Source organism: Stagnihabitans sp. (assembly GCF_964946895.1).
Map to the genome: position 1 here is coordinate 1 of NZ_CBBQHX010000016.1, position 54,068 is coordinate 54,068.

The window sequence follows — 54,068 nt, forward strand, 5'->3', positions numbered from 1 at the left end:
TACAGGACCCTGCTGCAGCATCCATCTGCCGCAGATCCCAACCGCCAGAAGGTGCGCACACCGCAGGAATATGCGGTGGCGTCGCTGCGTCTGATGGGGATGGACGGGATGGAGACCGACATGCTCGGCTTCAACAAGCAGACGATGAATGTTCGGGACTATCTGACCAAGATGGGGCAGGAGCCCTTCAAGCCGCTGCGGCCCGATGGTTGGCCCGAAATCGCGGCGGGCTGGATGACTCCGCCGATGATCGCCTCGCGCATTGACTGGGCCGTTGATCTGGCGCGCGCCACCGGCGCCCGGGTGGACCCTTCGGCCGTGACCGATTTCGCCCTGGGGGATATGGCGACGCCGCTTTTGCGCCGCGCCGTCGCCGGGGCAGAGCAACGCTGGGAGGGATTGGCCGTGCTGATCGCCTCGCCCGAATTCAGCCGGAGGTAAGACAGATGCGTGATTTGCTCCTTTCCCGCCGTGCCTTTCTGATTGGCTGTTCGGTGGCAGCCTCGCCCTTGCTGACGCCGGTGACCTTTGCTGCCGCACCGGGCGACAACCGGCTGGTGGTGATCATCCTGCGCGGCGCCATGGATGGGCTGGATGTGGTGCGCCCGACCGGTGACCCTGATTTCGCCGCCCTGCGCCCGACGCTGGCGGCGACGACCGGGCCGGCGCTGACCGATTTCTTCACGCTGCACCCGGCGGCCGCGGATCTGATGCCGCTGTGGCAGGCCAAGGAGCTTGCCTTCGCCCATGCGGTGGCCACGCCCTATCGGCAAGGCCGCAGCCACTTTGTCGGGCAGGACGCGCTGGAAAATGGCTCGGGTGGCGAGGATGGCGGTCTGACCCCGGGCCACGACGGCTGGCTGAACCGCGCGCTGTTCCTGATGCCCGGCGCCACCTCTGAGACAGCCGTGTCGGTCGGGGAACAGCGCTTGCTGGTTCTGGATGGTGCCCATGAGACGGATCACTGGTTTCCCGTCAACGTCAGCCCCCTGTCGCAGCAGGCGCAGGACCTGCTGACCGCGGTGAACGCGGCGGACCCCCTGTTCGCGCAGCCCTTCACCGAAGCGCAACACCTGACCAACTCGATGACTGGCGAGCAGGCACCGAAGGGCAACAATCTGGGCTATGATCAATTGGGCAGCTACGTGGCCGAGCGGTTGATGGGGCCGTCGCGCATCGCCAGCTTCTCATTCGGCGGTTGGGACACCCACCACCAGCAGGCCCACCTGATGGGGACGCAGTTGAACAACCTGTCCGCCGTCCTGCTGGCGATGAAGGCCGGTCTGGGCAAGGCCTGGAGCACCACGCTGGTGGTGGCGATGACCGAATTCGGCCGCACCGCGCGCGAGAATGGCACGGGCGGCACCGATCACGGCACCGGAGGTCTGGCCGTTCTGGCGGGCGGTGCGCTGAAGGGCGGGCAAATCTTCGGCCAGTGGCCCGGCCTTGCCGATGGTAAGCTGTTGTCCCAGCGCGATTTGCTGCCGACCGGCGATGTGCGCGCCTATCCGGCCTGGGCCCTGCGCGCCATGTTCGGCGTCGAGGCGGCGGGACTGCAATCGACCGTCTTCCCCAACCTTGACCTTGGCACCGATCCGGGCCTCCTGTTGTAAGAAAGTTGAGCGCTTTCAGCGCATTGCCTTGATCTCGCCTCTGGCGTGCCGCCAACCGGCTCGGGCGGCGCTCTGCGGGGAGTATTTGGGTAAAGAGCAAAGGGCAGCGGCGTCTTGCGCCGTTACCCTGCTGAAAACACCCTATGGAAAGGTTGAAGGGGGCGAAACCCGCCGGCGCACAGGGCCAGTGTGCAGCATCGAACTTGCTATTTCCGAACCCGGGTTTACCTTGGGACCATGGCTCGCCCCAGAACACTTCCAGATTCCGCCGTCTTTTCCGCCATCCTGCGGATGATTGCCGCCGAGGGAGAGAAGGCCGTTGCGTTTTCGTCCGTGGCGCGGGCCACAGGCCTGGCGGGGGCCTCGCTGGTGCAGCGCTATGGGGCCCTGCCCGCGATGGTGGAGGCGGCATTGGCCTGGGGCTGGGATGAACTGGACGCCCTGGCGGAGTCGGTTCAGGCCGAGGTGGTGGCCGCCGACAAAGGGCCGCAGGCGCTGCTGAAGGCCTTGGGTGAACGCGGCAGCGTGCTGCCGATGCCCGCCCTGCTGGCGGCCAGCCTGCGCCACGCCAGCCTGCGCCTGCGTGCCGCCGTCTGGCGGGCGCGGATCGAGGCACTTCTGGCAGCCCATACCCATGATCCCGAGCGTGCCGCCATGCTTTTCGCGTTATGGCAGGGACAGATCCTGTGGGAGGGGACCGGCGCGCGCGGGTTCCGCCTGAAGGACGCCGGAAAACGCTTGGGTTAACGCCGCGCGATGTAGGTTTTCCACAGCCAGATCAGGACCAAAGCCCCCAGCACCGCGCCGACGAAGCCTGCCATCCAGCCGGTCAGCTCGACCAGCGCGCGGATCACCAGACCGCCGATGATGGCCCCGCCGACGCCGACGCCGATGGCGATCGTGGTCGGGATGTCGGTCTGCAGCCGCATCATCCGCGTTGCCAGAAAACCTGCCGCGGCGCCCACGATCAACAGCAATACGAATTCCATCCCAAGCCTCCCTGATCTGCCTTTGATATGGGAAGCTTTGCTGCCGAAGGGAAGTGCCCCCTTGCCAGTTCTGCGCCCATCAGCCATGCCTTGCGCCATGACCCGCACACCTGCCTTCGATGCCTTTCTGGCCCCGCTTGCCCGCCTTGCCACCCGCCACCCCGGGATCGAGGGCGAGGTGCTTTGGGCGGCTGAGGTCGAGGATGGCTGGCAGGTGCAGGATGACGCCGCCGAAATGCTCGACGCCGAGGAAATTCCCTTCTATGTCGAGGGTTTGCTGATGGAGGGCTTCGGTCTTCTGTGGCAGGCCATGGCCGAGGTGGGCGAGACGGCCCCCGATCACGTCCTGCTGATGGTCTGGGAACCGGGCGCAACCCCGCCCCCGGCGCCGGAACCAGCCGAAGGATGGGCCATCCTGTCCACCGGCCGTTGGGATGGCACCGCAAAATCGTGAGGACGACGTGCCGCAACTCGCCAGCCTGATCCTGCCCGCCATGGCCCCCGCCTTGCCCAAGCCGCACCCGCGCGATGCGCTGCGCGGGGCTGCCGGCGTGCTGTTGGGTTTGCTTTTTACCCATGTTGTTCTGTGGCTTACGGGCCGCTTGATCGACCAGCCAGATGCGGGCTTTCTGGCGCATCCCCTGCTGATTGCGCCCTTTGGCGCCTCGGCCGTGCTGATCTTCTGCACGCCTCCCAGCCCCTTGGCCCAGCCTTGGTCGGTGGTTGTGGGCAATGGGCTTGCGGCGGTCTGTGCGGTGGTCGTGCTGCAAATCGGGCTTCCGCCTTTGGTGGCCGTGGCGCTGGCCGCGTTTCTGGCCGTGGCGGGTATGGCCTTTGCCCGCGCCCTGCATCCGCCGGGCGGCGCGGTGGCGGTGGCGACGGTGCTGGCAGCCTCGCCCGAGCATATGCCGGGGCTGGCCTATATCGGGGTGACGGTGCTGCTGGGCTCTGCCCTGCTGGTCGGGTTTGGCGTGCTGTTTCACCGGGCAACGGCGCGGACCTATCCGTTCCGCAGCGCCGCCGCCGCCCCTCCGGCACCCGAATTGCGGTTGGTTCCGCCGCCCCGGGCCTTGGCCCAAGCGCTGGACCGGCTGCGGCTGGGTGAGATTCTGGGCGTGGAGGATCTGGCGCATCTGATTGAAACGGCTGAGGAAACTGCCGTTGACCAATCGGCCGGGCTGAGCGCTGCCGACATCATGACCCCCGAGCCGGTGACCGTCGGACCCGAAGCGGATTGGCGAGCGCTGTCGGCCCTGTTCGTGCAGCACGGTTTTCGCAGTCTGCCGGTGGTCGATGGCCTTGGCCGGGTGATGGGCCTGATCTCGGTTCAGGCGATTTTGCGGCCGGGGGCGCAGGGGTTGACGGGGCGGCATTTGCTGCAGGAGGCCGTCGTGCAGCCGCCTGAGGCGCGTTTGGCGGATTTGCTGCCTCCGCTGGCGCAGGGCCACCAGCCTGCGCTATTGGTGGTGTCCGAGGCGGGCGTGCTGCAGGGGCTGATCACCCGGTCCGATATTGTGGCGGCCCTTGTCCACGCCATGTCCCACCCTTGAACGGAGCGAAACATGTATGACACCTTTGCCAAGCTTCACGCCGATTGCGCTGCCTTGGGCACGCTGTTGTTCACGGTAACCGTGCAGGACGAGGCGGCGGGGCTGGCGCGGCGGTCCTACTCTTCGGATCCGGTTGCCTATCCGGTGTCAGGCACCAAGCCTTTGACGCGGGATGGCTGGTATGATCAGTGCATCGGGGCGCGCAAGGTCTTCGTGGCCAATACCGTGCCCGAGTTCGCCAAGCACTTCTTCGACCATGCGCTGATCACCTCGCTGGGCCTTGGGTCCTGCATCAATATCCCGATCTTTCAAGAGGATGGCCCGGTCTACGGCACCGTCAACCTGCTGGCGGAGGACGGCCATTTCACGCCCGAAAAGCTGGAAGCCTATGCCGGACTGATCGCGCGCGACCATGCCGCGCTGGTGGCGGAGATGGCGCAGATCTGAGCTGTCGGTAAAACTGGACAGGTGAAATCCAAAGTGTAGTCTTTTGTGCAAAAGAGGCGCCCTCGGTGAGGACAGCGCCCGCGCATTTGGCATCATCGCATGGAGGATTGCATGGATCGACGGTCTTTTCTGGGTCAGGCCACGGTGGGTGGCATAGGGGCGGCGGGGGCGGCTTTGCTGGCCGCGCCCGTGGTGGCGCAAACCGCGCCGAAGGTGACGTGGCGCATGACCTCGTCGTTTCCGAAATCGCTGGATACCATCTATGGGGGGGCGGTGACCTTGGCCAATGCGGTGGCCGCGGCGACGGATGGGGCGTTTACCATTCAGGTGTTTGCGGCGGGAGAGCTGGTGCCGGGCCTGCAGGCCGCCGATGCGACGGCGGCGGGAACGGTGGAGGCGTGCCACACCACGACCTACTATTATTGGGGCAAGGACCCGACCTGGGCACTGGCGACGGCGGTGCCGTTCAGCCTGAATGCGCGGCAGATGAATGCCTGGTACTACTATGGCGACGGCATCGCGCTGACCAACGAGTTCTTCAATGCCAATGGCCTGCACGCCTTCCCGGCGGGCAATACCGGCGTGCAGATGGGCGGCTGGTATCGCAAGGAAATCAAGACGCTGGATGACCTGAAGGGTCTGAAGATGCGGATCGGCGGCTTTGGCGGCAAGGTGCTGAGCCCCTTGGGCGTGGTGCCGCAGCAGCTGGCGGCGGGGGATATTTACCCCAGCCTTGAGAAGGGCACGATTGATGCGGCAGAGTTTGTCGGACCCTATGACGACGAAAAGCTGGGCTTCGTGAAGGTGGCGCCGTATTACTATTATCCGGGTTTCTGGGAGGGCGGGCCGACCGTGTCGGCCATGTTCAACAAGGCGGCTTATGATGGTTTGCCAAAGGCTTACCAGTCGATCCTTGCCACGGCCAGTGCTGCGGCGAATGTCGATATGCTGGCGAACTATGATTACAAGAACCCGGCGGCGTTGAAGCGGCTGGTGGCGGCGGGGGCGCAGCTTCGGCCCTTCAGCGCCGAGATCATGTCGGCGGCGTTTGATTCCGCGCAGGCGGTTTACGCCGAGATGTCGGCCAGCAATGCGGCGTTCAAGAAGATCCATGACAGCCAGCAGGCGTTCCTGAAAGACGGCTATCTGTGGGATCAGATCGCAGAGTACAATTATGATACGTTCATGATGATGCAGCAGCAGGCCGGCAAGCTGTAAGCGTTTCCGCCGCGCAAGGGGGGGCCGTTTCCGCGCTGCGGGGGCGGCCTTTTTCATGCGGTTAAGGCGGGGTTGCCACAAGGTGCGCTGTGGCGGGCCTTCTGGGAAGATCGCCGGACAGGCCGCGGTTTTCGGGGCATTCGGCGTGTTGTGACCTGTCGGGTCTTTGTCGGTTTTGCGGAGTGCTTTTGTAGCTACACGCGGGGCTGCGCGCTGAGCCGTCAGGGCGCGGGGATTTTCGGCGGGTTGAGGCCGAAGGACGGTTTGCCAAGGCCGTTCGGTTGCAGTTTGGGCATGGTGATCTGGATCGTGGCGGCATCGACCACCGGGCCCTTGTAGCGCATCACCATGGCGGGGAAGGCGATCACGAGGAAGATCATCGCGACCTGAATGATCACGAAGGGCATGGCCCCCCAGTAGATCTGGCCGGTCGTCACGGGCTCCATCATCCGGCCGGTGACGCGGTCTTTGTAGGGCTGTTTGGGGGCGACGGAGCGCAGGTAGAACAGCGAGAAGCCGAAGGGCGGGTGCATGAAGGAGGTCTGCATGTTCACGCCAAGGATGACGCCGAACCAGATCAGGTCGATGCCCAGCTTCTCGGCTGCCGGGGCGAGGAGGGGGACGAGGATGAAGGCCAGTTCGAAGAAGTCGAGGAAGAAGGCGAGGACGAAGACGAGGGCGGAGACGGCGATCAGGAAGCCAAGCTGGCCGCCGGGAAGCGAGGTGAGCAGGTGCTCCACCCAGATGTGGCCGTTGACGCCGTAGAAGGTCAGCGAGAACACCCGCGCGCCGATCAGGATGAACATGACGAAGGACGACAGGCGGGTGGTGGAGGCCAGCGCCTGTTGCAGGACGGCAAGGGTCAGGCGGCGTTTGAGGGCGGCGAGGAGGAGGGAGCCTACGGCGCCCATGGCGCCGCCCTCGGTGGGTGTTGCGATGCCGAGGAAGATGGTGCCGAGGACGAGGAAGATCAGGGCCAGCGGCGGGATCAGGACGATGATGACCTGGGCTGCAAGGCGGGACATCAGGTTCAGCTTGAGGGCGCGGTCGAGCAGGGCTGCGGCGTAGATGACGAGTGTGGCGATGCTGGCGCCGAGGATGGCGGCGTTGTCGCCTTGGCTGGGGGTGAGGGCGAGGGTGGCGCCGTAGGCCACGGCGGCGCTGAGGGCGAGGGTTGCCAGAAGGGAGGTGACGCCATGGCCAAGGGTGCGCGCCTCTTTCGGCAGGGCGGGGGCCCATGTCGGTTTGATCAGCGTCACCAGCAGGATGTAGAGGGCGTAAAGCCCGGTCAGGACAAGGCCGGGGACGAGGGCGCCCTTGTACATGTCACCGACCGAGCGGCCGAGCTGGTCTGCCAGCACGATCAGCACGAGGGACGGCGGGATGATCTGGGCCAGCGTGCCGGAGGCGGCGATGACGCCTGCGGCAAGGCGTCGGTCGTAGCCATAGCGCAGCATGATGGGCAGCGAGATCAGGCCCATGGCGATGACCGAGGCCGCAACGACCCCGGTGGTGGCGGCGAGGAGGGCGCCGACGAGGATGACGGCATAGGCGAGACCGCCACGGATCGGGCCGAAAAGCTGGCCTACGGTTTCCAGAAGGTCCTCGGCCATGCCGGAGCGTTCCAGCACGATGCCCATGAAGGTGAAGAAGGGGATGGCCAAGAGGGTGTCATTCTGCATGACGCCCCAGAAGCGTTCGGGCAGGGCGTAAAGCAGCGGCCAGTCGAGGTGGATGGCGCCGTCCGACAGGGGGGCGAGGACGACGCCGATCACGAAGAACATCAGGCCATTGGCGGCCAGCGAGAAGGCCACGGGGTAGCCGGCCAAGAGGAAGACGATCAGCGAGGCGAACATGATGGGCGCCATGTTCTGCGCGAAAAGGTCGATCATGGGCGCTCCAACGCCTCGGCCAGTTTTTCGCCTTCAAGTTCGGCGGCCTTGTGGGCGGAGATGAAAGGGGTGGGGTCGGGCATGGCCCCGCGCAGGATGGCGATCTTCTTGAGGAGTTCGCAAGCGCCTTGCAGGGTCAGCAGCACGAAACCGGCCAGCAGCAGGGCTTTGGCGGGCCACAGGATCAGACCACCGGCGTTCGAGGACACCTCGCCGGAGTGGTAGGACAGCAGGACATAGGGGACAAGGTAGGCGTCCATCAGAAGGACGAAGGGCATCAGGAAGAACAGGTGGCCGAGGAGGTCGATCCAGTGTTGGGTGCGGCGGGACAGGGCGCCGTAAAGGATGTCGATGCGGATATGCTCGTTCTGTTTCAGGGTTTGGGCCGAGGCGAGCAGGAAGGCGGCACCGTACAGATACCACTGCAGTTCGAGGAAGGCGTTGGAGGAGACGCTGAACACCTTGCGCACCAGCGCGTTGGCGGCGCTGACAAGGACGGCCACAAGGATCAGCCAGCCGACCGAGCGGCCAATCGCCTCGGTCGCGCGGTCAATGAAATTGGCGAGGACGAGGAATGCCCGCATAATGCCCTCCGTTTGGGTGAGCATGGCGCAGGGGGTGGCTTTGCGTCAACCGGGGTTAAAGGCCCAGTTCGGTGGCTACGGCGTGAAGCAGGAGGTCCAGTTGGGCTTGCGTGGTATAGGCCTGGGCCGAGACGCGGAGGATGCAGTGGGATTTCCACGTGTAGCAGGGGATTTCGATCTGCCAGTGGTCGATCAGGCGGGATTTCAGCGCCTGCGTGTCGCAGGCGGGGATCGGCATGGCTGCCATCATGGGGGCGCAGAATTCGGGTGCGGCCAAGGGCGGCAGGCCGGTCAGGCGGGCCATGCGGCGGGCGGTGTCCTGAACCAGCGCCTGACAGTGGCGGGTGATGGCGTCCCAGTGATGGGCCGCGCGGAAGGCGATGGCGCTGGGCACGGTCAGGAAGGCGGCGGGGTCACGGGTGCCTTGCATTTCAAGGCTGTCGATGAAGGCGGTGGCATGGAAGGGGCCGGGGTCCTGACCCCGCGCGCCGGGGTCCCAGCCGTGGCTGATGACGAGGGGGGTGATCAGGGACTGACAGTCGGGCCGGGCATAGAGGAAGGCCGAGCCTTTCGGGGCCATCAGCCATTTGTGGCAGTTGCCGGCGTAGAAATCAGCCCCCAGCGCATCAAGGTTCAGCGGGATATGGCCCGGGGTGTGGGCGCCGTCGATCAAGGTCCAGATGCCAAGGCTGCGGGCCTTGGCGATGATCTGGGCGATGGGGAAGGTGAGGGCGGTGGCGGAGGTGATGTGAGAGAGGAAAAGGACGCGGGTTCTGGGGGTGATGGCTTGGGTGAGGGTTTGGGTGAAGCTGTCAGCCGAGGTCAGGGGCAGCGGGATGGTGACGGGGACGACCCTGGCCCCGGTTCTGGCGCAGACATGGGCCCAGGTCTTTTCGAGCGCGGCGTATTCGTGGTCGGTCGTCAGGATCTCGTCGCCGGGGTGCAGGGCGAGGGATTGGGCCGCGATGTTGAGGGCGGTGGTGGCGTTGGTCAGGCCTGCGATCGTGTCGGCATGGGTGCCGAGTTCGGCCGCAAGGGCGGCGCGCGCGGCGTGCATGTGCTGCGAGAGGCCGCGCTTGGGGTCAAGGAAGGCGACCGGCTGGCGTTCGAGCTTCAGTTGCCAGTCTTGGTAGGTTTGGAACACGGGCTTGGGGCAGGCGCCGTAGGAGCCGTGGTTGAGGAAGACAACCTCGGGGTCGAGGAGGAACTGGGCGGCGAGGTTGGTGTCCATGTCTCAGGTCTTCGCGACGGGTTTGTGGGCCATGACGGGCGGGGTTCCTTTGCGGGCTGGCTTAGCTTTGCCGCCGGGGCGGTTTGCGGTCAATGGCGGCGGTCAATGGTGGCGGCCGGTGGTGGAAACCGGGCCGGGGTGATATAGGTCAAGGCAGAGCGCGGGGGTTCTGCGCAGGGTGCGCAGAGGTTCACCGATGCCGAGGACTGCCATGACCGATCCCTATGCCGTGCTTGGACTGACCAAGACCGCCACGGCGGCCGAGATCAAGGCGGCGCATCGCAAGCTGGTCAAGATCAGCCATCCCGACCTTAACCCCGACGATCCCAAGGCGGAGGCGAAGTTCAAGGCGATTTCGGCGGCCTATGACCTGCTGAAGGACCCGGCCACGCGGGCGCGCTTTGATGCCGGGGAAATTGACGCCTCGGGGCAGGAAAAGCCGCAGCGGCGCTATTACCGCGATTTTGCCGATCAGCCGGGCAACACCTATCAGCGCGGGCCGCAGGCTGGCGGCGGTGATCCGGCGGATATCTTTGCCGAGATGCTGCGTCAGCGGGGGGGGCGCGGGTTTCCTCCTTTCGGAGAAGAAGGGTTCACCATGCCGGGGCATGACCTGAATTTCGCGCTGGAGGTCGGGTTTCTGGACGCGGTGCATGGCGCCAAGAAGAAGATCAACCTGCCCGATGTCGGTCAGGTGGAGGTGCAGATCCCCAAAGGCGCCACCGATGGCCTGACGCTGCGGCTGCGCGGCAAGGGCATGGCGGGTCCGGGGGGCGGTGCGGCGGGCGATGCGCTGATCACGCTGAGCGTGCTGAGCCATCCAGTGTTCCGGCGCGAGGGGGATGATATCCACGTGGCCTTGCCCATCACGCTGGACGAGGCGGTGCTGGGCGGCAAGGTCAGCGTGCCGACGATTGACGGCACGGTTTCGCTTTCGGTGCCGGCGGGCGCCAGTTCGGGGCGGGTGTTGCGCCTGCGCGGGCGCGGCGTGGCGCGGGCCAAGGCCGAGGCGGGCGATCAGCTGGTGGAGTTGCGCATCGTTGCGCCGCCGGTGGTGGATGACACCCTGCGCAGCTTCATGGAGGGCTGGCGCAAGAGCCATCCCTATGACCCGCGCAAGGGCATGCTGGAGGAGGATCCGTCATGACCGACGTGACCGTGACCGAGTTTTACAGCGAGACCGAAGTGCTGGCGGCGGTGCCACGGCTGACCGCACCGCGCCTGACCCGGTTCGTCGCGGCGCGCATTGTGCTGCCGCTGATCAAGGACGCGCGCCCGGCCTATCGGCGCATCGACCTGGCCCGGATCGAACTGCTGTGTGATCTGGCCGAAGAGTTTGAGCTGGATGACGATGCGCTGGGCCTTGTGATTTCGCTGGTGGATCAGTTGCACGCGGCGCGGCGCGATCTGCGGGCGGTCTGCACGGCGATTGCGGCCGAGGAGCCTGCGGTGCGCGCCCGGGTTGGCGCAAGGCTGGCGGCGGATTTGTAACGGGCGGGTTTGTGACGGGTGGCGGCGCTAAAACCACTGCCCCGGCTCCATCAGGCCAAGGTCCATCAGTTGCTGGCTGTGCCAGGCGAAGGGGACCGAGTTGTGCCAGGCGAAGGTCTGGATCTGAAACTTGGAGCCGGCGTTGCTTTTCAGCGCCTTGGCGGTGCGGAAGCTGACGATGGCGGTGGTGATGTTGTGGTGCCATTTGCAGGCGTAGGTGTTGTATTCCTCGTCCGAGAAGGTGAAATCGGGGCGCAGGGTCAGGCCGGGCTTGGCGCGAAACAGCGCGATGCGGTCGATCTTGCGGCGGGCAGCGGGGACATGCTCTTCAAAGCGCCAGCGCAGGCCGCCGAAGAAATCCAGCTGGCGTTCCTTGGGGTGGTTGTGATGGGCCGGGTCGGGCCGCCCGAGGGCATAGTAGCCCGAGCGGTCCAGATGGGCGCGTTCCAGCGAGACGGCGTTGGGAAACGCCTCAAGATCATCGGCGTAAAGATCCACGACATAGGACAGCAGGGCGTCGCGACGCTCTTCGGTCTGGAAGGCCAGCGCCTCGCGGATGTTGCGGCTTTCGCAGAAGGGGAAGAACAGGTATTCGGCGTTGTAACAGTAGAACAGCCAGATGTCGGGCGCCGCCTCGATCAGGCGGTTGACGGCCTGCATCATGGCCTGTTCGATCAGGGCGTCATAGTCGATGCGGTGGACCTTGGCGTCCAGGTCCGGGTCAAGCGGCACTTCGGGGTCCGTCAGCAGCAAAAGCTGGGGGAAGCCTGCGGCAAGGTGATGGCGCACGGTCGAAGACACCTCGACCGCGTCTTCGGCCATGACCAGCGCCACGGGGCCCTTGGCCAGCGCCGCCTTGCCGGTTTGCAGGAAATCGTCAAGAGAAGCGTAGTGCATGGGTCACCGATCCGGCCTTTGGGCCAAGGTCTAACAGGTGGGGGGATAACGCAAGGTTTCCTTGTCGAAGTTGCCAAGGCGGGTTGCTTGCGGTAAGGGCTTTGGCTTGCCAAGGATGCGCTGACATGTCGGACCCCAAGAAGCTTTTCATCAAGACCTACGGCTGTCAGATGAACGTCTATGACAGCGAGCGGATGGCGGAAGCCATGGCGCCCGAAGGGTATGAGACGACAGAGGTGATGGAAGAGGCCGATCTGGTCCTGCTGAACACCTGCCATATCCGCGAGAAGGCCGGCGAGAAGCTGTATTCCGACCTTGGCCGCATGCGCGGGCTGAAGGTGGCGCGGCCGGATATGAAGATTGGCGTGGCAGGCTGCATCGCGCAGGCCGAGGGGGCCGAGGTGATCCGGCGGATGCCGATGGTGGATCTGGTCGTGGGACCGCAGGCCTATCACCGTTTGCCAGAGCTGGCGCGCGGGCAGGGCCGGATGGTGGACACCGACTTTCCGCTGGAAGACAAGTTCGACCTGTTGCCGGAGCGCAAGGGCCGTCGCGGGCCCACCGCCTTCCTGACCGTGCAAGAGGGCTGCGACAAGTTCTGCGCCTTCTGCGTGGTGCCTTATACCCGCGGCGCCGAGATGAGCCGCCCGGTGGACCGCGTGCTGGACGAGGCGCGCGGTCTGGTGGAGCGGGGCGTGCGGGAGGTGACCCTGCTGGGCCAGAACGTCAACGCCTATCACGGGCTGCGCGCGGGCGCCGATGTCGGGCTGGCGCAGTTGATCGACGCCTTGGCCAAGATCGACGGGTTGGAGCGGATCCGCTATATGACCAGCCATCCCAATGACATGGAAGACGCGCTGATTGCGGCGCATGGGCTACAGCCGAAACTGATGCCCTATCTGCATTTGCCGGTGCAATCGGGATCGGACCGCATTCTGAAGGCGATGAACCGCAAGCATACCGCGGAAAGCTACCTGCGGTTGATCGAGCGGTTCCGTGCGGCGCGGCCGGATATTCTGGTGACCTCGGATTTCATCGTGGGATTTCCGGGTGAAACCGATGCCGACTTCGAGGCGACGCTGGAATTGGTGCGGCAGGTTGGCTATGGCATGGCCTATACCTTCAAATACTCGCCCCGTCCGGGCACGCCCGCCGCAGAGAAGCCGGAATTGCACGCCGAGGTGACCGATGCCCGCCTGCATGACCTGCAGGCGCTGATCACCCGCCAGCAGCGCGCGGCGCAAGAGGCGATGGTGGGGCGGCAGACCACGGTCTTGTACGAAAAGCCGGGGCGGATGCCGGGGCAGATGGTGGGCAAATCCGAACATCTGATGGCCGTGCACGTGGCGCATGAGGGCGCAGCGGTGGGGGATCTGGTGCGGGTGCGGATCACGGCGGCCTCCAGCAATTCGCTGGCGGCGGTGCCGGTGGGCTGATTCTTTTTTCCCTGACAGGGCCGCGTGTTATGCGGCAATCTTGCCAAACCCGCTGCGCGGCCTTTGGCGCGATCTTCCGGTTTTGCCGTGACTTGTTTCCGGGCGATTGCCAATAAGTCCGTCATGCCGGATCTGGTTCCAAAGCGGCAACGGCGTTTTTGGGGAAAACGCGCTTACTTTGATTCTTCTTTACTTGTTTCCGGTGCAGGGGCAATTCTTTGTGAAGTCCCGGCATTTGGTACGGGCTTTTGACATTCAGAGGAGGCCTTGGCTTTGGAACATATTTCCAGCGCTTTGAGGATGGCGATCGGGGCGGGGGCTTTGGCAGCCGGGGTTTTCGGCGCAACTCTTGCGTTTGCGCAGACGCCCGTGGTGCAGCCGCCGCCGCAGATTGCGGGCAAGATCGTCTGGGGGCTGTGGGTTGACGATGACGGCTGCATGCATTGGTGGGCGGATGGCGGGCTGGAAGGCTATATGCTGGACCGCGTCGATCCCAAGACCGGCAAGCCGGTCTGTCTGGCCAAGAACACCTGCCTGACCGAAAACACCGACCAGCTTTTCGCCACGGACTCGGCCCAGTTGACGGGCGAGGGACGGCGGCGGCTGACGGCGTTCTTCCAGAACGCGGGGGCCTTCGGCTATGCCATCTATGGCCATACCGACAGCCGCGCCTCGGATGAATACAACATGGGCCTGTCGCAGCGCCGCGCGAAATCGGTGGCGGATGTCGCCCGCTCGGTCGGGGCGGTGGTGGAACGCGAGATCGGCTATGGCGAGCGCCAGCCGATTGCCACCAATGCCACGGCCGAAGGCATGCAGAAGAACCGTCGGGTTGAAGTGGTCTGCTACACGTGGGGGAATAACTGATGCGCCTCGTTCACCTTACGGCCTTGCTGGCCTTTGCCGCGCTGACCGCTTGCGAAGGCACCGCCGGGCTGGTGCCTTATCACCAAAGCCCCGACACGGTGATCGCCTCCAACCACGACACCGGGATTGACGCCGGCCCCTTGACCGACGGGCAGGCGGCGATTGCCTATGACCCGGATGGCTGTCAGGGCTGGATCATGGATGACGGGGTCGAGGGCTATTCCGGCCGCCGGTATGATCCGAAATCGGGTCTGCCGGTGTGCAACAACCTGTATCCGCCGGGCACGGTGCTGGGCGATTACCGCGCCCACAACCACACGTTCCCCGACTGGGTTCCAACGCACTGATCCTGCCAAACGCAAGATATGGGGGTCGCAGCCTGCTGCGGCCCCTTTGATATTGCGCCAGCACCTGCCGCTTTTGTCATCGCCGTGTCACATCCTTCAGCAACTGTGATCGCGGGGGCCAAATCCGCACTGGACAGTTCGGCCCGCTGGCTCCACACTTTGGGCAAGGCCCCACGTGTTGCGTATGACCTGACAGCTTCGACTGACTCTAGCACCAGAAGGAGAGCCCATTGGGCATCAGTGCGCTGACCCCCCCGACCCGTCCGGAAGACATGGTGGAAACACTGATGGAATTCCCCGACAATCGCCTGTTGATCGAGCTGTGCGGTGAATTTGACCGCAACCTTGCGCAAGTGGAGCACCAGACCGGGGTTCATGTGCTGCGCCGGGGCAACAGGCTGGCGGTGATCGGCGACAGGTCCGCCCGCGAACAGGCCGCCGCCGTGCTGCGCGGGCTTTACGCGCGGCTGGAGGCGGGCAAGCATGTGACGGCGGGCGACATCGACGGCTCGATCCGCATGGGACGCCCGGCGAGCGAGGCGCCGAAGTCCTTGGGCGACCAGATCGAGATGTTCCAGACCGGGGCGATGGAACTGCGCACCCGCAAGAAGGGTGTCGAGGCGCGGACCGAGGCGCAGAAGGCCTATGTCGCCAATCTGTTCAGCCATGAGATGGGCTTTGGCATCGGGCCTGCGGGCACCGGCAAGACTTATCTGGCGGTCGCGGTGGGGGTGACGATGTTCATCTCGGGCGCTGTCGAAAAGATCATCCTGTCGCGGCCTGCGGTGGAAGCGGGCGAGCGGCTGGGCTTTCTGCCCGGCGACATGAAGGAGAAGATCGACCCCTACATGCAGCCGCTGTACGACGCGTTGAACGATTTCCTGCCCGCCAAGCAGCTGGAAAAGATGATGGCGGAAAAGCGGATCGAGATTGCGCCCTTGGCCTTCATGCGCGGCCGGACCCTGTCGAACGCTTTCGTGGTGCTGGACGAGGCGCAGAACGCCACATCCATGCAGATGAAGATGTTCCTGACCCGGTTGGGCGAGGGCAGCCGGATGGTGATCACCGGCGACCGCACGCAGATTGACTTGCCGCGGGGCACCTCGTCAGGTTTGGCAGAGGCGGAGCGCATCCTGAAGGGTGTGAAGGGCGTCAGCTTCAACTACTTCACGTCGAAGGACGTGGTGCGCCACCCGCTGGTGGGCCGCATCATCGAGGCCTATGAGGCGGACGAGGCCAAGGGGGGCTGAGGCCCCCCGCTTTTCACCGGCTTGGGATCGGCAGCGAACTGGGTTTCCCAGAAGCTTTCGCTGGTCAGATCGGCGAAGCCCGCGCGCCATTTCGCCTTGAATGTCCGGTAGCCCAAGGTCAGCCGCGCCACGTTGACAAGGCTGCGCAGACCCAGCCGCAGCATGGCGGGCTTGTTGTGCTGCACGGTCATGATCTGTTTGGTCTGCGCGTCAATGTAGCTGATCCGGGCCGCGCCCCAGGCCAGCCGCATGTCGCCGCGCTGGTTGCGGCGCAGGACCTGATGGTTGCCGTATCGGCGGAAGCCCGGCAGAAGCAGACCGTTCAGCATCAGCTTCATGAAGACCCGTGCGGTGCGTGAATGCGGATCGAAGCGGATTTCGGGCTTGGGCGGCTCGCCCTCCAGCGGGCGCCAGAGTTCATGCTGGCGCAGGCTGGTGATCTTGGCGCGGCGTTCGGACATGTCGGCATTGGCGGCGAAGAAGGCCGGGCCGCGCATGACGTCTTCCATCGCCATGTTCAGCGTCAACAGCGTGTCCATGTGAATCTGGACCATGGCGCGCACGAGGAAGAAGGCCGGGATCGAGGCGAACTTGCGCAGGCTGAGTTCCAGCTTGGGCAGGGTCAAATGTTGGATAAGGTGATTTCGCAGGTCCAGATACAGCGTCAGAGAGCTTTCCTTGTCGGAAAAATCCTGGTCCTGAAAGCTGACGACGCCGGGCAGGGTGACAAAGGAGAAGTCATTGGCCAGCGAGAAGTTGATGTCATCGCCGCGCACGAAGAAGGGGAAGGGCCAGTGGGCGGCATGGTCCAGCGCGAAGGCGAAGAACCAGAAGCCACCATAATAGTCACGCGGCAGCGGGTGGGCCGAGTGAAACTCCATATGCATGGCAGAGGGCAGGTGGGTCAGGTCCAGATCGCGGAAGAAGGACCGGCAGGTCTGGTGAAAGACCGCACCGCTTTCCCAGACGCGGGTTGGGGCGGCGGCTTGGGTCAGGCCGCCGATGATCGTGGTGGCGGTGTCGGTGGCATAGGCCAGCATCGCCCAGACCCGCTCGATCGCCAGCATGTCAACCGAGGCGTCATCGTCCATGAACAGCGCGTGGCTGGCCCCCATCCGACGCGCCTCGCGCAGGCAGCGGGCAAACCCGCCCGAGCCGCCAAGGTTGCGGTTGGGCACGAGGGTGACGTTGGCCGAGGGCGGCAGCGTGACGGTCTGGCCATTGTCGACCACGACCATGTGCAGGCGGTCGCCGTGCGGCCATTGGGTGGCAAAGCTTTGGAACTTGGCCACGGTGGATTGCACCGCCGCCTCGCGCTTGAAGGTGGTGATGCCCAGCACGATCCTGGGGTCGCGCAGCGGGGGCTGCCGGGTCTGCCACGCAGCACCGGTCAGCGCGGCCTCGCCCCGGGCGATCAGGCTGAAGACCAGCACGGCGTCCTTGCAGGCCGACAGACCGGCGCTTAGGTCGATCATCGCGCTGCCGTCATCCTCGAATTCGACGATGCCCGTCAGGAAATCCCAGGCGCCGTGCAGGGTGACGCAGGCGATGGTCAGCTTGAAGACGCCCCGCCCCTCCAGCCGCAGCCAAAGGTCGGTCAGGCCGCAGCGGTCTTGCCATTTGGGCAGCGGGAACAGGTTGAAGGCGGTGTCAAAGCTGGCCTCTCCGCCATCGGCAAAGCTGATCGCGTGGTGGTCGGCCGACAGGGCCGCCCGGCCATGCAGGCGCAGCGCCACGGCGATATCGGTGCAGAGGTCGAAGTTGGGCCACATCAAGGTCTGCAACGTGGTGAAACCGGGTTCGGGCGTTTCTTCAACCACTGCCACGTCAGTCTCGGTTCCGAATGTTGCATGCAAAGCTGGCATTATCCTATCCGTCGGGGTCTGAAAATTGCAAGCTCGGGGTCAGCCGCCAAGCTGTCTGGCAACCAGATAATGTCCGGCCGCACCGACGACAGCGAATGGAGTTTCCCCGTGCCCCGTGGATCCGGAGTGCAGGGTTTCCTGGCAGCGGTCAATCCCCCGCGCCGTCACGTCTGCGGGAGGTGACCGTGGCGATGGCCTGCGCCACGGCCTGGTCGATGGTCATGGTCGAGGTGTCCAGAACCACGGCATCGGCGGCGGGCTTCAGGGGGGCTTCGGCGCGGTTCATGTCGCGGTCGTCGCGCTCGCGCACTTCGGCCAGAACCCGGGTGGCGTCGCCCCCCACCTCCAGCCAGCGGCGGTGGGCGCGGACCTCGGCAGAGGCGGTGACGTACAGCTTCACCTCGGCCTGCGGGCAGATCACAGTGCCGATGTCGCGGCCGTCCAGCACCGCCCCCCCGGCGCGGCGGGCAAAGTCACGCTGAAACGCGGTCAGGGCGGCGCGGACGGCGGGGATCACCGCGACATGGCTGGCGGCTTTGCCGGCCTCAAGGCTGCGCAGGTCGGGGCGGGCGAGGTCTGCGGGCGTCAGGGTTTGCGCGGCCAGCACCGGATCGCCGCCCTTGGCACCCACGGCACGGTACAACAGGCCGGTGTCCAGATGGGCAAAGCCGAAATGATCCGCCAGCGCCCGGCTGATCGTGCCCTTGCCCGCCGCCGCCGGCCCGTCAATCGCAACTGTGAAAATCATGGTCGCCCTTTCCGTTTGCGGCCTTCTCCCCTAGCCTTGGCCCGGTGTCAAACAGGAGGCGACGATGGGGCTTGGATCTCGGCCAAAATCATGGAATCCACTGGTGGCCGAGATGATGGTGCAGGATTTTGCGGCATCCAGCGGCTGGTGGACCGGGATGCTGGGGTTTGCGCCCCTGTTCCAGCGCCCGGCGCAAAAGCTGGCGATGCTGCAGCACCCGGATGGCGCGCAGGTGATGATCTATCAGCGCGACGGCGACTGGGAGACCGGCGCGATGGAGGCCCCCTTTGGCCGCGGCGCGGTGCTGCAGGTCTTTGTGGCGGATGTCACCGCAGCCCATGCCGTCTTTGCCGAGGCGGGGCATCCGTTCTATGTGGCGCTGCGCGAGAAGTGGCGCGACTGGGGCGATTGCCTGGGCGGCCAGCGCGAGTTTCTGGTACAGGACCCGGACGGCTATCTGGTCATGGTGGCCCAGCATATCGGCACCAAAGCCCTGTGACGCCAAAGCCCTGTGACGCCAAAGCCCCCAGATGGGCGTCGCCTCAGCGCCGCCGTCCGTGCCACAGGCCATACAGCGCCACCAGCGCCGCCACGGCCAAGGCCGCGAACTTTGCCTGCGTGAAGCCCGAGGCCAGCGCCACCGCCCCCGCCTCGACATCAACCCCAGCGCGCAGCAGGCGGGCGACGGCGATATTCTCGGCCAGATCGAACAGGCCATAGGCCAGCGCAGGCAGAAACCACAGCGAGCCAAGGCGGCGCAGCGGCAGGCACAGCGTGGCCGTCAACAGGATGGGGATCACCGTGTCGTTCAGCCGGATCGGCCCAAGGTAGAGCGCGGTCCCCTCGGGCGTCAGGGCGGACAGATAGGCCTTGGCCTCGGCCAGGGTATAGCCCTGCGGGCGCAGGTCAAAGGGAATGGCACCGCCGCTTTGGGCCGACAGGTGCGGCGCGAAATAGCCCAACAGCACGCCATAGGCGGCCACGACGGCCAATGGCAGGGCCCAGGTCACGGTCTTCATGCAGGTCCCCTTGAATGCTGGCCCATCGCATCACGCTACGGGCCTTGCGTCAATGCCGCAGATCCCGACCGCTCAGCCCTGCGACAGGGTCGCGCCCAGACCCGTCATCAGCCCCTCAAAGATCGGGAACGAGGTGACGATGGGCGAGGCGTCATCGACCGAGATCGGCTTCCGGCTGGCCATGCCCGCGACAAGGAAGGACATGGCGATGCGGTGGTCGATATGGGTCTTGGCGGTGGCACCACCCGGCATGCCGCCGGGACCCATGCCGTGGACGATCAAGGTATCCTCGTCTTCTTCAACCTTGACGCCGCAGGCCTCCAGCCCGCGCGCCATGGCGTCGATCCGGTCGGATTCCTTGACCCGCAGCTCTTTGACACCGCGCATCACGGTCTTGCCGGTGGCGAAAGCGGCGACGACGGACAGGATCGGGTATTCGTCGATCATCGAAGGCGCGCGTTCGGGTGGCACCTCGATGCCCGTCATGGCGTCGCTGAAGCGCACGCGCAGATCGGCGACCGGTTCGCCGCCTTCGGTGCGCGGGTTCTGGAATGCGATCTGGGCGCCCATCTCGACCAGCGTGAGGTAAAGGCCATTGCGCGTCAGGTTCTGGCTGACGCCGGGCACCAGAATGTCAGAACCTTCGACGATCAGCGCCGCACAGACCGGGAAAGCGGCCGAGGACGGATCGCGCGGCACGGCCACGGTCTGCGGCCGCAAGCTGGGGCGGCCGATCAGCGTGATGACATTGCCCTCCGCCGCCTTCTCGACATGCAACTGCGCGCCAAAGCCCAGCAGCATCCGTTCGGAATGGTCGCGGGTCGGTTCCTTTTCGATCACGACCGTTTCGCCGCTGGCATTGAGACCGGCCAGAAGGATCGCTGACTTGACCTGCGCCGAGGCGACTTTCAGTGTGTGCCGGATGCCCTTGGCATCAGCGGCGCCCACCACCGTCATCGGCAAGCGCCCACCCTTGCGGCCATAGGCGCGCGTGCCGAATTCCGACAGCGGTTCGGTGACCCGCCCCATCGGCCGCTTGCGCAAGGACGCGTCGCCGGTGAAGGTCGCGGTCAGGGCCGAGGTCGCCATGGTGCCCATGATCAGCCGCACCCCGGTGCCGGAATTGCCGCAGTCGATCACATCGGCCGGCTCCTGAAAGCCGCCGACGCCCACACCCTGAACCGACCAGGCCCCCGGCCCATGCTGCACCACAGTCGCGCCAAAGGCCCGCATCGCCTTGGCGGTGTCCAGCACGTCCTGCCCTTCCAGCAGCCCGGTGATCCTGGTCTCACCCAGCGCCATCGCCCCGAAGATCAACGCCCGATGCGAGATCGACTTGTCGCCCGGCACCTCGGCCACACCCTTCAGCGGGCCGGACTTGTGGGCGGTCATCGGTTGGGCGGTGCCGTGAGCGGACATGGGGCTCTCCTCCTGTTTGCGCCGTCTGATAGCGCAAGCAAGGGCAGGGGTCCATCCTTCGCAGGCCGGTCTGCTGCATCGGGCGCCGGAGGGGTTTCACACCCCTCCGGACCTCCCCGTGGAGTATTTCCAAAGGAGCAAATGAAAGAGGCGCGCCCTTGCATTTGCGCCTTGCCAAATACTCCCGCCGGAGGCCCTTGACCCGAGCCGGTTGGCCGCAGGCCAGAGGCGAGATGAAAGACTTGCGCGGAACGCGCGCCTTTGGACCCTCGGTCAGGTGCGGCGGAAGGTCAGGTAGTGGGGCACCCGGCCCTCGCGCAGGGCCTTTTGCTCATAGCGGGTCGAGAGCCAGTCGTCCCATGGCGTGCCGCCCTGGGTGATCAGCGCGAAGCCGCAGTTCGGGACTTCCTCCAGCGTCTGGCGGACGTAGTCGGGGATGTCGGTGGCGACGCGGAATTCTGCACCGGGGGCGGTGATGCGGGCCAGGGCGGTCAGGTATTCCGGCGTCACGAAGCGGCGGCGGTGGTGGCGGGCCTTGGGCCAGGGGTCGGGGTAGTTGAGGAAGACTTTCGCAAGGCTGGCTTGCGGCAGCACCTCGAACAGGTCACGCACGTCGCCGGGGTGCAGGCGCAGGTTGGTGACCTCGGCCTTGCGGATCTTGCCCAGCAGCATGGCGATGCCGTTGACGAAGGGTTCCGCCCCGATCAGCGCGGCCTGCGGGTTGGTTTGGGCCATATGGACCAGATGTTCCCCGCCGCCGAAGCCGACCTCCAGCCACAGGGGGCGGCCTTCGCGCCAGGGTTCCAGCGGGACGGGGCCGCGGGCGGGGTTGTCCTCGCGCGTGACGCCCTGCAGGGTCAGCGGGCCCAGATCCTCGGCCAGGTAGTCCTTCTGGCTGGCGCGCAGGGTCTTGCCCCGGATGCGGCCATAGAAGTTGCGGCGGGCGGGGGTTTCGCTGTCCATCAGCCGCGTCCCCGGTAGGGGGCCACGCCCTGATCGGGGATCCAGACGCCTGCGGGTGGCGCGCCGGTCTGCCAGAAGACGTCGATCGGGATGCCGCCGCGCGGATACCAATAGGCGCCGATGCGCAGCCATTCGGGGTCAAGCAGGGCCACGATCTTCTTGGCGATGTCCAGCGTGCAATCCTCGTGAAACGCGCCGTGGTTGCGGAAGCTGGCGAGGTACAGCTTCAGCGATTTGCTTTCCACCAGCCAGGCGCGCGGGATGTAGTCGATCACGATATGGGCGAAATCCGGCTGGCCGGTCATCGGGCACAGCGAAGTGAATTCGGGGGCGGCAAAGCGCACGACATACAGCGTGCCGGCATGGCCGGTCGGCACGCGCTCCAGCACGGCTTGATCGGGGCTTTGCGGCTGGACGGTGGCGGACCCAAGCTGGGTCAGGCCGGAAACGTCGGTTTGGGTCATCTGGGCACCGGGGTTGGTTTCGCTTCGCCCTAGACCAGAGGCTGAGGCAGGTCAATCGGGCTTGACCCGGCGGGGCGGGCTGCTAGCTGGCGCGGCGGAGGATCATGATGGACCAGATAGACTACGGACAGGACGCCCCGGGGCTGATGCGCGGGTTCTTCCTTGGCGGTGCTGCCGCCGCAGCCGTGACCCTGCTGATCCTGTGGCGCGCGCCCGGGGTGTGGGCCAGCCTGCTTGCGGCCGCGTTGGGGTTGGCTGCGGTCTATCTGGTGGGGATGGGCAGTTTCATGATCCACGAAAGCCGCTTCGGCAAGGTGCGGGACAGGGATCTGACGCTGGGCAAGCTGCCGTGGCGCGGGGACGAGGCGGTGCTGGATGTCGGCTGTGGCCGCGGCCTGATGCTGATCGGTGCCGCCCAACGCCTGACCACCGGCCACGCCACCGGCATTGACCTGTGGCGCAGCGAGGATCAGGCGCACAACACCGCCGCCGCCACGCGGGCCAATGCGGCGCTGGCAGGTGTGTCCGACCGCGTCTCGGTCGAGACGGGCGACATGTGCAGGCTGCCGTTTGCCCCCGCCACCTTCGACATCGTCCTGTCGGCCTGGGCGGTGCACAATCTGCCCGAGGTTGCCCAGCGTCAGACCGCGCTGGCCGAAATGCTGCGGGTTCTCAAGCCGGGCGGGCGTCTGGTCCTGACCGACATCGAAGGCCGGCGGACCTATCCGGACCTTCTGGCACCGCTTGGGGCTGAAAGGATCGGGGTGGAGGTTCTGCACCCGATCAAGGACAGGATCGTCAGCGCCCTGTCCTTTGGGTCATTCGCGCCCTTCACCGTGCAGGCGCACAAGCCCTGAGGGCGACAGGATGGGCCATTGATTGGCCCATCCTGTCCGCGTGTCAGACGGCTTTCTTCAGCGCCTCGACCAGATCGGTCTTCTCCCACGAGAAGCCGCCATCCGCCGTGGCGGCCCGCCCAAAGTGGCCATAGGCCGAGGTGCGGGCGTAGATCGGCTTGTTCAGCCCCAGATGGGTGCGGATGCCGCGCGGGGTCAGGTCCATGACTTCGGCCACGGCGCGTTCGATCTGCGCCTCTTCGACTTTGCCGGTGCCGTGGGTGTCAACATAGATCGACAAGGGCTTGGCCACGCCGATCGCATAGCTGACCTGCAGCGTGCAGCGATCCGCCAGACCCGCCGCCACGACGTTCTTGGCCAGATAGCGCGCGGCATAAGCGGCCGAGCGGTCCACCTTGGTCGGGTCCTTGCCCGAAAACGCGCCGCCGCCATGCGGGGCCGCCCCACCATAGGTGTCGACGATGATCTTGCGGCCCGTCAGGCCCGCATCCCCATCCGGCCCGCCGATGACGAAGGTGCCGGTCGGGTTGACCCACCATTCGGTCTTCTCGGTGATCCAGCCCGAGGGCAGGACCTCGCGGATATAGGGTTCGACAATCGCACGGATCGCGGCGCTGTCCTGATCGACGCTTTCATGTTGGTGCGAGAGCACGATCGAGGTCACCTCGACCGGCACGCCGTCTTCATAGCGCAGAGACAGTTGCGATTTGGCATCCGGGCGCAGGGTCGGTTCGGCGCCGGATTTGCGCACCTCCGCCAGACGGCGCAGGATGGCGTGGGCGTATTGGATCGGCGCCGGCATCAGCTCCGGCGTCTCGCGGCAGGCATAGCCGAACATGATGCCCTGATCGCCGGCACCGTCACGGTCCACGCCTTGCGCGATATGGGCGGATTGCTTGTGCAGGTAGTTTTGCACGGCCAAAGTGTTCCAGTGGAACTCTTTTTGTTCGTAGCCGATGTCCTTGACACAGCCGCGGACAATATCCTCGACCCGGTCCATCATGTCGGACAGCGCCTTGGGGTCGGACAGACCGACTTCGCCGCCCACCACAACCCGCCCGGTGGTGGCAAAGGTTTCGCAGGCCACGCGCGCATTCGGCTCGACCGTCAGGAAGGCGTCCAGAACCGCGTCCGACACGCGATCACACAATTTATCAGGATGCCCCTCCGACACGGACTCGGAGGTGAAGACGTAGGACTTGCGCGCCATGGGAAATGCTCCGTTGGATGTTCCCTGCCACGCCAGGAAGCCGTTGTGGCAGTATGGCGGGCAGGGCTAGACCCATTGCCTTGGGGCGTCAAGCGTTCCGGGAGGATTGTCGGCGTATTGCCAGAAGGCCGCAGCTTGCCAGCCACAAAAGCGCGGGAATTTCGCCGAAACGGGCATAGGGCGGGGCCGGCAGGGCGCCGGGCAGGGCGGCGTCCAGATAGCCTTCGCGGCCGAATGGCAGGGCGGCGGTGATGCGGCCCCGGGCGTCGATCACCTCGGTCACGCCGGTGTTGCCATCACGCACCAGCGGCAGGCCCTGTTCGATGGCGCGCAGCCGGGCTTGCGCGGCATGCTGGAACGGCCCCGAGAAGGTGCCAAACCACGCGTCGTTGGTGATCTGCAAGATCCAGTCGGCCCGCTCGGACACGCGCAGGTCTTGCGGAAACACCGCTTCATAGCAGATCAGCGGCAGGACCTTGCCCAGCCTGGCCCCAAGGTCCAGCACCCGTGCCCCCGGTCCGGCGGTATAGGCATTGCCGGTGCGCGCCGCGAAAGCCCTGAGGCCGAACCACTCATAGGCCAGATCGCCGAACGGCACATATTCGCCAAAGGGCACCAGATGGTGCTTGTCATAGGCGGCCAGCAGCGTGCCGCCGGGTCCGAAGACATGCAGGCTGTTGAAGCCATGCACCTCATCGCCCAGTGACTCGACCCGCTGCAGGCCCAGCGCCACCGGCGTGCCTTGCGCCGCTGCGGCGATCAGGCCGGGCAGGGTGGGGTCATCTTCCACCAGAAAGGGCAGGGCGGTTTCCGGCCAGATCACCAGATCGGGCTTGCCCAGCGCGCCGGGTGCCGCGGCGGTGGCGTGCATCAGGCGGTCAAAGAAGGTCTGCGCGTGGTCGGGGTCCCATTTGGCATCCTGCGCGGCATTGGGCTGCACCAGACGCAGGGTCAGCCCGCGCGGCGCCGCATCGGGCTGCGCCAGCGCCCAGAGACCGTAAAGCCAACCTGCGGCCAGCATGGCCGCGCCGCTGGCCAGCCCCCGCACGCTCAGGCCCGAGACGAGGCTGGCCACCACCAGCGTCAGCAAGGTCAGCCCGAACGGCCCGACCAGGGCATCGACCTGCGCCATGGGCGTATCGACCCAGATATGGCCGGGCAGGGCCCAGGGAAAGCCGGTCAGGGCATAGCCGCGCAGAAACTCCACCGCGGTCCAGGCCGCGACCAGCCCCGGCCCGCGCCGGGCAAACCGCGCACCAAGGCCGAAGCCCAAAGCCCAGAACAGCGCAAGTCCGGCGGCCATGAAGACCAGCGCAAAGGGGGCCATCCAGCCCTCGGTCGCGGCATCGACCATGAAAGGCTCGACGATCCAGTTCAGCCCGGCCCCGAAGTAGCCCGCGCCCAGCAGCCAGCCGATCCAGGCCGTCTGGCCCGGCGTGGTCGTCCGCACCAGCCGCAGCGCCAGCACCAATGCGGCCAGCGTCAGTTGCCAAAACCCGAAGGGCGCCAGCCCCGCCGCCATCACCACGCCCAAAGCCAAGGCCGCCAGCGCCGGTGTCCAACCCGGAAAACTGCGCCGCATTACACAGCCTTGGCCGGCGGCTTGGCAGCCTTGGCCTTGTCAGACTCCTCCTCGGCCGCCGCCGCGCTGATGGCGCCCGGCAGGCGGACACGGATGCGCTTGATGCGGCGGGCGTCGGCGTCCACCACCTCGAACTCCACCCCGCTTTCATGCGGCACGATCTCGCCCCGCGCCGGCATCCGCCCGGTGCGGATCATCACCAGGCCGCCAAGCGTGTCGATCTCCTGGTCCTCCTCGGTCGTGCGCAGCGTCACGCCAAGGGCCGGTTCAAACTCTTCCAGCGGGGCGGTGGCCTGTGCCAGAAACACGCCGGGCTTTTCTTCCTTCCAGAGGATGTCCTCCTCTTCGTCATGCTCGTCCTCGATCTCGCCGATGACGGTCTCGATCAGGTCTTCGATGGTCACCAGACCGTCGACACCGCCATATTCGTCGATCACCAGCGCCATGTGCACCCGTTCGCGCTGCATCTTCTGCAGCAGAACGCCCACCGGCATCGACGGCGGCGCGTACAGGATCGGTCGCAGCAGCTTGCGCATCGCAAACCGCCCGCCGGGGCCGAAGCCATGCTGCAGCGCCAGATCCTTCAGCAGGATCAGGCCCTGCGGGCTGTCCATCGTGCCCTTGTAGACCGGCAGCCGGGAAAACCCATGCTCGCGAAACACCTCGACCAGCGCGTCTTTGCCGATGTCCAGCGGCACGGCGATGATGTCGACCTTGGGGATCGCCACGTCATCCACCCGCAGGCGGCGCAGGTTTGACATGCCGTGGGTCGCCACCACCTGCACCACCGGGGCGGGGGTATCCTGTGGCGGCGCCGCAACCGGCGCGCGTTTGAACAGGCGGCCCAAGAGCCCGCGTTGCGCAGGCTTGCCGTCTTCGGATTTCGGGGTGTCAGTCATGGTCGGCGAAGAAGGGGCCGATCCGTCGGTGCTACTGCCCATTTGCCTCATGTCCAGAGTGGCCCTTTCCGAGGGCTGGCGTTCAATATGGGTCAGGAAGGCCCAAGGATGCAAGTATCTGCACCTCAAGCCCCTCCATCCGCGTGGCATCGCCCTCGCGAACGTGATCATAGCCCAGACAATGTAACAGACCGTGGATCACCAGATGCGTCACATGGTCCGCCAGCGGCTTTTCCGCCTCCTGCGCCTCGCGGTCGCAGGTTTCATAGGCCAGCGCGATGTCGCCCAGGGATTCGCGTGCCAAAGGGTCGCCTTCGCCCGGCAGATAGGGCTCGTCCCCCTCCGCTTCGGGGGCCAGATCATCGGCGGGCCAGGACAGCACATTGGTGGGCGCAGGCTTGCCGCGGAATTCGGCGTTCAGGGTGGCGATGCGGGCGTCATCGCAGCCCATGATGCAGATCGAGTAGTCGGTCAGCGGCAGATCCAGCGCCGTCAGGGTCGCCGTGGCCGCGCGGGTGGCAAGCGGCTCCAGCCCGAAAGCCTCCCAGCGGTCATCTTCGATCACGCAGTCGACCAGTTCCTCCATCGGCAAGATCCTCCTCAGCCGCCACCTTCCGTGCGATGCGCCTCCTGCGCGTCTATCGGCGCGGACGCAAGGGGGATTGCGGGCGGTGCAGGGCATCGGCCTTGCGCTGCGACCCGGCGTCCACAGCCGCCGCCCGCAGGCCTAATCCCCCGGCACCGCAGGCGGTTCGACAAAGGCGCGGCGGTTGGCCTCGATGCAGGACTGGTGGTCGAAGGCCCATTGCGCCAAGGCCATGACCGGCTCGCGGAAGGTGCGGCCAAGGTCGGTCAGTTCGTATTCCACCCGGGGCGGGATGGTGGCGAAATGCCTGCGGATCACAAGCCCATCGCGTTCCAGATCGCGAAGGCTTTCCGACAGCACCCGCTGCGAGATGCCAAGTTCGCGCTTGATCGCGTTGAAGCGCATCGTGCCGCGCGACAGGGCGTAGACGATCTGCACCGACCAACGGTCACCGACGCGCGTCAGCACCTCGTTCATCACGCGGCACCGTTGTTGGCGCTGATCTGGGCAATCCGGCTGATCCATTGTCTGGGCATTATGAAGGGGCTTGCCTTCGCCGTCCAGTTACTTATGTATACCAGTATGAAAATGACACTCGGTTTCAAAGGTAAACCGGGACCCTGAAAGGAACGATCATGCTGGACCAAAACACGACCTCGCCGCTGCTGGAAAAACTGCAATGGCGTTATGCCACCAAGAAGTATGACGCCGCCAAGGCCGTCCCCGCCGAAAAGGTCGAGGCGATCCTGGAAGCAATCCGCATGGCGCCGACCTCTTCGGGCCTGCAACCCTTCCAGGTGCTGGTCGTGTCCAACAAGGACCTGCGCGCCAAGATCCAGGCCGCGGCCTTTGGCCAAGGTCAAGTGGTTGACGCCAGCCACCTGATCGTCTTCGCAGCCTGGGACAACTACACCGACGCCCGCATTGACGCCGTGGTTGCCCAGACCGCTGCCGATCGTGGCGCGCCGATCGAAACGGTGGCCGAGTATTACAACATGCTCAAGGGCATGTACCTGCCGCGCCCGGCCGAAGTGAACTACGAACACGCCGCCCGTCAGGCCTATATCGCCTTGGGCGTGGCCCTGACCGCCGCCGCCTTCGAAGAGGTCGACGCGACCCCGATGGAAGGCTTTGATCCGGCGCAAGTCGATGACATCCTCGGCCTGAAGGCCCTGGGTCTGCGCGCTGTCACGCTGATGCCGATCGGCTATCGCGCTGCGGAAGGCGACTGGCTGAACGGCCTGCCCAAGGTCCGCAAGGCCCGCGCCGATCTGGTGCGCGACATCGCCTGAGGTCGTCTGACCTGCGTCTCAAGGGCGGCTTCGGCCGCCCTTTTGCGTTTGGCGGCGGCGTTGACCCGCAGACCGGGCCCACGCCCCTATCGTGCTTGCCGAATCCCCCGATTCGGACTAAGGACGCCCTCGATTGAACGGGTCGGGCCAATGGCGCGGCCCTTTCGCTGTTGAGCAAGACCGGCGGAGCCAACCGCGTGGCCAGTGACATAGACGTGAAAAGGATACGACTGCATGTGCGCTAAAAACACTATGGAAGACTTCGAAGCCCTGTTGAAGGAAAGCTTTGAAATCGACACGCCCGAAGAGGGCACGGTTGTTAAGGGCAAGGTCATCGCAATTGAAGCGGGCCAAGCCATCATCGACGTCGGCTACAAGATGGAAGGCCGCATCGATCTGAAAGAATTCGCGAACCCCGGCGAACAACCCAACATCAAGGTTGGTGATGAAGTCGAGGTCTATCTCGACCGCGTCGAGAATGCCCGTGGCGAAGCCCAGATCTCGCGTGAGAAGGCTCGTCGCGAAGAAGCTTGGGACCGTCTGGAAAAAGCTTACGCCACCGAAACCCGCGTCGACGGCGCGATCTTCGGCCGCGTCAAGGGTGGCTTCACTGTCGATCTGGGCGGCGCTGTTGCGTTCCTGCCGGGCTCGCAGGTTGACGTCCGTCCGGTGCGTGATGCTGGCCCGCTCATGGGCATGAAGCAGCCGTTCCAGATCCTGAAGATGGACCGTCGTCGCGGCAACATCGTTGTCTCGCGTCGTGCGATCCTTGAAGAATCGCGTGCTGAACAGCGTGCGGAAGTCATCGGCAACCTGCACGAAGGCCAAACGGTTGACGGCGTCGTCAAGAACATCACCGAATACGGTGCGTTCGTTGACCTCGGCGGCGTTGACGGTCTGCTGCACGTCACCGACATGGCGTGGCGCCGGGTCAACCACCCGTCGGAAATCCTTGCGATCGGTGAGACCGTCAAAGTGCAGGTCATCAAGATCAACAAGGAAACCCACCGTATCTCGCTGGGCATGAAGCAACTGCAATCCGATCCGTGGGATGCAGTCGAGAAAGCCTACCCGCTGGGTTCGGTCCACAAGGGCCGTGTCACCAACATCACCGATTACGGCGCATTTGTTGAGCTGGAAGCCGGTGTTGAAGGCCTCGTTCACGTCTCGGAAATGTCCTGGACCAAGAAGAACGTGCACCCCGGCAAGATCGTCTCCACTTCGCAAGAAGTCGAAGTCATGGTTCTGGAAATCGACAGCGCCAAGCGCCGCGTTTCCCTGGGCCTCAAGCAGACCCAGCGCAATCCGTGGGAAGTCTTCGTTGAAAATCACCCGGTTGGGTCGACCATCGAAGGCGAAGTCAAGAACATCACCGAATTCGGTCTGTTCGTGGGCCTCGACGGCGACATCGACGGCATGGTTCACCTGTCCGACCTGTCGTGGGATCAGCGCGGCGAAGACGCCATTGCGAACTACCGCAAGGGCGACACCGTCAAGGCCGCCGTCACCGAAGTCGACGTCGAGAAAGAGCGTATCTCTCTCTCGGTCAAGGCTCTGGGCGACGACACCTTCACCGATGCCGTCGATGGCGTGAAGCGCGGTTCCATCATCACGGTTGCGGTCTCCGCGATCGAAGAGGGTGGCATCGAGGTGGATTACAACGGCGCCAAGTCGTTCATCCGCCGCTCGGACCTGTCGCGTGACCGTGGCGACCAACGCCCGGAACGCTTCTCGGTCGGTGACAAGATCGACGTCCGCGTCACCAACATCGACCCCAAGACCCGCCGTCTGGGCCTGTCGATCAAGGCGCGTGAGATCGCTGAAGAGAAGGAAGCCGTTGAACAGTATGGCTCCTCCGATTCGGGCGCCTCGCTGGGCGATATCCTCGGGGCAGCGCTGAAAGGCGACCGCAACTGAGATAACCGTTCGCGGTAACGGAAAAGGCCCCTCGGAAACGGGGGGCCTTTTGCTTGTCGGCTGTTTTTGCAAATCAATTTCGTTTGTGCAGGCGTGAATTTTCGCTACAGTCGCCGTGACGTGAACAACAGTGGCGACCAAACGGCCCGGTACAGGGTTGGGGCGACCACACGGGGGGTATTGGATGATCCGTTCGGAACTGATCCAGAAGATTGCAGATGAGAATCCGCATTTGACGCAGAAGCACGTTGAGAAAATCGTCAACACGGTCTTCGAAGAGATCATCGACGCGCTGGCCAACGGCGACCGGGTCGAGTTGCGCGGGTTTGGCGCCTTCTCGGTCAAGGCGCGCGACGCCCGCGTCGGCCGCAACCCCCGCACGGGTGAGGCGGTCGAGGTGGAAGACAAGAAGGTGCCGTTCTTCAAGACCGGCAAGCTTCTGCGCGACCGGCTCAACGGCAAGGCCTGAAACGCGGACTGGCTTGCAAGCCTGCCGCCCAGCGCGGATAAGGGAGCAAACCCCCTTGCCAAAGGTGCAGGCATGAGCCGTTACGTGCGTTATCTTCTGCTGGCTGTCCTGACGCTGGCCCTGCTGACCGTGGCCTTGGCCAATCGTGGCTTTGTCACCCTCAGCCTTCTGCCCGATGACATCGCGGCGCTTCTGGGCTGGCAGTGGCGCATGGATGTGCCGCTGTTTCTGGTTCTGGCCCTTGGGGCGGTGGTGGGCATGGCGCTTGGCTTCATCTGGGAATGGCTGCGCGAACACAAGCACCGCAAGGTCGCCCGCGTGCAAACCCGCGCCGTCTCGCGGCTGGAACGGGAACTGGCCACGCTGAAAGACCAGACCTCGCTACCCGATGATCCGGTGCTGGCGCTGCTGGAAAAGCCGAAGGCGCGCTGATGGCCGGGATCCGTGTCAAGATCTGCGGTCTGCGGACCGAGGCCGATGTGCTGGCGGTGGCGGCCTCTGGCGCGGCCTATGCCGGCTTTGTCTTCTTTGCGAAGTCGCCGCGCCACCTGACGGTGGATCAGGCCCGCCCCCTCGCACTCGCTGCCCCGGTCGGCCTGGCCAAGGTGGCGCTGACCGTCGATGCCCCGGATGAGATGCTGGATGCGATCGTCGAGGCGATGCCGCTCGACATGTTCCAACTGCACGGCCATGAATCGCCCGAGCGTGTCGCACAGGTGCGCGCCCGCTACGGCCTGCCGGTGATGAAGGCGGTGGGCGTGGCGGACGAGGGCGATCTGCCCGCCATCATGGACTACGCCCTGGTGGCCGACCAGTTGCTGATCGACGCCAAGCCGCCCCGCAACGCCGCCCTGCCCGGCGGCAACGGCCTGGCCTTCGACTGGCGTCTGGTGGCACAACGCCGCTGGCTGCGGCCCTGGATGCTGGCCGGCGGCCTGACGCCGCAGAATGTGGCCGAGGCGGTGCGCCTGACCAATGCCCGGCAGGTCGATGTCTCCTCGGGCGTCGAATCCGCACCCGGCGTCAAGGACCCGGCCTTGATCACCGCCTTCCTCGCCGCCACCCGCTGACCCAAAGGCGCGCCTTGCGGCGCAAGGGTCTTGTCTCGCCTCTGGCCTGCGGCCAACCGGCTCGGGCGTGCCTCCGGCGGGAGTATTTGGGCAAGGAGCAAATGCAAGAGCAAGCGCAAGAGCCCGCTGTCCCGTTTCATCCAGGTGCAAATATCCTCGGGGGGTGAAGCCGCAGGCGAGGGGGGCTGACGGCCCCCCTTTCCTCGGGCGGGTCAAGGCGCTACGTAGGGCAGGCCCGAGCAGAGGAGATGCGCCATGGCCAAGGACAACCCCAACAGCTTCATGACCGGCCCCGATGAACATGGCCGCTTTGGCCTGTTCGGCGGGCGTTTCGTGTCCGAAACCCTGATGCCGCTGATCCTTGATCTGGAAGAACGCTACGAATTCGCCAAGACCGACCCGACCTTCTGGGCCGAGATGGACGATCTGTGGAAGCACTATGTCGGCCGTCCCTCGCCGCTGTATTTCGCGCCCCGCCTGACCGCGCATCTGGGCGGCGCCAAGGTCTACATGAAGCGCGACGAGCTGAACCACACCGGGGCGCACAAGATCAACAACGTGCTGGGCCAGATCATCCTCGCCCGCCGCATGGGCAAAAGCCGGATCATCGCCGAGACGGGGGCGGGCCAGCATGGCGTGGCCACGGCGACGGTCTGCGCCAAATTCGGGCTGAAATGCGTGGTCTACATGGGCGCCCATGATGTGGAGCGTCAGGCGCCCAACGTCTTCCGCATGCGCCTGCTGGGGGCAGAGGTGATCCCCGTCACCTCGGGCCGCGGCACGCTGAAGGATGCGATGAACGACGCCCTGCGCGATTGGGTCACCAATGTGCGTGACACCTTCTACTGCATCGGCACCGTTGCCGGCCCGCATCCCTATCCAGCCATGGTGCGTGATTTCCAGTCGATCATCGGCAAGGAAGTCCGCTGGCAACTGGCCGAACAAGAGGGCGAGGGCCGTCTGCCCGACACCGTCATCGCGGCCATCGGCGGCGGCTCCAATGCCATGGGCCTGTTCTATCCCTTCCTGGACGATCCGTCGGTGAACATCATCGGCGTCGAAGCCGGTGGCAAGGGCGTCGACGACCGCATGCAGCATTGTGCCAGCCTGACCGGCGGACGCCCCGGCGTGCTGCATGGCAACCGCACCTATCTGCTGCAGGACCCCGACGGCCAGATCCTCGAAGGGTTCTCGATTTCCGCCGGTCTCGACTACCCGGGCATCGGGCCCGAGCATTCCTGGCTGCACGACATCGGCCGCGCGCAATATGTCTCGATCACCGACGCCGAGGCGCTGGAGGCCTTCCAGCTGTGCTGTCAGCTGGAAGGCATCATCCCCGCGCTGGAGCCGTCGCACGCCTTGGCCCATGTGATGAAGATCGCGCCAACCCTGCCGAAAGAGCATATCATCGTCATGAACATGTGCGGCCGGGGCGACAAGGACATCTTCACGGTGGCCAAGCACCTTGGCTTCAACATGAAGATCTGACGCTGCGGTCTTGCGTCGGCTGCCCCGCCGGAAGACCCTGTGCCATAGGCCAAACCGCCAGCCAAGGGCCTGATTTTTCGTAGAAAAATCGAAGCCCTTGGCGGGTCAGTTCGCCGGGGGCGCCGGTGTCGCGGTGCCCGTAGCCGGGGCGGTCTGCATATCGGCACCGATCGGGGCCACCAGCATGCCCTTCTTCCAGACACCCTCGCTGATCTGACCCTTCTTGTAGGTCAGCTTGCCCTGACCCTCGCGCTCGCCGGCCACGAAAGCGCCCTCATAGATCTCGCCCTTGGGATAGGTGGCAAGGCCTTGGCCCTCGATCACCCCGGCTTTCCAGTCGCCGACATAGCTGAACCCGTCCTTCATCGTCAGACTGCCCTTGCCGTCGCGCGCACCGGCGGTGAAATGCCCCTTGTAGACCGAGCCGTCGGCATAGCTCGCCGTCCCGTCGCCCTCGCGCGTGCCGGCTTTCCAGGCGCCGTCGTAGCTCGCGCCATCGGCATAGGTCATCACCCCCTGACCCTCGGGCTTGCCCGCGACAAAATCGCCGACATAGGTCTGGCCGTTGGCATAGCTGGCCTTGCCCTTGCCCTGAATGGCACCAGCCAGCCAGGCGCCCTCGTAGCCCGTGCCATCCTTGTAGGTGATCTTGCCCATCCCGTCGGGCAGATCGGCCTTGAAGGTGCCGACATAGGTTGACCCGTCCGGATAGGTCAGCGCGCCGCTGCCCTCCATATGGCCGGCCACCCAGGAGCCGGTGTAGACGGTGCCATCCTTGGCGGTGAAGGTGCCCTGTCCGTCGCGCTGATCGGCCTTGAAGTCGCCGTCATAGACATCGCCGTTCTTGTAGGTGACCTTGCCCTTGCCGTCGCGCTGGCCATCCTTGAAGGCCCCGGCATACAGATCGCCATTGGCCTGCTTCAAGGTGCCCGTGCCGTTGATCTGCCCGCCGGCCCAGGCGCCGTCATAGGTCACGCCATCGACCATCGTCAGCTTGCCCTGACCCTCGCGGTTGCCCGCCTTGAAGCTGCCCTCGTAGACCGTGCCATCGGCATAGGTCAGCTTGCCCTGACCGTCCTTCTGCCCGTCAACCCAGTCGCCGTCATAGGTGGTGCCATCGGCCTCGGTCAGCAGGCCCTTGCCCTGATGCTTGCCGCCGACAAAGCCGCCGACATAGCGCGACTTGTCGGCATAGCTTGCCGTGCCTTGCCCGGTCATCGCGCCATCGGCCCAGTCGCCATCATAGGTGCTGCCATCGGCAAAGGTGATCTTGCCCTTGCCCTCGGGCTTGCCCTTGGCAAAGCTGCCCTCATAGACCGAACCGTTGGGATACTGCGCGCGGCCCTGGCCCTTGATCTCGCCATCGACCCATTGGCCGCTGTACTCAAACCCGTTGGCCAGCTTGTAGGTGCCCGTGCCATCCTGCCGCCCGTTCTTGAAGGTGCCTTCATAGACCGAGCCGTCGTCATATTGCTTGGTGACAACCTCTTGCGCAAAGACCGGTCCGGTGGCCAGCATCCCTGACAGAGCCAAAATCGCAATCCTGCTGCCCAATGCCATCAAGTCCTCCAAAGCGTCATTGCGCCGAACCCTAGCCGTCCAGCCCCCGCCCTGACAAGCCAAACAGAGGGGGCGGCGCGGCCGCGCGGGCTTTTCCCCGCCGAACAACCTGCTAGAACCGTCCCGAACAAGGAGAGACAGATGGCCGCGACCTTTCGCCTGACGATGGTGCAAGCCAACCCCACGGTTGGCGCGCTGGACGCCAATGCCGCTCTGGCGCTGTCCGCCTGGGCGCAGGGCAAGGCGGCGGGGGCGGATTTTGTGGCCCTGACAGAGATGTTCATCACCGGCTACCAGACGCAAGACCTGATCATGAAGCGCGCCTTTGCCGAGGCGGCCCTGGCCAGCCTCGCCAAGCTGGCCCGCGCCTGCGCCGAGGGGCCGGCCTTGGGCATCGGCGGCCCCGCCTTGCGGGACGGGCGGCTTTACAACGCCTACCACATCCTCAAGGGCGGCCAGATCGCCGCCACCGTGCTGAAGCACGAATTGCCCAATGACGGCGTCTTCGACGAAAAGCGCCTCTTCGCCCCCGCCGACATCCACGGCCCGGTGCCGATCGGCCCGGTCCGCCTTGGCATCCCGATCTGCGAGGACGCCTGGCACACCGATGTCTGCGAAACCCTGGCCGAAACCGGGGCCGAGATCCTCTTCGTCCCCAACGGCTCGCCCTACCACCGCGGCAAGCCCGAGGTGCGCATGCAGCTGATGCTGAACCGCGTCGTGGAAACCGGCCTGCCGCTGGTCTACCTCAACATGATCGGCGGGCAGGATGATCAGGTCTTTGACGGCGCCTCCTTCGCGCTGAACGCCGGCGGGGAACTGGCCTGCCAACTGCCGCAGTTCGACGCCTGTATCGAGCATCTCGACTTCATCGAAACCCGCGACGGCTGGCGCGCCAAACCCGCCCGCCTGTCCCTGCTGCCAGACCCGCACGAGGCCGATTACCACGCCATGGTCCTGTCCTTGCAGGACTACTGCCGCAAGACCGGCTTCCCCAAGGTCCTGCTCGGCCTCTCCGGTGGCGTCGACAGCGCCCTAGTCGCCGCCATCGCCGCCGACGCGCTCGGTCCGCAAAACGTCCGCTGCGTCATGCTGCCCTCGCGCTTCACCTCGCCCCACTCGCTGGAAGACGCCGAAGCCGTCGCCCGCGCCCTTGGCCTGCGCCTCGACACCGTGCCGATCTCCGCCCCGCAAGCCGCCGTGGCCGAAGCGCTTGGCCCCCTCTTTGCAGGCACCGACCCCGGCATCACCGAGGAAAACATTCAATCCCGCCTGCGCGGCCTCCTCCTCATGGCGCTGTCCAACAAGTTCGGCGAAATGCTGCTGACCACCGGCAACAAGTCGGAAATGGCCGTGGGCTACTGCACCATCTACGGCGACATGAACGGCGGCTACAATCCGCTGAAAGACCTCTACAAGACCCGCGTCTTCGAAACCTGCCGCTGGCGCAACGCCAACCACCGCCCGTGGATGCTGGCCCCGGCCGGCGTGGTCATCGCCCCCCGCGTGATCGACAAGCCCCCATCAGCCGAACTGCGCGACAACCAGAAGGACGAGGATTCGCTGCCGCCCTACGCCACCCTCGACGCCATCCTGCACGGGCTGGTCGAGGATGACCTGTCGGTCGCCGAAGTCAGCGCCAAAGGCTACGACCTCGCCACGGTCAAACGCATCGAACACCTGCTCTACATCAGCGAATACAAACGCTTCCAGTCGGCCCCCGGCACCCGCCTTACCAAGAAAGCCTTCTGGCTGGACCGCAGGTACCCCATCGCCAACCGGTGGCGCGACCCGTCATGAGCCTGCTGCTCTACGCCCTCGCCGCCTTTGCCGAAATCGCCGGCTGCTTTGCGGTGTGGAGCTGGTGGCGCGGCGCCTCGGCGCTCTGGCTGATGCCCGGCGCCCTGTCGCTGGCCATGTTCGCCTATGCGCTGGCGCTGACCCCGCCCAGCCATGCGGGCCGCAGCTACGCCGCCTATGGCGGCATCTATATCGCGGCCTCGCTCCTCTGGCTCTGGCTCGTCGAGAAAACCCCACCCGACCGCGCCGACCTGATGGGCGCCGCCCTCGCCATGGCCGGGGCCGGGGTCATCCTCTTTCTGCCGCGCGCCTGACCCCGGCCGAGGCCTCCGGCGGGAGTATTTGGCAAGGAGCAAATGCAAGGCACCCTTCTGCCCCTTTCATCTGTTCGCAAATATCCACAGGGGATTCTCAAGGGGGGGCGTGCCTCCCCTTGAGGCGGGGGGGTGCGGGGGGGCGGCAGCCCACCCGCGGCCGGGTCCGCCGAGCGTCACACCAGCGAGATCACGCATTCCGGCAACAGCCGCATGACATCCTCGCGCTTGCAGAGTTGCGTGGCATCCGTCGTCACCGCCGACGAGGCGGCGGCGGTGCCCATCGCCAGCGCCGCTTCCGGCGTCTCGCCGCGGGCCAGGCTCAGCACCAGACCGGCCACAAAGCTGTCGCCCGCGCCGACCGTGCTTTTCACCTTCACCTTGGCCGCCTTGGCAAAGATCCGGCGGTCCTTGTCCACCAGCACCGAGCCATCTGCGCCCCTTGCCAGGATCACGCATTTGGCGACCCCCTTTTCCACCAGCGCCGCCGCGAAATCCGCGGAATCGCTGCGGGTGATCAATTGGCTGCCCGCCAGCGTTTCGGCCTCGTCGCCATCCATCCGCAGGATCGCCAACCCCGGGATCGGATGCGCCACCGCCTCGACCAGCGCCGGACCCGAGGTGTCCAGCACCACGTTCAGCCCCGGCATGGCCCGCGCCAGCCGCGCCGGAAAGTCCACCGGCACCCCCGGCGGCTGACTGCCCGAGATGACGCCATAGGCACCGGGCCGGGCCGAGGCGCGCAGCAGGGTGAAGACCCGCTCCTGATCCTGCTCGCTCCAATGCGGCCCGGGCAACATGAAGCGGTATTGCCGCCCGGTGGACTGTTCGGTCACCGTAAGCGATTGCCGCGTCTCTCCCGGGGCGGTCAGCGCCAGAAACGGCACGCCCTCGCCCCGGATCAGCCCGGCCAGCCGGTCGCCCGTCAGCCCGCCCAACGCCACCAGCGCCAGCGATTCCCCGCCCAGGGCCGCGATCGCCCGGCTGACATTCAAACCGCCGCCACCCGGATCCAGCAAAGGCTCGGTGCAGCGCAGCTTCTGATCGGGGATCAGCGAGGGCACCTCGCTTGACATGTCCAGCGCCGGGTTCAGCGTCAGGGTGACAACGGGGGTTTGCAAGCCTTCGGTGGGCATGGCGCGCCTTTACGGTGAGATTTCGATAGAGGTCTGAAAACTGCCCGATTTCTGCGAGTTCTTGTCGCGCAGCGTCGTCACCAGCGTGTAATGCCCCGGTTTCAACCCGTCGAGCGTATAGGTGATGTTGACCGGCACCTCGCGGTTCTGATGGCGCGACGGCATGTTGTATTCCGTCGCCCCCGGCGCATTGGCCAACTGGTTGCCAGAGGCGTCCAGCACCTGCAGATCGACGAACAGGTTGACCGAATACAACCCCTGACCCGGCGATCCATAGTCAAAGCCGTAAGGCTCGCAATAAATCAGGATCGGCTCGCCCTTCTTGAAGACATTGGTCGGGCGCGGGTTATAGACGCCATAGCCCGTGGCATATTGCACCACCAGCAGGCCCTGCGTGAAGCCGATCGCCATGTTCTGCGCCCAGACCTGACCATAAAGATCCCCCGCCGCCGACAGCGCCCCCGGCGCATCCCCGTTCGACAGCTTGCTCTCGATCGCCACGGCCGCATCCGCCACCGGACCGGCCGCCACCGGCCCCGCCCCCAGGGCACACAGGCCCGCCAGCGCCAGGCCCGCCAGACCAAGGTCCGCCAGACCAAACCGGGTCCCAAACGGGCGCAACTTTGACGGGTCCAACTTGGACTGGCCCAACTTGGACTGGCCCAACTTTGACAGGGTCGCGTGCAGAGGTATCGCCTTCACCTTGGGGTGGCCTTCCTGAACGGGTCTATGCGCCTCTAGATACCCAGTAACCGCCCCCGGGGCCAAGAGGAAACCCGCAAGCCGGATCGTCTATTCCCACCACGGATCAACCCGGGCAATCTCCGCGTCCGACCAGCCGAAATGATGCGCCATCTCGTGCACCAGCACATGGGTCACCAGTTCGGCCAAGGACACATCGCCGCGGTCGATCCATTCCTCAAGGATCGGGCGGCGGTACAGAAAGATCTGGTCATGCTGCGGCGTCGGATCCGACAGCGATTTCTCGGTCAGCGGCACCCCGTCATACAGCCCGGTCAGCTCGTAGGGATCGGTGATCTGCAGCGCCCCCAGCAACTCGGGATCGGCGAAATCCTCGATGCGCAGCGCCACCTCGGCGGCGGCCCCCCGATAGGGGGCGGGCAGGGCGTCGATCGCGGCTTTCGCCAGCTCAAGGATCAGGTCCCCATCCGGGGCAATGCTGCTGGCAGGTGCACGTGTCATGGCCGAACCTTAGCCCAGCGGCGCAGACCGGCAACCCCGAATGCGCCGCCTTGCAGAAAGAAGCGCCAAAGCCCGGGCGCCATGCCGCGCCCCGCGCACCCCAACTGGACATTTCGCGCCACCCGTGACAGGGAAGAACCGTCTCTGGAGGCTCCCATGACCCAACGCCCGACTGTCACCCGCTTCGCCCCTTCGCCCACCGGCTACATCCACGTGGGCAACCTGCGCACCGCCCTGATGAACTACCTGATCGCCAAACAGTCCGGCGGCACCTTCATCCTGCGCCTCGATGACACCGATCAGGAACGCTCCAAGCCGGAATACATCGACGGGCTGAAGCAGGACCTCGACTGGCTGGGCCTGCACTGGGACCGCATCGAACAGCAATCCCTGCGCTTTGACCGCTACCGCGAGGCCGCCGAACAGCTGAAAGCCGCCGGCCGCTTCTACGAATGTTTCGAGACCCCGGTGGAACTCGACCTCAAGCGCAAGAAGCAGTTGAACATGGGCAAACCGCCCGTCTACGACCGCACCTCCCTGCACCTGACCGAGGCGGAAAAGGCCGCCTTCCGTGCCGAGGGCCGCGAGGGTTACTGGCGCTTCAAGCTCGACCTTGAACGCATCGAATGGAACGACGGCATCTTGGGGCCCATCTCGATCGACGCCGCCTCCGTCTCCGACCCGGTCCTGATCCGCGCCGATGGCCAGATCCTCTACACCTTCGCCTCCTCGGTCGATGACATCGACATGGGCGTCACCAACATCGTGCGCGGCGCCGATCACGTCACCAACACCGCCACGCAAATCCAGATCATGAAGGCGATGGGCGGCACCCCGCCCTCCTTCGCCCATCACTCCCTTCTGACGGGTCCGAAGGGCGAGGAACTGTCCAAGCGCCTTGGCGTCCTTGCCCTGCGTGACCTGCGCGCCCAAGGCATCCAGCCCATGGCCCTCCTGTCGCTGATGGCCCGCCTCGGCTCCTCCAAACCGGTCGAGCTGGCCGCCTCGATGCAGGCCCTGATCGAAGGCTTCGACGTCACCTCCTTCGGCGCCGCCCCCACCAAGCTCGACTCCGATGACCTCCTGCCGCTGACCCGCGCCTACAACCAGACCCTGCCGTTCGAAGCCGTCCAGGACCGCATCCTCGCCCTTGGCGTCCCCGCGCCCTTGGCCGAGGTGTTCTGGAAGGTCACGCGCGAAAACATCACCGTCCTCTCCGACCTCGACATGTGGTGGACCCTGTTCCGCGACGGGGCCGAGCCGTTGATTGATCTGGAAGACGTCTCCTTCGTCAACGACGCCGTGGCCATGCTGCCGCCCCGCCCCTGGACCGAACACACCTGGCACCAGTGGACCGAAACGGTCAAGGCCGCCACCGGCCGCAAAGGCAAAACCCTCTACCGCCCGCTGCGCCGCGCCCTGACCGGCCGCGACACCGGCCCGGAAATGGCCGACGTCATGCCGCTCTTGCAGGTGATCAAGGCCGGGAACTGACCGGCCCCTTCATCCAGGTGCAAATATCCCGCGGGGGGTCTGGGGGGCGCGAAGCCCCCCAGCCGGGTCCGCCGAGCGTCAGATTTTTCGTCGAAAAATCGTCTCTGGCCCCGATTCGCCGGTAATTGGTTAACGCCACCGCCACGTCCCGCGCGTAACTCCAAAAGACGTACGCAAAACCTACAAAAGCCCGACAGAGAAAAGCCGCCCCGCAAGGCGGCTTTTGCCAATGAATGCAGCGCCCGCAAAGACTTACTCCGCAGCCTCGGCATAAGCCTCCACCGGTGGGCAGATGCACTGCAAATTCCTGTCCCCCCAGACATTGTCGACCCGCCCGACCGGAGGCCAATATTTGTCCACCCGGAACGCCCCCGGCGGAAAGCAGCCCTGCTCCCTTGGATACTTCCGCGTCCAGTCGGCCACCAGATCCTCCACCGTGTGCGGCGCATGGCGCAGCGGCGAATCCTCCGCCGAAATATCCCCCCGCTCCACATCCGCAATCTCGGCCCGGATCGCCAGCAAGGCATTGATAAACCTGTCAATCTCGGCCTTGGTCTCGCTTTCCGTCGGCTCCACCATCAAGGTCCCCGCCACCGGCCAGCTCATCGTTGGCGCATGGAACCCGTTGTCGATCAGCCGCTTGGCGATGTCATCCACGGTCACCCCCACCTCGGCAAAAGGCCGGGTATCAAGGATGCATTCATGCGCCACCCGCCCCTTGTTGCCCATGAACAGAACCGGATAGGCCCCCTTCAGCCGCGCCGCGATGTAGTTGGCATTCAAGATCGCCACCCGGGTCGCCTGCGTCAGCCCCTCGCCCCCCATCATCAAGCAATAAGCCCACGAAATCAGCAGGATAGAGGCTGACCCATAGGGCGCCGCACTCACCGGCCCCTCCTGCCCGCCTGTGTGGGAGTGCCCCGGCAAATAGGGCGCCAGATGCGCCTTGACCCCAATCGGCCCCATCCCCGGCCCGCCACCGCCATGCGGAATGGCAAAGGTCTTGTGCAGGTTCAAGTGACTGACATCGCTGCCAATTTCTCCAGGTTTCACCAGCCCGACCAGCGCGTTCATATTCGCCCCGTCCAGATAGACCTGCCCGCCAAATTCATGGGTGATCTGGCATATCTCGCGGATCGTCTCCTCAAACACACCATGGGTAGAGGGGTAGGTCACCATACACGCCGCCAGATTGGCTCCCGCCTCCACCGCCTTGGCGCGGAAATCTTCCAGGTCCACATCGCCATTGGGCGAGGATTTCACCACCACCACCTTCATCCCCGCCATCTGCGCCGAAGCCGGATTGGTGCCATGGGCAGAGGTGGGGATCAGGCACACCTTCCGATGATGATCGCCCTTGGCCCTGTGATAGGCCAGAATGGTCATCAACCCGGCATATTCCCCCTGCGCGCCCGAGTTGGGCTGCATCGAAAATGCATCGTAACCTGTTATTTCACAAAGCTTTTCCGTCAGGTCCGAAACCGCTTCCGTGTAACCTGCGGCTTGGTCCAACGGCACCATCGGATGGATATTGGCGAACTCGGGCCAGGTGATGGCAAACATCTCTGCCGCGGCATTCAGCTTCATCGTGCAGGACCCCAGCGGGATCATCGCCCGGTCCAGCGCAAGGTCGCGATCCGACAGGCGGCGCATATAGCGCATCATCTCGGACTCAGCGCGATTCATGTGGAAAATCTGGTGGTTAAGGTAGCTCGTCTCGCGCAGCATGCTTTCCGGAAACGACAATTGCGCCCGGTGTGGTGGCACGCCGTCAATGCCAAAGGTGCGCAGAACCCGAAGCAGCACCTGCTCGTCCGAGGTCTCATCCAGGCTGATCCCCACCCGGTCCGACCCGATCTTGCGGAAGTTCAGCCCTTCCGCCCGCGCCGCCGCCAAAATCCCGGCCTGACCCACGCCAACCTCGACCGTGATCGTGTCAAAAAAGGCCTTCGGCTGCACCTTGGCCCCCGCCGCCTTCAAGGCGCGCGCCAGCCGGTTGGCCATGAAATGCACCCGCTCGCCAATCGCCCGCAGCCCCTTCGGTCCATGAAAAACCGCGTACATTGAAGCCATTACGGCCAGAAGCGCCTGCGCCGTGCACACGTTCGAGGTGGCCTTCTCGCGCCGGATATGCTGCTCGCGCGTCTGCAGGGCCAGCCGGTAGGCCTTGTTGCCCCGGCTGTCGATGGACACCCCGACGATCCGCCCCGGCATCTGCCGCTTCAGCGCATCCTTGCAGTCAAAGAACGCCGCATGCGGCCCGCCATAGCCCATCGGCACGCCAAACCGCTGGCTGGAGCCGACCGCGATGTCGGCATTCATGGCACCGGGTTCCTTCAGCATGGTCAGCGCCAGCAGATCGGTCGCGATCACGGAAATTGCCCCCGCGCCATGCAGGGCCGCCGTCTCGGCGGTGAAGTCGCGGACATGGCCAAAGGTGCCCGGATATTGGAAGATCGCACCGAAAACCTTTGTCGGATCAAGGGCTTCCGGGGCACCCACGATCACCTCGATCTCCAGCGGCAGGGCGCGGGTGCGGATCACGCCGATGGTTTGGGGGTGGCAATTCTCATCGACAAAGAAGGCGCGGGCTTTCGATTTGGCGCAGCGCTCTGCCATCGTCATGGCTTCGGCGGCGGCAGTCGCCTCGTCCAGCAGGCTGGCATTGGCCACATCCAGCCCGGTCAGGTCGGCGACCATGGTCTGATAGTTCAGCAACGCCTCCAGCCGGCCTTGGGCAATCTCGGGCTGATAGGGGGTGTAGGCGGTGTACCACGCTGGATTTTCGAGGATATTCCGCTGAATCGCCGGGGGCGTGACCGTGCCGTAATAGCCTTGCCCGATCAGGCTGGTCATCACCGTGTTGCGCGACGCCACCGCCCGCATCCGCGCCAGCAGCCCTTGTTCGGACAGGGGCGCCCAGCCCAGGGCCACGCGCTGGCGGATCGAGCGGGGCACGGTTTCGTCGATCAGGCTGTCCAGCGTCGGGGTGCCGACCGAGGCCAGCATCTGCGCCATTTCCTCGGGCGAGGGGCCGATGTGGCGGCGGTTGGCGAAATCATAAGGGTTGTAGTCGGTGGGGGTGAATGTCATGCCAGTCTCCGGATGCAACGGGCCTGTCGCCACGAATTCGTCAAAATTCCCGTGGCGTCGGCTTGGATTTCGGAATTTTCGCAGAAAATTCGGGGTGTTAGCCGATCAGGTCGTTGTATTCGTCCTCATCCATAAAGTCATCGAGCACGCTGAGGTCGTCGAGCCTGATCTTGAAGAACCAGGCGGCCCCCGTCGGGTCCTCGTTCACCAGGGCCGGATTGTCGACAAGCGCCTCGTTGACGGCGACGATCTCGCCATCGACCGGGGCCAGAATGTCGGACGCGGCTTTGACGCTTTCGATCACGCAGACCTCGTCGCCCTCGGCCACCATGGTCTCGATTTCTGGCAGTTCGACGAAGACCACATCGCCCAGTTGGGTCGCGGCGTGTTCGGTGATGCCAACCACCACCAGATCGCCGTCAACGCGCAACCATTCATGATCCTTGGTATATTTCATCGTCAGTCCTCAACGTTTGTAGTGGGTCGGATGGAAGGGCAGGGGGCAGATGGTGACAGGCAGGCGCTTGCCGCGCAACTCTGCCTCCAGCGTGGTGCCGATTTTCGTATGGGACGCCGTGACATAGCCCATCGCGATGGGGGCCGCGACCGAAGGGCCGTAACCGCCGGACGTGATGGTGCCGACAAGCGTGGACCCTGCATAAAGTTCGGTCCCGTCCCGCATCGGCGCCCGGCCTTCGGGCCGCAGGCCAACGCGCAGGCGGTCGGGGCCAGAGGCCATGTCCTGCAGGATGCGCGATGCGCCGGGGAAGCCGCCAGACCGTTCCCCGCCCGTCCTGCGCGCCTTGGGGATGGCCCAGGTCAGGTTCGCCGCAACCGGGGTCGTGGTCTGGTCGATGTCGTGGCCATAAAGGCACAGCCCCGCCTCCAGCCGCAGACTGTCACGGGCGCCAAGGCCGACCGGCTGCACCTCGGGTTCGTGCAGCAGGGCCTCTGCAAAGGCCAGCGCCCGCGCATTCGGGACCGAGATTTCAAAGCCATCCTCGCCGGTATAGCCCGAGCGCGAGACCCAGAGTTCCGCGCCCTCCCACTCCAGAAACGCCATGTCCATGAAGCGCATCCGGGCCGCGCCGGGTGTCAGGCGGGTCAACACGGCCTCGGCCATGGGGCCCTGCAGCGCCAGAAGGGCGCGGTTGGTGACCGGGATCACCTCGGCCACCGCCGCCAGATTGGCTTTCAGATGGGCGATGTCGGTCGCCTTGCAGGCGGCGTTGACCACGACGAACAGATGATCGCCCCGGTTGGCGAACATCAGGTCATCCAGAATTCCGCCGTTGGCATCGGTGAACATGCCATAGCGCTGGCGGCCGATGGCAAGGTCCAAGGCATCGACCGGCACCAGCTCTTCAAAGCCAAGCGCCAGATCAGCAAGGCTTTTCTTCGGTTTCAGGATGACCTGACCCATGTGGGAGACATCAAACAACCCCGCAGCGGCGCGGGTGTGCAGGTGTTCCTTCAGGACGCCGGCGGGATATTGCACGGGCATCTCGTAGCCCGCAAACGGCACCATCCGCGCGCCAAGGGCAACATGCAGATCGTGCAACTCCAGCCGCAAAAGGGTATCGGACAAGCCGAACCTCCTCTTCCCATTGCCGGATCGCAGACAGACCGGCACCGAACGAGGCAAGCCAATCCCTGCCCCCCGATGCCCCCTCTGTCCTTGCCCAAACCTTGGGCGCCTGAGATCGTTATCCCTTCGGCAGGCCTTGCGGCCACTCTCCAGAGTTCCGTTGCCAGGACGGTCCTTGGGCCTGAGAGTTTACCGGGGCGGTTGCTCCTTCGGCACCAGCGCGGGACTGGATTCTCCCGACCTGACCGCTTCAGGCTACGCCCGGGCCATTTGATTTGGCAAGCGGAAAGAATGCCGTGGTATGCCAAGGCCGCCCGCTTGACAGGCCCCGGGGCGGATCGCTACCGCTTGGCCATGACTGACGCAAAATCACCTGTGCTGGCCGGGTTGCAAGCGGCCTTGCCCTTGGTGCTGGGGTATTTTCCCATCGCCTTTTCCTTTGGCGTCTCGGCCACCCGCAACGGATTGTCGGGGACCGAGGCCTTTGCCCTGTCGCTGATCGTCTTTGCCGGGGCGGCGCAGTTTCTGGCGATCGCGATGATCGCCAGTGGCGCGCCGGTGATCGTGGCCGGGCTGACGCTGGCCGCGATGAACCTGCGGCATCTGCTCTATGGGCCGACGCTGATGCAGAAGGCCGGGGCAGGGGCCGGGCGCTGGTCCTGGGTCTGGGCCTTTGCGCTGACGGACGAGGTGTTTGGCGCGGCCTTGGGGGCTTTGGGCAAGGGGCAACGCTTTTCGGAAGGCTTCATGCTGGTGCTGGGGTTCTGCGCCTATGGCGCTTGGCTGGCGGGCACCGTGGCGGGGGCCTGGGCCGGCGGTGGCGCATTGGACGCCTGGCCTGCCGTGGGGGCCGGTTTGGATTTCATGCTGCCTGGGCTGTTTCTGGCGCTGCTGCTGTCGATCCTGAACGGCAGGCAGGTGCCGGTCATCGTGATCGCCGGTCTGGCAACCGTGGCTGGGACCTGGTGGATCTCGGGCACGGCGGGGCTTTTCGCCGGCATGATCGCCGGCGCTGTGGCCGGCGTGACACTGCCCCAGCGGAGGGTGTCGCATGCGCTTTGAGGTTCTGGAACTGGCGCTGATCGCCGGGGTGCTGACCTATCTGTGGCGCTATCTGCCGCTGCGCGCCAACCTCAACTCCCGGGCGCCCGGCGGATTGCTGGCGCGGTTTCTGGCCTCGACCGGGCCGGCCGCCATCGCCACCCTGTTTGTGGCCGAGATGCTGCCCCTGCTGCAGGCCAGCCTGCCGCATCAGGGCCGCGCGATGCTGGGCGTGCTGGGCGTCCTCTTGGCCTATGCCTGGCGCAAGTCGGTGGTGTTTGCGACGCTGGCCGGGGCCTTGGCCTGCGGACTTGCAGCGGCCCTCGGCATGGGATGAACCCGCCATGAACCTCGCCGGGAAGCCGCACAGAACCTGGTCCGAGATGTCCCTTGCAGGCCAGTTCGCCTTGGCCGGGGGGCTGGTGATGCTGCTGGCGGCGGTGGCCGTGGGGTTCTGGGTGGCGCGCCGGATCGAGGATGCCGTGGTGCGCAACACCGCCAATGCCACGGCGCTTTACATGGAAAGCTTCATTGCCCCGCTGATTCAAGACCTTGCCACCTCGGACCACCTGCAACCGCAAAACGATGCCGCCCTGTCCAACCTCTTGCGCGGCACGCCCCTTGGCAGCCGGGTCGTCAGCTTCAAGATCTGGGTCAAGGGGGCCAAGGTCGTGGCGTCCTCCGATGCGGATATCGTCGGCAAGACATTTCCCGGCAGCGACGACATCAAGCAGGCCTGGACCGGGCAGGTCGTCGCCTCGTTCGACAAGCTGGATGAGGACGAGAACCTGGACGAGCAGAAGCTGGGCGTGCCGCTGCTGCAGATCTATGCGCCGATCCGGGCCAAGGATTCCGGCCAGATCATCGCGATCGCCGAGTTCTATGAGGTGGCGATCCAGCTGAAGGCCGATCTGACCAAGGCCAGGCTGACCTCGTGGCTGGCGGTTCTGCTGGTCATGGCGGTGATCGGCGGCAGCCTTTTTGCCATCGTTCTGCGCGGCAGCCGGGTGATCGACCGTCAGGTGGTGGACCTGACCGAGATGGCCGCCCGCAACGTCAGCCTGCGGTTGAAGATGCAGGGCGCCGCCGCGCGCTTCTCGCAATTGAACGACCAGGCGCTGCGTCGGATCGGGGCTGATCTGCACGATGGTCCGGCGCAACTGATGGGCTTTGCCGCACTGCGTCTGGATTCGCTGCGCAAAGAGGCTTCGCCCAAGGCGCTGGCCGAAATTGACAGTATTGAAAAGGCGGTGCGCGAAGCCATTCAGGAAATCCGCAACATCTCGCGCGGGGTGTCGCTGCCGGATATCGAACGGCGCAGCCTGACAGAGGTGATTCAGGGGCTGGTTGACGCCCATTCCGCCCGCACGCAAAGCGAGGTGCACCTGACCTCGACCCTTGCGGCCGATCGCGACTTGCCGATTGCGGTGAAGATCTGCGTGGGCCGCGTGGTGCAAGAGGGGCTGACCAACGCCTGGCGTCATGCCGAGGGGCTGGGCCAGGAGGTTTCCGTGCTGGAGGACGACGACAGCCTGATCGTCTCGGTCCGCGACAGGGGGCCCGGCCTGCCAGACCGGCTGGTGGAAGAGGCGGAAGGCGGCTACGGTCTTGGCCTTGCAGGCCTTGCGGGCCGGGTCGAAAGTCTTGGCGGGCTTTTGACCCTTGGCAACCGCCGGGATGGCCGACAAGGCAGCGAATTGCGCATGGTTCTGGATTTGGGGGGTGTCGAATGACTGATCTGATCCGTTTGGTTCTGGCCGATGACCACCCGATCTACCGCGACGGACTGGTGCGCAGCCTTGCCGATGCCGGCGGGATCGAGATTGTCGGCGTGGCCAAGGATGGCGAAGAGGCGGCCGTGGTCGTGGCCCGCGAAAAGCCCGATGTGGTCTTGCTGGATGTGTCCATGCCCAAGGGCGGCGGCATTGGCGCGCTGGCCCGGATCATGCAGATGGAGGCGCCACCCCGCGTCGCCATGCTGACCGCTTCGGAGGCGGATGAGGATCTGATGCAGGCCATCAAGCTGGGCGCTTTGGGCTATATCCTGAAGGGCGTGGGGGCCGAGGAACTGGCCGATCTGGTGCGCGAACTGGCGGCCGGTCGCTCTTATGTCTCGCCCGGTCTGGCAGGCCGCCTTCTGGTCGCCATGCGCCGCCCGCAAACCCCCGCCGCCCCGCCCAACCCCTTGGCCGACCTGTCCAAACGCGAGGAGGACATCCTCAAACTGGTGGCGCAGGGCAAATCCAACCGCGAGGTGGGCGAAGCGCTGGATCTGCAGGAAAAGACCGTCAAGCACTACATGACCTCGATCCTGCAGAAGCTGCAGGTCCGCAACCGGGTCGAGGCGGCGATGCTGGCCCGGCAATATCTGAAAGGCTGAAGCGCGGCGGTTCGCAAGCGGCCCGCCAGCTTGAACACGGCCGGTCGCCCCACGGCCTGTCGCCCCGGCGACCAAAGCCAAAAGCCCCCACGGCTTCTTGACATTCTTGCGGCTTTCCGCGAGAACCGCTGCGCGGATGGGGCAATAGCTCAGTTGGGAGAGCGTATCGTTCGCAATGATAAGGTCAGGGGTTCGATCCCCCTTTGCTCCACCAAAACATCCCGTAAGTAGTTGAAATTAAACGGTCTTTCGGAAGTCTTCAAAAAGTATACCGCTTTTTATACCATTTTCCCTTTCAGCTTTCGCCGGGCCGATTCCGCAACCGTACCCGTTCAACTTGATGACAGCGATTTCGGGCGTCACGAAACGTCCTTCACGATCCACGTAACCACCAAGGCCCCACAAACGAGCGTGACGGCATCGGGCGCGATTTGCATCGCTACATCCTTCGCCGCTGGCGCTTTCGTCACCAGACCCTTCAGACCTGCAACCAGTTGATCCGCGTCAACGGCACAGGCCGCTTCCAGCTTTCCGGTCACGACAGGCACAAAGGTTTCCGAACCGCGCACCACGACGGTAAAGCCGCCCGGTGCTGGTATCAGCCGCGCTTCGGTGTCGCGACCGTTGATCAGCTTTGAGGATTTGCCGCCGATCACCTTCAGGGCTTCAACCACAAACTTCAAATCTTCCAGCCGCAGGATCAGGCGGCTGACCGGGCCGGTTTTGCCCCTTGCGGGTTTGGCCCTTGGCCGCGCAAGCGAGGCGGGGCTACCGGGTTCGGGTGGCAAGTCCTCGGGTGGGACTTGGTCGAGAAACCGGTTCCCAAGCACCACACTGGCCCATTTCAGAAAGTCTCGCGATTTCCTGTCTTGGATCGTCTTGGCGCGTTCATCCAGCCAAGCCATGGCGGCACTTATCCCGTCGCGGAAGCCTTGGGTTTGGGGGTCTTGGGTCACGGCTTGGTCCTCTCCTGATTGAGGCGGAACAGGCGGGCGAGGATTTCGTCGTCGGTGAGAAGGCCCGCGCGGAAGGCGTCGCCCCAGCCGTAGGCTTCGGCGACGGCCTCATCTAGGGCTTTGTGGGCGTGGGTCAGCCAGGCGGGTTTGGCGTTGTAGAGGTTGGTCAGGGTGCGGGTTTTCAGGGTCTTTTCGGCCTCGGGCGAGACGGGTAACAGGCGGTCGGGGTAGCCCGGCACCACCTCTGGCACGCGCTTGACCAGATCGGCGGGGTTGAGCCAGTTTTCGCGGAGGTCGTTGAGCCGGGCCGCAGCGGTGGCGATCTTCTGCGCCCTTGGGTCGGCGGCATAAGAAGAGGCGGCAAGGTTCGGCGTCAGGCCCTCGGGGAAGGGGAAGGTTTCGAAGGTGGTGGAGGGGGTGTAGCGGGGGTCATTGCCTACGCCAAGGAAGGTGCCCATGCGCAGCGCCCAAAGTTCATGGAAGCGCGAGTGCAGGATGCCAAAGGAGGTGTCGTCATCTCGGGCGATGGCGACCGCCGCCGAATCGACAACGACCGAAGACGGACGCCACACAAAGAGCCGATGCTTCGAAACGCGGGGCGTCACCAGTTGTCGCTTCGTTGGGGAAAGAGCCGCAAACATTTCAGGCCGTGTCCGCCACAGCCGCCACCAAAAGCGGTGCAGGTCGGCATTGTCTTTGGCCAGTCGGTACGGATGTACCGTCGCCAAGATGTGCTGAAAAGGAAGCTCGAACATTGCTGCTTCTGACTCTGTCGAGTCCGAGGCGAAGAAGATGATCCAGTTATCCTGATGCCGCGCCGTGATGTCTTTGCCGTTTGTCCAAGGTCTGACGACTAGACCATTCACAGAGCCATCCGGGTTTGATGGGGCGAGCAGCATTTGGCGTGCGGTCTTCCCGTCCACCTCAAACGGTCCATAGCTAATCGTCCCTTGGAAAGCGTGACCGCCGTTTGAAGTCAGGCGTGCCGCTCTTGTTAGGTCCGTCGCGTCGCCATGGCCAGTCAGGTCAGCGAAAACTCGTGCGACCGGCCTTCCGCCTAGTCTTGATGGCTCAGAGGCTCGCGAGAACGAGACCAGAGACACGCGGACAGCGGCACCGTCCACTGTCCACTCCTCATCCGCCCAAGCGTCAAAAATTGTGCCACCGTCCACGATCGTAGAAAGTACTTTCCTATTTGCGCCTCCACGGATCGAATTGGTTGCGACCAGCCCCGCCCTCACTAGGTTACTATTTTGCATTTGATCCCAAGCCCGAGCGAACCAATAACAGACTAGATCAGCGCCTCCTGGAACTTCGTTCGCATAAGCGCCTCTCAGTCGAGTTGTATATTCTGCACCAAGTTCCGGCTTCATCTTGCGGTCGCCCAAGAATGGCGGGTTGCCGACCACCACGTCAGCCCTCGGCCACTCCGCCCGCGTGCCATCGGGGGCGAGGACGGCGTCGCGGTTCTCGATGGTGGTCAGGGTGCGCAGGATGGGGTTGCGCGCCGCCTCAAAGCCGTTGCGGCGCATCCACTGAATCTCACCAATCCAGACAGACACCCGCGCCAGTTCAGCGGCATAGGGGTTGAGTTCGATGCCCAGCACCGACTCCGGCCCGATGGTGGGGAAGGCCCGGGGCAGGCCCAAGGCCTCGGCCTCCAGATTGACGCGGTGTTCGATGTTCTTCAGTTCCAGAAGGGCGAGGTACAGGAAGTTGCCCGATCCGCAGGCCGGGTCCAGCACGCGAAAGGCGCGCAGGCGTTCAAGGAAGGCCAGATGCAAGGCTTCGGCCCGATCCAGCGCACGGGTGCGGGCGGCGAGGTCTGACCCTACCAGCAGCTTGGTTGCGGTGGCCTTGGGGGCGTTGTCGATCAGGCTTTCGATCTGTGCCTTGATGCCAGCCCATTCGGCCATGAGGGGTTCGACAATGACGGGCCGGACGATCTGCATGATCTTGTCGCGGTCGGTGTAATGCGCGCCCAACTGGCTGCGCTTGTCGGGGTCAAGGCCGCGCTCAAACAGGGTGCCAAGGATTGACGGGTCAATGTCGGACCAATCGAGGGTGGAGGCGCGGATGAGGTCGTCAATATCCTCCCACGTCAGGGGCAGGGTGGCGTCGGTGTCAAAGAGGCCGCCGTTGAACCATTCGACCTTTTCAAAGCCGACAAGGCCGCCTTCGCGCATGGCGGCAAACAGGGTCTTGGCGTGGGTGGAGAAGGTTTCGGGCTGCGGGCGGGCGGCTTTGATCATCCGCTCGAACATCTTGTTCGGCAGAAGGTCGGTATCCTCGGCGAACATGCAGAAGATCAGGCGGTTGACGAAGTGGGCGACTTCTTCGGGCGGGTGGCCGCGCCCGCGCAGGCGTTGGGCCAAGGTGACGAAGCGTTGGGCGGCTTCCTCGGTCAGCAGTTGCCGGGTCTTGGCAGGCTTCAGCTTGTCGGGGTCAAGGAAGCAGGCGCGCAGGGTGTCGCGGTTGGCCGCGTCGGTCAGGTCCTCCAACAGGATGGTATGGACCTTGTGGACGGTGTTGGTCCAGTTGGTGTGGATGCGGATGCGGTCCATGTCGGACACAATCAGCAGCGGCGGGTTGTCCAGTGCGATGGCGTATTGCTGTAGCTGGGCATAGGCCTTGTCGAGGTCTTTGTTCTTGCCCTTGTACTCCCACGCAAAGCAATCCTTGCGCCAGACGTCGGCCCAACCCTCGCCCCCGGTGGTCTTGGACGCGCCCTTTTCATAGGTGAACCATTCGCCCTTGGGGTCGGCACTGATGGGGTCGGGCAGGGCCAGAAGGCGGCAGAGGTCGTTGAAGTGCGATTGTGAGGCGGTGCGTTCCTTGAGGTCAGCCGCCCGCCATTTGGCGATGAAGTCCTGCGGTGTCATAAACGCCCCCTTGGAATTGCTTGGGGCGAGTAAAGCGGGCGGGTCGGGGTGGGTCAATCGCCGATTGAGGGAGGGCGATGACCGTTGCATTTTGCGCCACCCCTCGCGGCATGATCTGACGTTGCGCTACCACCACCCCCTCCCCCTTTAGGGGGTGGTGGTGGTGGCGCAGGCAGAGAGAGGGAGGTTTGCGCAACCTTGCGCCACCGCCGATTTCGGGGGGGTGGCGCAAATCAGACGGTGGCCCATTCGCCAACCTCTACTGTCGGGACCTGTTTTCGGTTTGCTCCTTCCTTGGAGCCTTTGACCAAAGCGCCGGATTGAAACCATTGTTCGATCATCCGCTTGATGCGTTTCGCATCCTTCTTGGAATGAAGGCCCAGAACCTCGGCAACGCAACACCCGGCCCATTCCGCCCCGGCTTGGTCAGAGTAGCGCAGTTGCTTGCCGTCCAGCGCGTGTTGAACACGCAAGAGGTCGGCAACCGTGAAGCCATCAAAGTCCTCAGGCATTTCCCAAGCCTCTACCACGCCCACCGAATCGCCATTGGTCAGGGAAACGGATGCCACGCGCCGCCACACGCGGTTGCCTGCCGGGGCGAGGTTGGCCTTGTCGCGGTCTACTGAAAAGTAGGTGGCTGGATCATCGCGAAGCCCAAGGCTTGCCTTCATTTCGTCACTCATCTTGTTGAGGACACGGCCAGACCGGGCCGCGCCCAACAGCGCCGTTGCCCCGCGTGCATCTTGGGTGGAGGCCTCCGCGCCGTTGGTCTTGCGGGTGTGGTGAACCAATTCAATCGCACAGTTGCAGCGGTCGGCCAGCTTGGCCCAAGCCTTCGCCACCATGTCAATCGCACCGTTGTCATTCTCGTCGATTCGGTGGCTTGATACGAAAGGGTCGACGATAAGCACGTCAATGCCCAAGGTCTGGATTGCCTCCGCCAGTGCGTCCATGACGGGAT

Annotated in this window: 54 protein-coding genes, 1 tRNA gene and 2 riboswitches (1 of these 57 running past the window's edge); of the genes, 29 read left to right on the forward strand and 26 right to left on the reverse strand. The window is 65.0% G+C overall.

What is annotated here, in order from left to right; genetic code table 11:
• The 3 genes from AC1Y2B_RS12025 to AC1Y2B_RS12035 form a co-directional block, all read left to right on the forward strand.
• A partial coding sequence (locus tag AC1Y2B_RS12025; protein ID WP_482253332.1) for a DUF1800 family protein occupies positions 1-441 on the forward strand: 441 nt, incomplete at its 5' end.
• Between the two features lie 5 nt (positions 442-446).
• Positions 447-1,613, forward strand: a complete 1,167-nt coding sequence (locus tag AC1Y2B_RS12030) for a DUF1501 domain-containing protein (protein WP_482253333.1) — start codon at positions 447-449, stop codon at positions 1,611-1,613.
• Positions 1,614-1,850: 237 nt separating this feature from the next.
• Positions 1,851-2,360 (forward strand): transcriptional regulator, encoded by a 510-nt coding sequence (locus AC1Y2B_RS12035; RefSeq protein WP_482253334.1) that lies wholly within the window; start codon positions 1,851-1,853, stop codon positions 2,358-2,360.
• Here AC1Y2B_RS12035 and AC1Y2B_RS12040 read toward each other — a convergent pair.
• Entirely contained in the window at positions 2,357-2,602 is a 246-nt protein-coding gene (locus AC1Y2B_RS12040; protein WP_482253335.1) for a GlsB/YeaQ/YmgE family stress response membrane protein, read from the reverse strand. The genes AC1Y2B_RS12035 and AC1Y2B_RS12040 overlap by 4 nt on opposite strands.
• Positions 2,603-2,699: 97 nt before the next feature.
• On the opposite strand from AC1Y2B_RS12040, the gene AC1Y2B_RS12045 reads away from it, so the two are divergent.
• From AC1Y2B_RS12045 to AC1Y2B_RS12060, 4 genes are all read left to right on the forward strand, one after another.
• A complete protein-coding gene (locus tag AC1Y2B_RS12045; RefSeq protein ID WP_482253336.1) occupies positions 2,700-3,056 on the forward strand; it encodes a hypothetical protein in 357 nt (118 codons plus the stop codon).
• Positions 3,037-4,152, forward strand: a complete 1,116-nt coding sequence (locus AC1Y2B_RS12050) for an HPP family protein (RefSeq protein WP_482253337.1) — start codon at positions 3,037-3,039, stop codon at positions 4,150-4,152. The genes AC1Y2B_RS12045 and AC1Y2B_RS12050 overlap by 20 nt, the downstream gene beginning before the upstream one ends.
• A 12-nt stretch (positions 4,153-4,164) precedes the next feature.
• On the forward strand, positions 4,165-4,599 hold the full coding sequence (locus AC1Y2B_RS12055; protein ID WP_482253338.1) for a GAF domain-containing protein: 435 nt from the start codon (positions 4,165-4,167) through the stop codon (positions 4,597-4,599).
• Positions 4,600-4,710: 111 nt separating this feature from the next.
• Positions 4,711-5,817: a TRAP transporter substrate-binding protein gene (locus AC1Y2B_RS12060; protein ID WP_482253339.1), complete on the forward strand. Its 1,107-nt coding sequence runs from the start codon at positions 4,711-4,713 to the stop codon at positions 5,815-5,817.
• 221 nt (positions 5,818-6,038) lie between these two features.
• Here AC1Y2B_RS12060 and AC1Y2B_RS12065 read toward each other — a convergent pair whose 3' ends face one another.
• From AC1Y2B_RS12065 to AC1Y2B_RS12075, 3 genes are read right to left on the reverse strand one after another with little or no spacing between them, the layout of a single operon-like run.
• Positions 6,039-7,709, reverse strand: coding sequence for a TRAP transporter large permease (locus AC1Y2B_RS12065; protein ID WP_482253340.1), 1,671 nt, complete (start codon positions 7,707-7,709; stop codon positions 6,039-6,041).
• Positions 7,706-8,293, reverse strand: coding sequence for a TRAP transporter small permease subunit (locus AC1Y2B_RS12070; protein ID WP_482253341.1), 588 nt, complete (start codon positions 8,291-8,293; stop codon positions 7,706-7,708). Before AC1Y2B_RS12070 ends, AC1Y2B_RS12065 begins: the two co-directional genes overlap by 4 nt.
• Positions 8,294-8,348: 55 nt before the next feature.
• Positions 8,349-9,524, reverse strand: a complete 1,176-nt coding sequence (locus AC1Y2B_RS12075; RefSeq protein WP_482253342.1) for an aminotransferase class V-fold PLP-dependent enzyme — start codon at positions 9,522-9,524, stop codon at positions 8,349-8,351.
• Positions 9,525-9,735: 211 nt separating this feature from the next.
• Here AC1Y2B_RS12075 and AC1Y2B_RS12080 point away from each other — a divergent pair, with 211 nt between their 5' ends.
• Together AC1Y2B_RS12080 and AC1Y2B_RS12085 are read left to right on the forward strand one after the other, a co-directional pair.
• A complete protein-coding gene (locus AC1Y2B_RS12080) occupies positions 9,736-10,671 on the forward strand; it encodes a DnaJ C-terminal domain-containing protein (protein WP_482253343.1) in 936 nt (311 codons plus the stop codon).
• Entirely contained in the window at positions 10,668-11,015 is a 348-nt protein-coding gene (locus AC1Y2B_RS12085) for a hypothetical protein (RefSeq protein ID WP_482253344.1), read from the forward strand. The genes AC1Y2B_RS12080 and AC1Y2B_RS12085 overlap by 4 nt, the downstream gene beginning before the upstream one ends.
• Positions 11,016-11,042: 27 nt before the next feature.
• Here the strand turns inward: AC1Y2B_RS12085 and AC1Y2B_RS12090 are convergent, their stop codons facing one another.
• The gene (locus AC1Y2B_RS12090) at positions 11,043-11,912 is read right to left on the reverse strand and encodes a glycosyltransferase family protein (RefSeq protein ID WP_482253345.1); all 870 of its coding nucleotides are present in this window, start codon (positions 11,910-11,912) and stop codon (positions 11,043-11,045) included.
• Between the two features lie 125 nt (positions 11,913-12,037).
• Between AC1Y2B_RS12090 and miaB the strand changes: the two genes are divergently transcribed.
• The 4 genes from miaB (at position 12,038) to AC1Y2B_RS12110 (ending at position 15,812) form a co-directional block, all read left to right on the forward strand.
• Positions 12,038-13,348, forward strand: a complete 1,311-nt coding sequence (miaB, locus tag AC1Y2B_RS12095) for a tRNA (N6-isopentenyl adenosine(37)-C2)-methylthiotransferase MiaB (protein WP_482253346.1) — start codon at positions 12,038-12,040, stop codon at positions 13,346-13,348.
• A 273-nt stretch (positions 13,349-13,621) separates the two neighbouring features.
• Positions 13,622-14,215 carry an OmpA family protein gene (locus tag AC1Y2B_RS12100; RefSeq protein ID WP_482253347.1) on the forward strand — a complete coding sequence of 198 codons (594 nt, stop codon included), beginning with the start codon at positions 13,622-13,624 and terminating at the stop codon, positions 14,213-14,215.
• Entirely contained in the window at positions 14,215-14,562 is a 348-nt protein-coding gene (locus AC1Y2B_RS12105; protein WP_482253348.1) for a hypothetical protein, read from the forward strand. Before AC1Y2B_RS12100 ends, AC1Y2B_RS12105 begins: the two co-directional genes overlap by 1 nt.
• Positions 14,563-14,792: 230 nt before the next feature.
• On the forward strand, positions 14,793-15,812 hold the full coding sequence (locus AC1Y2B_RS12110) for a PhoH family protein (RefSeq protein WP_482253349.1): 1,020 nt from the start codon (positions 14,793-14,795) through the stop codon (positions 15,810-15,812).
• On the opposite strand, the gene AC1Y2B_RS12115 is transcribed toward AC1Y2B_RS12110, so the two are convergent.
• Entirely contained in the window at positions 15,782-17,677 is a 1,896-nt protein-coding gene (locus tag AC1Y2B_RS12115) for a glycosyltransferase family protein (protein WP_482253350.1), read from the reverse strand. The genes AC1Y2B_RS12110 and AC1Y2B_RS12115 overlap by 31 nt on opposite strands.
• Before the next feature lie 148 nt (positions 17,678-17,825).
• On the reverse strand, positions 17,826-18,425 hold the full coding sequence (locus AC1Y2B_RS12120; RefSeq protein ID WP_482253351.1) for a (d)CMP kinase: 600 nt from the start codon (positions 18,423-18,425) through the stop codon (positions 17,826-17,828).
• Positions 18,426-18,537: 112 nt separating this feature from the next.
• Between AC1Y2B_RS12120 and AC1Y2B_RS12125 the strand changes: the two genes are divergently transcribed.
• Entirely contained in the window at positions 18,538-18,924 is a 387-nt protein-coding gene (locus tag AC1Y2B_RS12125) for a VOC family protein (protein ID WP_482253421.1), read from the forward strand.
• Between the two features lie 43 nt (positions 18,925-18,967).
• On the opposite strand, the gene AC1Y2B_RS12130 is transcribed toward AC1Y2B_RS12125, so the two are convergent.
• The 4 genes from AC1Y2B_RS12130 to queF all read right to left on the reverse strand — a co-directional run bounded on the left by AC1Y2B_RS12130 (position 18,968) and on the right by queF (position 22,290).
• Positions 18,968-19,444: a hypothetical protein gene (locus tag AC1Y2B_RS12130; protein WP_482253352.1), complete on the reverse strand. Its 477-nt coding sequence runs from the start codon at positions 19,442-19,444 to the stop codon at positions 18,968-18,970.
• Positions 19,445-19,516: 72 nt separating this feature from the next.
• Entirely contained in the window at positions 19,517-20,863 is a 1,347-nt protein-coding gene (aroA, locus tag AC1Y2B_RS12135; protein ID WP_482253353.1) for a 3-phosphoshikimate 1-carboxyvinyltransferase, read from the reverse strand.
• Between the two features lie 273 nt (positions 20,864-21,136).
• Positions 21,137-21,826: a tRNA (guanine(46)-N(7))-methyltransferase TrmB gene (trmB, locus tag AC1Y2B_RS12140; RefSeq protein WP_482253354.1), complete on the reverse strand. Its 690-nt coding sequence runs from the start codon at positions 21,824-21,826 to the stop codon at positions 21,137-21,139.
• On the reverse strand, positions 21,826-22,290 hold the full coding sequence (gene queF / locus AC1Y2B_RS12145) for a preQ(1) synthase (protein WP_482253355.1): 465 nt from the start codon (positions 22,288-22,290) through the stop codon (positions 21,826-21,828). The genes trmB and queF overlap by 1 nt, the downstream gene beginning before the upstream one ends.
• Before the next feature lie 107 nt (positions 22,291-22,397).
• Here queF and AC1Y2B_RS12150 point away from each other — a divergent pair, with 107 nt between their 5' ends.
• The gene (locus AC1Y2B_RS12150; protein WP_482253356.1) at positions 22,398-23,147 is read left to right on the forward strand and encodes a class I SAM-dependent methyltransferase; all 750 of its coding nucleotides are present in this window, start codon (positions 22,398-22,400) and stop codon (positions 23,145-23,147) included.
• 43 nt (positions 23,148-23,190) lie between these two features.
• Here the strand turns inward: AC1Y2B_RS12150 and metK are convergent, their stop codons facing one another.
• The 5 genes from metK to AC1Y2B_RS12175 form a co-directional block, all read right to left on the reverse strand.
• Positions 23,191-24,357, reverse strand: coding sequence for a methionine adenosyltransferase (gene metK, locus AC1Y2B_RS12155; RefSeq protein ID WP_482253357.1), 1,167 nt, complete (start codon positions 24,355-24,357; stop codon positions 23,191-23,193).
• Positions 24,358-24,363: 6 nt separating this feature from the next.
• Positions 24,364-24,412: riboswitch (SAM-SAH riboswitch) on the reverse strand.
• A gap of 33 nt (positions 24,413-24,445) precedes the next feature.
• On the reverse strand, positions 24,446-25,939 hold the full coding sequence (lnt, locus tag AC1Y2B_RS12160) for an apolipoprotein N-acyltransferase (RefSeq protein WP_482253358.1): 1,494 nt from the start codon (positions 25,937-25,939) through the stop codon (positions 24,446-24,448).
• Positions 25,939-26,880 (reverse strand): transporter associated domain-containing protein, encoded by a 942-nt coding sequence (locus tag AC1Y2B_RS12165; protein WP_482253359.1) that lies wholly within the window; start codon positions 26,878-26,880, stop codon positions 25,939-25,941. The genes lnt and AC1Y2B_RS12165 overlap by 1 nt, the downstream gene beginning before the upstream one ends.
• Positions 26,881-26,920: 40 nt before the next feature.
• Positions 26,921-27,424, reverse strand: coding sequence for an rRNA maturation RNase YbeY (gene ybeY, locus AC1Y2B_RS12170; protein ID WP_482253360.1), 504 nt, complete (start codon positions 27,422-27,424; stop codon positions 26,921-26,923).
• A 141-nt stretch (positions 27,425-27,565) separates the two neighbouring features.
• Positions 27,566-27,901, reverse strand: a complete 336-nt coding sequence (locus AC1Y2B_RS12175; RefSeq protein ID WP_482253361.1) for a winged helix-turn-helix transcriptional regulator — start codon at positions 27,899-27,901, stop codon at positions 27,566-27,568.
• 158 nt (positions 27,902-28,059) lie between these two features.
• On the opposite strand from AC1Y2B_RS12175, the gene AC1Y2B_RS12180 reads away from it, so the two are divergent.
• From AC1Y2B_RS12180 to trpB, 6 genes are all read left to right on the forward strand, one after another.
• Positions 28,060-28,716: an NAD(P)H-dependent oxidoreductase gene (locus AC1Y2B_RS12180; protein WP_482253362.1), complete on the forward strand. Its 657-nt coding sequence runs from the start codon at positions 28,060-28,062 to the stop codon at positions 28,714-28,716.
• A 234-nt stretch (positions 28,717-28,950) separates the two neighbouring features.
• On the forward strand, positions 28,951-30,633 hold the full coding sequence (gene rpsA, locus AC1Y2B_RS12185) for a 30S ribosomal protein S1 (RefSeq protein WP_482253363.1): 1,683 nt from the start codon (positions 28,951-28,953) through the stop codon (positions 30,631-30,633).
• Positions 30,634-30,817: 184 nt separating this feature from the next.
• A complete protein-coding gene (ihfB, locus tag AC1Y2B_RS12190; RefSeq protein ID WP_482253364.1) occupies positions 30,818-31,102 on the forward strand; it encodes an integration host factor subunit beta in 285 nt (94 codons plus the stop codon).
• A gap of 72 nt (positions 31,103-31,174) precedes the next feature.
• Positions 31,175-31,534, forward strand: coding sequence for a LapA family protein (locus AC1Y2B_RS12195; protein ID WP_482253365.1), 360 nt, complete (start codon positions 31,175-31,177; stop codon positions 31,532-31,534).
• Positions 31,534-32,172: a phosphoribosylanthranilate isomerase gene (locus AC1Y2B_RS12200; RefSeq protein WP_482253366.1), complete on the forward strand. Its 639-nt coding sequence runs from the start codon at positions 31,534-31,536 to the stop codon at positions 32,170-32,172. Before AC1Y2B_RS12195 ends, AC1Y2B_RS12200 begins: the two co-directional genes overlap by 1 nt.
• Before the next feature lie 255 nt (positions 32,173-32,427).
• Positions 32,428-33,660 (forward strand): tryptophan synthase subunit beta, encoded by a 1,233-nt coding sequence (gene trpB, locus AC1Y2B_RS12205; RefSeq protein ID WP_482253367.1) that lies wholly within the window; start codon positions 32,428-32,430, stop codon positions 33,658-33,660.
• Between the two features lie 105 nt (positions 33,661-33,765).
• Here the strand turns inward: trpB and AC1Y2B_RS12210 are convergent, their stop codons facing one another.
• A complete protein-coding gene (locus tag AC1Y2B_RS12210) occupies positions 33,766-35,220 on the reverse strand; it encodes an MORN repeat-containing protein (protein ID WP_482253368.1) in 1,455 nt (484 codons plus the stop codon).
• Positions 35,221-35,361: 141 nt separating this feature from the next.
• On the opposite strand from AC1Y2B_RS12210, the gene AC1Y2B_RS12215 reads away from it, so the two are divergent.
• Both AC1Y2B_RS12215 and AC1Y2B_RS12220 read left to right on the forward strand, forming a co-directional pair.
• A complete protein-coding gene (locus AC1Y2B_RS12215) occupies positions 35,362-37,020 on the forward strand; it encodes an NAD+ synthase (RefSeq protein WP_482253369.1) in 1,659 nt (552 codons plus the stop codon).
• Entirely contained in the window at positions 37,017-37,334 is a 318-nt protein-coding gene (locus tag AC1Y2B_RS12220) for a YnfA family protein (RefSeq protein WP_482253370.1), read from the forward strand. The genes AC1Y2B_RS12215 and AC1Y2B_RS12220 overlap by 4 nt, the downstream gene beginning before the upstream one ends.
• A 176-nt stretch (positions 37,335-37,510) precedes the next feature.
• On the opposite strand, the gene AC1Y2B_RS12225 is transcribed toward AC1Y2B_RS12220, so the two are convergent.
• From AC1Y2B_RS12225 to AC1Y2B_RS12235, 3 genes are all read right to left on the reverse strand, one after another.
• On the reverse strand, positions 37,511-38,470 hold the full coding sequence (locus tag AC1Y2B_RS12225) for a 1-phosphofructokinase family hexose kinase (RefSeq protein ID WP_482253371.1): 960 nt from the start codon (positions 38,468-38,470) through the stop codon (positions 37,511-37,513).
• Between the two features lie 9 nt (positions 38,471-38,479).
• Positions 38,480-39,172: a hypothetical protein gene (locus tag AC1Y2B_RS12230; RefSeq protein WP_482253372.1), complete on the reverse strand. Its 693-nt coding sequence runs from the start codon at positions 39,170-39,172 to the stop codon at positions 38,480-38,482.
• A gap of 90 nt (positions 39,173-39,262) precedes the next feature.
• Positions 39,263-39,673, reverse strand: a complete 411-nt coding sequence (locus tag AC1Y2B_RS12235) for a metallopeptidase family protein (protein WP_482253373.1) — start codon at positions 39,671-39,673, stop codon at positions 39,263-39,265.
• A gap of 156 nt (positions 39,674-39,829) precedes the next feature.
• Between AC1Y2B_RS12235 and gltX the strand changes: the two genes are divergently transcribed.
• A complete protein-coding gene (gene gltX / locus AC1Y2B_RS12240) occupies positions 39,830-41,167 on the forward strand; it encodes a glutamate--tRNA ligase (protein ID WP_482253374.1) in 1,338 nt (445 codons plus the stop codon).
• A gap of 252 nt (positions 41,168-41,419) precedes the next feature.
• Here the strand turns inward: gltX and gcvP are convergent, their stop codons facing one another.
• The 3 genes from gcvP to gcvT form a co-directional block, all read right to left on the reverse strand.
• Positions 41,420-44,260, reverse strand: a complete 2,841-nt coding sequence (gene gcvP / locus AC1Y2B_RS12245; protein WP_482253375.1) for an aminomethyl-transferring glycine dehydrogenase — start codon at positions 44,258-44,260, stop codon at positions 41,420-41,422.
• Between the two features lie 97 nt (positions 44,261-44,357).
• Complete coding sequence (gene gcvH, locus AC1Y2B_RS12250; RefSeq protein WP_482253376.1) at positions 44,358-44,717, reverse strand: glycine cleavage system protein GcvH; 360 nt, start codon at positions 44,715-44,717, stop codon at positions 44,358-44,360.
• Positions 44,718-44,726: 9 nt separating this feature from the next.
• Entirely contained in the window at positions 44,727-45,848 is a 1,122-nt protein-coding gene (gcvT, locus tag AC1Y2B_RS12255) for a glycine cleavage system aminomethyltransferase GcvT (protein ID WP_482253377.1), read from the reverse strand.
• A 159-nt stretch (positions 45,849-46,007) separates the two neighbouring features.
• A riboswitch (glycine riboswitch) is annotated at positions 46,008-46,097 on the reverse strand.
• Between the two features lie 42 nt (positions 46,098-46,139).
• On the opposite strand from gcvT, the gene AC1Y2B_RS12260 reads away from it, so the two are divergent.
• From AC1Y2B_RS12260 to AC1Y2B_RS12280, 5 genes are all read left to right on the forward strand, one after another.
• Positions 46,140-46,910, forward strand: a complete 771-nt coding sequence (locus tag AC1Y2B_RS12260) for an AzlC family ABC transporter permease (protein WP_482253378.1) — start codon at positions 46,140-46,142, stop codon at positions 46,908-46,910.
• On the forward strand, positions 46,900-47,226 hold the full coding sequence (locus AC1Y2B_RS12265; protein WP_482253379.1) for an AzlD domain-containing protein: 327 nt from the start codon (positions 46,900-46,902) through the stop codon (positions 47,224-47,226). Before AC1Y2B_RS12260 ends, AC1Y2B_RS12265 begins: the two co-directional genes overlap by 11 nt.
• Positions 47,227-47,233: 7 nt before the next feature.
• A complete protein-coding gene (locus AC1Y2B_RS12270) occupies positions 47,234-48,622 on the forward strand; it encodes a sensor histidine kinase (protein WP_482253380.1) in 1,389 nt (462 codons plus the stop codon).
• The gene (locus AC1Y2B_RS12275; protein ID WP_482253381.1) at positions 48,619-49,269 is read left to right on the forward strand and encodes a response regulator; all 651 of its coding nucleotides are present in this window, start codon (positions 48,619-48,621) and stop codon (positions 49,267-49,269) included. The genes AC1Y2B_RS12270 and AC1Y2B_RS12275 overlap by 4 nt, the downstream gene beginning before the upstream one ends.
• A 138-nt stretch (positions 49,270-49,407) precedes the next feature.
• A tRNA-Ala gene (locus tag AC1Y2B_RS12280) sits at positions 49,408-49,483 on the forward strand.
• A gap of 145 nt (positions 49,484-49,628) precedes the next feature.
• On the opposite strand, the gene AC1Y2B_RS12285 is transcribed toward AC1Y2B_RS12280, so the two are convergent.
• The 3 genes from AC1Y2B_RS12285 to AC1Y2B_RS12295 all read right to left on the reverse strand — a co-directional run.
• Positions 49,629-50,225, reverse strand: coding sequence for a hypothetical protein (locus AC1Y2B_RS12285; RefSeq protein WP_482253382.1), 597 nt, complete (start codon positions 50,223-50,225; stop codon positions 49,629-49,631).
• Positions 50,222-53,107 (reverse strand): class I SAM-dependent DNA methyltransferase, encoded by a 2,886-nt coding sequence (locus AC1Y2B_RS12290; protein ID WP_482253383.1) that lies wholly within the window; start codon positions 53,105-53,107, stop codon positions 50,222-50,224. The genes AC1Y2B_RS12285 and AC1Y2B_RS12290 overlap by 4 nt, the downstream gene beginning before the upstream one ends.
• A 233-nt stretch (positions 53,108-53,340) precedes the next feature.
• Positions 53,341-54,068 carry the 3' portion of an AAA family ATPase gene (locus AC1Y2B_RS12295; protein ID WP_482253384.1) on the reverse strand. It continues 436 nt past the right edge of the window, so 728 of the gene's 1,164 nt are visible here — the last part of the coding sequence; the start codon falls outside the window, past its right edge; it ends in the stop codon at positions 53,341-53,343.

What these genes read in the sequence shown, in the direction of transcription:
- AC1Y2B_RS12175 (WP_482253361.1), bottom strand. Translation starts at nt 27,901, where the DNA reads ATGAACGAGGTGCTGACGCGCGTCGGTGACCGTTGGTCGGTGCAGATC.
- AC1Y2B_RS12225 (WP_482253371.1), bottom strand. Translation starts at nt 38,470, where the DNA reads ATGCCCACCGAAGGCTTGCAAACCCCCGTTGTCACCCTGACGCTGAAC.
- aroA (WP_482253353.1), bottom strand. Translation starts at nt 20,863, where the DNA reads ATGTCCGCTCACGGCACCGCCCAACCGATGACCGCCCACAAGTCCGGC.
- AC1Y2B_RS12075 (WP_482253342.1), bottom strand. Translation starts at nt 9,524, where the DNA reads ATGGACACCAACCTCGCCGCCCAGTTCCTCCTCGACCCCGAGGTTGTC.
- AC1Y2B_RS12045 (WP_482253336.1), top strand. Translation starts at nt 2,700, where the DNA reads ATGACCCGCACACCTGCCTTCGATGCCTTTCTGGCCCCGCTTGCCCGC.
- AC1Y2B_RS12150 (WP_482253356.1), top strand. Translation starts at nt 22,398, where the DNA reads ATGGACCAGATAGACTACGGACAGGACGCCCCGGGGCTGATGCGCGGG.
- AC1Y2B_RS12030 (WP_482253333.1), top strand. Translation starts at nt 447, where the DNA reads ATGCGTGATTTGCTCCTTTCCCGCCGTGCCTTTCTGATTGGCTGTTCG.
- rpsA (WP_482253363.1), top strand. Translation starts at nt 28,951, where the DNA reads ATGTGCGCTAAAAACACTATGGAAGACTTCGAAGCCCTGTTGAAGGAA.
- AC1Y2B_RS12200 (WP_482253366.1), top strand. Translation starts at nt 31,534, where the DNA reads ATGGCCGGGATCCGTGTCAAGATCTGCGGTCTGCGGACCGAGGCCGAT.
- gltX (WP_482253374.1), top strand. Translation starts at nt 39,830, where the DNA reads ATGACCCAACGCCCGACTGTCACCCGCTTCGCCCCTTCGCCCACCGGC.
- ybeY (WP_482253360.1), bottom strand. Translation starts at nt 27,424, where the DNA reads ATGGAGGAACTGGTCGACTGCGTGATCGAAGATGACCGCTGGGAGGCT.
- AC1Y2B_RS12040 (WP_482253335.1), bottom strand. Translation starts at nt 2,602, where the DNA reads ATGGAATTCGTATTGCTGTTGATCGTGGGCGCCGCGGCAGGTTTTCTG.
- miaB (WP_482253346.1), top strand. Translation starts at nt 12,038, where the DNA reads ATGTCGGACCCCAAGAAGCTTTTCATCAAGACCTACGGCTGTCAGATG.
- AC1Y2B_RS12210 (WP_482253368.1), bottom strand. Translation starts at nt 35,220, where the DNA reads ATGGCATTGGGCAGCAGGATTGCGATTTTGGCTCTGTCAGGGATGCTG.
- AC1Y2B_RS12085 (WP_482253344.1), top strand. Translation starts at nt 10,668, where the DNA reads ATGACCGACGTGACCGTGACCGAGTTTTACAGCGAGACCGAAGTGCTG.
- gcvH (WP_482253376.1), bottom strand. Translation starts at nt 44,717, where the DNA reads ATGAAATATACCAAGGATCATGAATGGTTGCGCGTTGACGGCGATCTG.
- AC1Y2B_RS12070 (WP_482253341.1), bottom strand. Translation starts at nt 8,293, where the DNA reads ATGCGGGCATTCCTCGTCCTCGCCAATTTCATTGACCGCGCGACCGAG.
- AC1Y2B_RS12265 (WP_482253379.1), top strand. Translation starts at nt 46,900, where the DNA reads ATGCGCTTTGAGGTTCTGGAACTGGCGCTGATCGCCGGGGTGCTGACC.
- trpB (WP_482253367.1), top strand. Translation starts at nt 32,428, where the DNA reads ATGGCCAAGGACAACCCCAACAGCTTCATGACCGGCCCCGATGAACAT.
- AC1Y2B_RS12130 (WP_482253352.1), bottom strand. Translation starts at nt 19,444, where the DNA reads ATGAAGACCGTGACCTGGGCCCTGCCATTGGCCGTCGTGGCCGCCTAT.
- AC1Y2B_RS12035 (WP_482253334.1), top strand. Translation starts at nt 1,851, where the DNA reads ATGGCTCGCCCCAGAACACTTCCAGATTCCGCCGTCTTTTCCGCCATC.
- gcvP (WP_482253375.1), bottom strand. Translation starts at nt 44,260, where the DNA reads ATGACATTCACCCCCACCGACTACAACCCTTATGATTTCGCCAACCGC.
- AC1Y2B_RS12215 (WP_482253369.1), top strand. Translation starts at nt 35,362, where the DNA reads ATGGCCGCGACCTTTCGCCTGACGATGGTGCAAGCCAACCCCACGGTT.
- AC1Y2B_RS12105 (WP_482253348.1), top strand. Translation starts at nt 14,215, where the DNA reads ATGCGCCTCGTTCACCTTACGGCCTTGCTGGCCTTTGCCGCGCTGACC.
- AC1Y2B_RS12125 (WP_482253421.1), top strand. Translation starts at nt 18,538, where the DNA reads ATGATGGTGCAGGATTTTGCGGCATCCAGCGGCTGGTGGACCGGGATG.
- AC1Y2B_RS12220 (WP_482253370.1), top strand. Translation starts at nt 37,017, where the DNA reads ATGAGCCTGCTGCTCTACGCCCTCGCCGCCTTTGCCGAAATCGCCGGC.
- AC1Y2B_RS12090 (WP_482253345.1), bottom strand. Translation starts at nt 11,912, where the DNA reads ATGCACTACGCTTCTCTTGACGATTTCCTGCAAACCGGCAAGGCGGCG.
- AC1Y2B_RS12275 (WP_482253381.1), top strand. Translation starts at nt 48,619, where the DNA reads ATGACTGATCTGATCCGTTTGGTTCTGGCCGATGACCACCCGATCTAC.
- AC1Y2B_RS12050 (WP_482253337.1), top strand. Translation starts at nt 3,037, where the DNA reads ATGGCACCGCAAAATCGTGAGGACGACGTGCCGCAACTCGCCAGCCTG.
- trmB (WP_482253354.1), bottom strand. Translation starts at nt 21,826, where the DNA reads ATGGACAGCGAAACCCCCGCCCGCCGCAACTTCTATGGCCGCATCCGG.
- metK (WP_482253357.1), bottom strand. Translation starts at nt 24,357, where the DNA reads ATGGCGCGCAAGTCCTACGTCTTCACCTCCGAGTCCGTGTCGGAGGGG.
- AC1Y2B_RS12120 (WP_482253351.1), bottom strand. Translation starts at nt 18,425, where the DNA reads ATGATTTTCACAGTTGCGATTGACGGGCCGGCGGCGGCGGGCAAGGGC.
- AC1Y2B_RS12080 (WP_482253343.1), top strand. Translation starts at nt 9,736, where the DNA reads ATGACCGATCCCTATGCCGTGCTTGGACTGACCAAGACCGCCACGGCG.
- AC1Y2B_RS12055 (WP_482253338.1), top strand. Translation starts at nt 4,165, where the DNA reads ATGTATGACACCTTTGCCAAGCTTCACGCCGATTGCGCTGCCTTGGGC.
- AC1Y2B_RS12165 (WP_482253359.1), bottom strand. Translation starts at nt 26,880, where the DNA reads ATGGGCAGTAGCACCGACGGATCGGCCCCTTCTTCGCCGACCATGACT.
- AC1Y2B_RS12115 (WP_482253350.1), bottom strand. Translation starts at nt 17,677, where the DNA reads ATGCCAGCTTTGCATGCAACATTCGGAACCGAGACTGACGTGGCAGTG.
- AC1Y2B_RS12180 (WP_482253362.1), top strand. Translation starts at nt 28,060, where the DNA reads ATGCTGGACCAAAACACGACCTCGCCGCTGCTGGAAAAACTGCAATGG.
- AC1Y2B_RS12260 (WP_482253378.1), top strand. Translation starts at nt 46,140, where the DNA reads ATGCCGTGGTATGCCAAGGCCGCCCGCTTGACAGGCCCCGGGGCGGAT.
- AC1Y2B_RS12065 (WP_482253340.1), bottom strand. Translation starts at nt 7,709, where the DNA reads ATGATCGACCTTTTCGCGCAGAACATGGCGCCCATCATGTTCGCCTCG.
- ihfB (WP_482253364.1), top strand. Translation starts at nt 30,818, where the DNA reads ATGATCCGTTCGGAACTGATCCAGAAGATTGCAGATGAGAATCCGCAT.
- AC1Y2B_RS12290 (WP_482253383.1), bottom strand. Translation starts at nt 53,107, where the DNA reads ATGACACCGCAGGACTTCATCGCCAAATGGCGGGCGGCTGACCTCAAG.
- queF (WP_482253355.1), bottom strand. Translation starts at nt 22,290, where the DNA reads ATGACCCAAACCGACGTTTCCGGCCTGACCCAGCTTGGGTCCGCCACC.
- lnt (WP_482253358.1), bottom strand. Translation starts at nt 25,939, where the DNA reads ATGCGGCGCAGTTTTCCGGGTTGGACACCGGCGCTGGCGGCCTTGGCT.
- AC1Y2B_RS12195 (WP_482253365.1), top strand. Translation starts at nt 31,175, where the DNA reads ATGAGCCGTTACGTGCGTTATCTTCTGCTGGCTGTCCTGACGCTGGCC.
- AC1Y2B_RS12060 (WP_482253339.1), top strand. Translation starts at nt 4,711, where the DNA reads ATGGATCGACGGTCTTTTCTGGGTCAGGCCACGGTGGGTGGCATAGGG.
- AC1Y2B_RS12235 (WP_482253373.1), bottom strand. Translation starts at nt 39,673, where the DNA reads ATGACACGTGCACCTGCCAGCAGCATTGCCCCGGATGGGGACCTGATC.
- AC1Y2B_RS12270 (WP_482253380.1), top strand. Translation starts at nt 47,234, where the DNA reads ATGAACCTCGCCGGGAAGCCGCACAGAACCTGGTCCGAGATGTCCCTT.